The organism is Mycetocola sp. CAN_C7 (genome assembly GCF_015752285.1).
Classification (GTDB): Bacteria; Actinomycetota; Actinomycetes; order Actinomycetales; family Microbacteriaceae; genus Mycetocola_A.
The window spans coordinates 513,588-568,368 of record NZ_JADOUY010000001.1 but is presented as its reverse complement, the minus strand read 5'-3'; the positions used below and the strand labels follow the sequence as shown (position 1 = coordinate 568,368).

General features: G+C 65.7%; 63 protein-coding genes and 1 riboswitch (2 of these 64 only partly in view). Of the genes, 26 read left to right on the top strand and 37 right to left on the bottom strand.

Annotation, left to right across the window (positions count from 1 at the left end):
• Positions 1-620 carry the 3' portion of a sugar kinase gene (locus IWX78_RS02715; RefSeq protein ID WP_334684516.1) on the top strand. Its footprint begins 193 nt before the window's first position, so only the last 620 of its 813 coding nucleotides appear in the window; the start codon falls outside the window, past its left edge; its stop codon occupies positions 618-620.
• A gap of 31 nt (positions 621-651) precedes the next feature.
• Here the strand turns inward: IWX78_RS02715 and IWX78_RS02710 are convergent, their stop codons facing one another.
• The 3 genes from IWX78_RS02710 to IWX78_RS02700 all read right to left on the bottom strand — a co-directional run bounded on the left by IWX78_RS02710 (position 652) and on the right by IWX78_RS02700 (position 3,996).
• On the bottom strand, positions 652-2,049 hold the full coding sequence (locus IWX78_RS02710) for a TrkH family potassium uptake protein (RefSeq protein WP_196831835.1): 1,398 nt from the start codon (positions 2,047-2,049) through the stop codon (positions 652-654).
• Between the two features lie 109 nt (positions 2,050-2,158).
• Positions 2,159-2,848 (bottom strand): response regulator transcription factor, encoded by a 690-nt coding sequence (locus IWX78_RS02705; RefSeq protein WP_196831834.1) that lies wholly within the window; start codon positions 2,846-2,848, stop codon positions 2,159-2,161.
• Positions 2,845-3,996, bottom strand: coding sequence for a sensor histidine kinase (locus IWX78_RS02700; RefSeq protein WP_196831833.1), 1,152 nt, complete (start codon positions 3,994-3,996; stop codon positions 2,845-2,847). The genes IWX78_RS02705 and IWX78_RS02700 overlap by 4 nt, the downstream gene beginning before the upstream one ends.
• Before the next feature lie 167 nt (positions 3,997-4,163).
• On the opposite strand from IWX78_RS02700, the gene IWX78_RS02695 reads away from it, so the two are divergent.
• The gene (locus IWX78_RS02695; protein WP_196831832.1) at positions 4,164-4,862 is read left to right on the top strand and encodes an ABC transporter ATP-binding protein; all 699 of its coding nucleotides are present in this window, start codon (positions 4,164-4,166) and stop codon (positions 4,860-4,862) included.
• A complete protein-coding gene (locus IWX78_RS02690; RefSeq protein ID WP_196831831.1) occupies positions 4,859-6,163 on the top strand; it encodes an ABC transporter permease in 1,305 nt (434 codons plus the stop codon). Before IWX78_RS02695 ends, IWX78_RS02690 begins: the two co-directional genes overlap by 4 nt.
• A gap of 63 nt (positions 6,164-6,226) precedes the next feature.
• Here the strand turns inward: IWX78_RS02690 and IWX78_RS02685 are convergent, their stop codons facing one another.
• The 4 genes from IWX78_RS02685 to IWX78_RS02670 all read right to left on the bottom strand — a co-directional run bounded on the left by IWX78_RS02685 (position 6,227) and on the right by IWX78_RS02670 (position 9,459).
• The gene (locus IWX78_RS02685; protein ID WP_196831830.1) at positions 6,227-7,060 is read right to left on the bottom strand and encodes an ABC transporter permease; all 834 of its coding nucleotides are present in this window, start codon (positions 7,058-7,060) and stop codon (positions 6,227-6,229) included.
• A complete protein-coding gene (locus tag IWX78_RS02680) occupies positions 7,057-8,019 on the bottom strand; it encodes an ATP-binding cassette domain-containing protein (protein ID WP_196831829.1) in 963 nt (320 codons plus the stop codon). The genes IWX78_RS02685 and IWX78_RS02680 overlap by 4 nt, the downstream gene beginning before the upstream one ends.
• A gap of 28 nt (positions 8,020-8,047) precedes the next feature.
• Positions 8,048-8,893 (bottom strand): DUF4097 family beta strand repeat-containing protein, encoded by an 846-nt coding sequence (locus tag IWX78_RS02675; protein ID WP_196831828.1) that lies wholly within the window; start codon positions 8,891-8,893, stop codon positions 8,048-8,050.
• Between the two features lie 77 nt (positions 8,894-8,970).
• Positions 8,971-9,459 (bottom strand): toxin-antitoxin system HicB family antitoxin, encoded by a 489-nt coding sequence (locus tag IWX78_RS02670; protein ID WP_196831827.1) that lies wholly within the window; start codon positions 9,457-9,459, stop codon positions 8,971-8,973.
• 142 nt (positions 9,460-9,601) lie between these two features.
• On the opposite strand from IWX78_RS02670, the gene IWX78_RS02665 reads away from it, so the two are divergent.
• Both IWX78_RS02665 and IWX78_RS02660 read left to right on the top strand, forming a co-directional pair.
• Positions 9,602-9,838, top strand: coding sequence for a PLDc N-terminal domain-containing protein (locus IWX78_RS02665; protein ID WP_196831826.1), 237 nt, complete (start codon positions 9,602-9,604; stop codon positions 9,836-9,838).
• 109 nt (positions 9,839-9,947) lie between these two features.
• Positions 9,948-10,592 (top strand): class I SAM-dependent methyltransferase, encoded by a 645-nt coding sequence (locus IWX78_RS02660; RefSeq protein ID WP_196831825.1) that lies wholly within the window; start codon positions 9,948-9,950, stop codon positions 10,590-10,592.
• 45 nt (positions 10,593-10,637) lie between these two features.
• Here IWX78_RS02660 and IWX78_RS02655 read toward each other — a convergent pair whose 3' ends face one another.
• On the bottom strand, positions 10,638-11,243 hold the full coding sequence (locus tag IWX78_RS02655) for a LysE/ArgO family amino acid transporter (RefSeq protein ID WP_196831824.1): 606 nt from the start codon (positions 11,241-11,243) through the stop codon (positions 10,638-10,640).
• Positions 11,244-11,314: 71 nt separating this feature from the next.
• Between IWX78_RS02655 and IWX78_RS02650 the strand changes: the two genes are divergently transcribed.
• Positions 11,315-12,196 (top strand): LysR family transcriptional regulator ArgP, encoded by an 882-nt coding sequence (locus tag IWX78_RS02650; protein ID WP_196831823.1) that lies wholly within the window; start codon positions 11,315-11,317, stop codon positions 12,194-12,196.
• A gap of 60 nt (positions 12,197-12,256) precedes the next feature.
• Positions 12,257-13,288, top strand: a complete 1,032-nt coding sequence (gene glsA, locus IWX78_RS02645; protein ID WP_196831822.1) for a glutaminase A — start codon at positions 12,257-12,259, stop codon at positions 13,286-13,288.
• Positions 13,289-13,292: 4 nt separating this feature from the next.
• On the opposite strand, the gene IWX78_RS02640 is transcribed toward glsA, so the two are convergent.
• Positions 13,293-13,847 carry an iron chaperone gene (locus tag IWX78_RS02640; protein ID WP_334684515.1) on the bottom strand — a complete coding sequence of 185 codons (555 nt, stop codon included), beginning with the start codon at positions 13,845-13,847 and terminating at the stop codon, positions 13,293-13,295.
• Between the two features lie 56 nt (positions 13,848-13,903).
• Between IWX78_RS02640 and IWX78_RS02635 the strand changes: the two genes are divergently transcribed.
• Entirely contained in the window at positions 13,904-14,569 is a 666-nt protein-coding gene (locus IWX78_RS02635) for a GAP family protein (RefSeq protein WP_196831821.1), read from the top strand.
• Between the two features lie 110 nt (positions 14,570-14,679).
• Here the strand turns inward: IWX78_RS02635 and IWX78_RS02630 are convergent, their stop codons facing one another.
• The 12 genes from IWX78_RS02630 to aztB form a co-directional block, all read right to left on the bottom strand.
• Positions 14,680-15,615, bottom strand: a complete 936-nt coding sequence (locus tag IWX78_RS02630) for an aldo/keto reductase (protein WP_196831820.1) — start codon at positions 15,613-15,615, stop codon at positions 14,680-14,682.
• A gap of 81 nt (positions 15,616-15,696) precedes the next feature.
• Positions 15,697-16,506 carry an ABC transporter ATP-binding protein gene (locus IWX78_RS02625; protein WP_196831819.1) on the bottom strand — a complete coding sequence of 270 codons (810 nt, stop codon included), beginning with the start codon at positions 16,504-16,506 and terminating at the stop codon, positions 15,697-15,699.
• A complete protein-coding gene (locus tag IWX78_RS02620; protein WP_196831818.1) occupies positions 16,503-17,546 on the bottom strand; it encodes a FecCD family ABC transporter permease in 1,044 nt (347 codons plus the stop codon). Before IWX78_RS02620 ends, IWX78_RS02625 begins: the two co-directional genes overlap by 4 nt.
• Complete coding sequence (locus IWX78_RS02615) at positions 17,543-18,586, bottom strand: FecCD family ABC transporter permease (RefSeq protein ID WP_196831817.1); 1,044 nt, start codon at positions 18,584-18,586, stop codon at positions 17,543-17,545. Before IWX78_RS02615 ends, IWX78_RS02620 begins: the two co-directional genes overlap by 4 nt.
• A 10-nt stretch (positions 18,587-18,596) precedes the next feature.
• On the bottom strand, positions 18,597-19,622 hold the full coding sequence (locus IWX78_RS02610; protein ID WP_196831816.1) for an iron-siderophore ABC transporter substrate-binding protein: 1,026 nt from the start codon (positions 19,620-19,622) through the stop codon (positions 18,597-18,599).
• 41 nt (positions 19,623-19,663) lie between these two features.
• Positions 19,664-20,611, bottom strand: a complete 948-nt coding sequence (locus IWX78_RS02605; protein WP_442929202.1) for a siderophore-interacting protein — start codon at positions 20,609-20,611, stop codon at positions 19,664-19,666.
• A gap of 62 nt (positions 20,612-20,673) precedes the next feature.
• Positions 20,674-21,966 (bottom strand): alpha-L-fucosidase, encoded by a 1,293-nt coding sequence (locus tag IWX78_RS02600; protein ID WP_196831815.1) that lies wholly within the window; start codon positions 21,964-21,966, stop codon positions 20,674-20,676.
• A gap of 46 nt (positions 21,967-22,012) precedes the next feature.
• On the bottom strand, positions 22,013-22,336 hold the full coding sequence (locus IWX78_RS02595; RefSeq protein ID WP_196831814.1) for a DMT family transporter: 324 nt from the start codon (positions 22,334-22,336) through the stop codon (positions 22,013-22,015).
• 10 nt (positions 22,337-22,346) lie between these two features.
• A riboswitch (guanidine-III (ykkC-III) riboswitch) is annotated at positions 22,347-22,411 on the bottom strand.
• Between the two features lie 76 nt (positions 22,412-22,487).
• Positions 22,488-23,723, bottom strand: a complete 1,236-nt coding sequence (gene aztD, locus IWX78_RS02590) for a zinc metallochaperone AztD (RefSeq protein WP_196831813.1) — start codon at positions 23,721-23,723, stop codon at positions 22,488-22,490.
• Between the two features lie 20 nt (positions 23,724-23,743).
• The gene (gene aztC, locus IWX78_RS02585; protein ID WP_196832102.1) at positions 23,744-24,613 is read right to left on the bottom strand and encodes a zinc ABC transporter substrate-binding protein AztC; all 870 of its coding nucleotides are present in this window, start codon (positions 24,611-24,613) and stop codon (positions 23,744-23,746) included.
• 44 nt (positions 24,614-24,657) lie between these two features.
• On the bottom strand, positions 24,658-25,896 hold the full coding sequence (locus IWX78_RS02580) for an ABC transporter (RefSeq protein ID WP_334684514.1): 1,239 nt from the start codon (positions 25,894-25,896) through the stop codon (positions 24,658-24,660).
• The gene (gene aztB / locus IWX78_RS02575; RefSeq protein ID WP_196831812.1) at positions 25,883-26,770 is read right to left on the bottom strand and encodes a zinc ABC transporter permease AztB; all 888 of its coding nucleotides are present in this window, start codon (positions 26,768-26,770) and stop codon (positions 25,883-25,885) included. The genes IWX78_RS02580 and aztB overlap by 14 nt, the downstream gene beginning before the upstream one ends.
• A 54-nt stretch (positions 26,771-26,824) precedes the next feature.
• Between aztB and IWX78_RS02570 the strand changes: the two genes are divergently transcribed.
• Positions 26,825-27,496 (top strand): ATP-binding cassette domain-containing protein, encoded by a 672-nt coding sequence (locus tag IWX78_RS02570; RefSeq protein ID WP_196831811.1) that lies wholly within the window; start codon positions 26,825-26,827, stop codon positions 27,494-27,496.
• Between the two features lie 26 nt (positions 27,497-27,522).
• Here IWX78_RS02570 and IWX78_RS02565 read toward each other — a convergent pair whose 3' ends face one another.
• From IWX78_RS02565 to IWX78_RS02555, 3 genes are all read right to left on the bottom strand, one after another.
• Entirely contained in the window at positions 27,523-28,251 is a 729-nt protein-coding gene (locus tag IWX78_RS02565; RefSeq protein WP_196831810.1) for an SDR family NAD(P)-dependent oxidoreductase, read from the bottom strand.
• 32 nt (positions 28,252-28,283) lie between these two features.
• Positions 28,284-28,859, bottom strand: coding sequence for an HdeD family acid-resistance protein (locus tag IWX78_RS02560; RefSeq protein ID WP_196831809.1), 576 nt, complete (start codon positions 28,857-28,859; stop codon positions 28,284-28,286).
• A gap of 117 nt (positions 28,860-28,976) precedes the next feature.
• Positions 28,977-29,945, bottom strand: a complete 969-nt coding sequence (locus IWX78_RS02555; protein WP_196831808.1) for a TetR/AcrR family transcriptional regulator — start codon at positions 29,943-29,945, stop codon at positions 28,977-28,979.
• Positions 29,946-30,058: 113 nt separating this feature from the next.
• Here IWX78_RS02555 and IWX78_RS02550 point away from each other — a divergent pair, with 113 nt between their 5' ends.
• Together IWX78_RS02550 and IWX78_RS02545 are read left to right on the top strand one after the other, a co-directional pair.
• Entirely contained in the window at positions 30,059-30,964 is a 906-nt protein-coding gene (locus tag IWX78_RS02550) for an ATP-binding cassette domain-containing protein (protein ID WP_196831807.1), read from the top strand.
• A complete protein-coding gene (locus tag IWX78_RS02545) occupies positions 30,961-31,749 on the top strand; it encodes an ABC transporter permease (RefSeq protein WP_196831806.1) in 789 nt (262 codons plus the stop codon). The genes IWX78_RS02550 and IWX78_RS02545 overlap by 4 nt, the downstream gene beginning before the upstream one ends.
• A gap of 693 nt (positions 31,750-32,442) precedes the next feature.
• Here IWX78_RS02545 and IWX78_RS02540 read toward each other — a convergent pair.
• Positions 32,443-33,051 carry a hypothetical protein gene (locus IWX78_RS02540; RefSeq protein WP_196831805.1) on the bottom strand — a complete coding sequence of 203 codons (609 nt, stop codon included), beginning with the start codon at positions 33,049-33,051 and terminating at the stop codon, positions 32,443-32,445.
• A gap of 198 nt (positions 33,052-33,249) precedes the next feature.
• Here IWX78_RS02540 and IWX78_RS02535 point away from each other — a divergent pair, with 198 nt between their 5' ends.
• On the top strand, positions 33,250-33,603 hold the full coding sequence (locus tag IWX78_RS02535) for a TFIIB-type zinc ribbon-containing protein (protein ID WP_196831804.1): 354 nt from the start codon (positions 33,250-33,252) through the stop codon (positions 33,601-33,603).
• Positions 33,604-33,614: 11 nt separating this feature from the next.
• Here IWX78_RS02535 and IWX78_RS02530 read toward each other — a convergent pair whose 3' ends face one another.
• From IWX78_RS02530 to IWX78_RS02520, 3 genes are read right to left on the bottom strand one after another with little or no spacing between them, the layout of a single operon-like run.
• A complete protein-coding gene (locus IWX78_RS02530; protein ID WP_196831803.1) occupies positions 33,615-33,998 on the bottom strand; it encodes a thioredoxin family protein in 384 nt (127 codons plus the stop codon).
• Between the two features lie 31 nt (positions 33,999-34,029).
• The gene (locus IWX78_RS02525) at positions 34,030-34,329 is read right to left on the bottom strand and encodes a metal-sensitive transcriptional regulator (RefSeq protein WP_196831802.1); all 300 of its coding nucleotides are present in this window, start codon (positions 34,327-34,329) and stop codon (positions 34,030-34,032) included.
• 23 nt (positions 34,330-34,352) lie between these two features.
• The gene (locus IWX78_RS02520) at positions 34,353-36,026 is read right to left on the bottom strand and encodes an FAD-dependent oxidoreductase (RefSeq protein WP_196831801.1); all 1,674 of its coding nucleotides are present in this window, start codon (positions 36,024-36,026) and stop codon (positions 34,353-34,355) included.
• A gap of 364 nt (positions 36,027-36,390) precedes the next feature.
• Here IWX78_RS02520 and IWX78_RS02515 point away from each other — a divergent pair, with 364 nt between their 5' ends.
• The 3 genes from IWX78_RS02515 to crcB are packed head-to-tail and all read left to right on the top strand — an operon-like array spanning position 36,391 to position 37,696.
• Positions 36,391-36,897 carry a universal stress protein gene (locus IWX78_RS02515; RefSeq protein WP_196831800.1) on the top strand — a complete coding sequence of 169 codons (507 nt, stop codon included), beginning with the start codon at positions 36,391-36,393 and terminating at the stop codon, positions 36,895-36,897.
• Positions 36,894-37,325 (top strand): fluoride efflux transporter FluC, encoded by a 432-nt coding sequence (locus IWX78_RS02510; protein ID WP_334684513.1) that lies wholly within the window; start codon positions 36,894-36,896, stop codon positions 37,323-37,325. Before IWX78_RS02515 ends, IWX78_RS02510 begins: the two co-directional genes overlap by 4 nt.
• Positions 37,322-37,696: a fluoride efflux transporter CrcB gene (gene crcB, locus IWX78_RS02505; RefSeq protein WP_196831798.1), complete on the top strand. Its 375-nt coding sequence runs from the start codon at positions 37,322-37,324 to the stop codon at positions 37,694-37,696. The genes IWX78_RS02510 and crcB overlap by 4 nt, the downstream gene beginning before the upstream one ends.
• A 5-nt stretch (positions 37,697-37,701) precedes the next feature.
• Here crcB and IWX78_RS02500 read toward each other — a convergent pair whose 3' ends face one another.
• From IWX78_RS02500 to IWX78_RS02490, 3 genes are all read right to left on the bottom strand, one after another.
• Entirely contained in the window at positions 37,702-38,301 is a 600-nt protein-coding gene (locus IWX78_RS02500; protein WP_196831797.1) for a hypothetical protein, read from the bottom strand.
• 23 nt (positions 38,302-38,324) lie between these two features.
• A complete protein-coding gene (locus IWX78_RS02495) occupies positions 38,325-39,599 on the bottom strand; it encodes a signal peptidase I (RefSeq protein ID WP_334684535.1) in 1,275 nt (424 codons plus the stop codon).
• Between the two features lie 94 nt (positions 39,600-39,693).
• Complete coding sequence (locus IWX78_RS02490; RefSeq protein ID WP_196831795.1) at positions 39,694-40,308, bottom strand: hypothetical protein; 615 nt, start codon at positions 40,306-40,308, stop codon at positions 39,694-39,696.
• A gap of 217 nt (positions 40,309-40,525) precedes the next feature.
• Here IWX78_RS02490 and IWX78_RS02485 point away from each other — a divergent pair, with 217 nt between their 5' ends.
• Positions 40,526-41,110 (top strand): MarR family winged helix-turn-helix transcriptional regulator, encoded by a 585-nt coding sequence (locus IWX78_RS02485; RefSeq protein ID WP_196831794.1) that lies wholly within the window; start codon positions 40,526-40,528, stop codon positions 41,108-41,110.
• A gap of 8 nt (positions 41,111-41,118) precedes the next feature.
• Here the strand turns inward: IWX78_RS02485 and IWX78_RS02480 are convergent, their stop codons facing one another.
• The 3 genes from IWX78_RS02480 to IWX78_RS02470 all read right to left on the bottom strand — a co-directional run bounded on the left by IWX78_RS02480 (position 41,119) and on the right by IWX78_RS02470 (position 43,734).
• Positions 41,119-41,934, bottom strand: a complete 816-nt coding sequence (locus IWX78_RS02480; RefSeq protein WP_196831793.1) for an endonuclease/exonuclease/phosphatase family protein — start codon at positions 41,932-41,934, stop codon at positions 41,119-41,121.
• 64 nt (positions 41,935-41,998) lie between these two features.
• Positions 41,999-42,568: a hypothetical protein gene (locus IWX78_RS02475; protein ID WP_196831792.1), complete on the bottom strand. Its 570-nt coding sequence runs from the start codon at positions 42,566-42,568 to the stop codon at positions 41,999-42,001.
• Positions 42,569-42,582: 14 nt separating this feature from the next.
• Positions 42,583-43,734, bottom strand: a complete 1,152-nt coding sequence (locus IWX78_RS02470; protein ID WP_196831791.1) for a zinc-dependent alcohol dehydrogenase — start codon at positions 43,732-43,734, stop codon at positions 42,583-42,585.
• A 103-nt stretch (positions 43,735-43,837) separates the two neighbouring features.
• Between IWX78_RS02470 and IWX78_RS02465 the strand changes: the two genes are divergently transcribed.
• From IWX78_RS02465 to IWX78_RS02440, 6 genes are all read left to right on the top strand, one after another.
• The gene (locus IWX78_RS02465) at positions 43,838-44,566 is read left to right on the top strand and encodes a DUF72 domain-containing protein (protein WP_196831790.1); all 729 of its coding nucleotides are present in this window, start codon (positions 43,838-43,840) and stop codon (positions 44,564-44,566) included.
• A 12-nt stretch (positions 44,567-44,578) separates the two neighbouring features.
• The gene (locus IWX78_RS02460) at positions 44,579-44,788 is read left to right on the top strand and encodes a DUF2945 domain-containing protein (protein WP_196831789.1); all 210 of its coding nucleotides are present in this window, start codon (positions 44,579-44,581) and stop codon (positions 44,786-44,788) included.
• A 148-nt stretch (positions 44,789-44,936) separates the two neighbouring features.
• Positions 44,937-45,116 (top strand): hypothetical protein, encoded by a 180-nt coding sequence (locus IWX78_RS02455; RefSeq protein WP_196831788.1) that lies wholly within the window; start codon positions 44,937-44,939, stop codon positions 45,114-45,116.
• Positions 45,113-45,631 (top strand): hypothetical protein, encoded by a 519-nt coding sequence (locus IWX78_RS02450; protein WP_196831787.1) that lies wholly within the window; start codon positions 45,113-45,115, stop codon positions 45,629-45,631. The genes IWX78_RS02455 and IWX78_RS02450 overlap by 4 nt, the downstream gene beginning before the upstream one ends.
• 394 nt (positions 45,632-46,025) lie before the next feature.
• Positions 46,026-47,243, top strand: a complete 1,218-nt coding sequence (locus tag IWX78_RS02445; protein ID WP_334684512.1) for an MFS transporter — start codon at positions 46,026-46,028, stop codon at positions 47,241-47,243.
• A 16-nt stretch (positions 47,244-47,259) separates the two neighbouring features.
• Entirely contained in the window at positions 47,260-48,642 is a 1,383-nt protein-coding gene (locus IWX78_RS02440; RefSeq protein WP_196831785.1) for a YibE/F family protein, read from the top strand.
• Positions 48,643-48,645: 3 nt separating this feature from the next.
• On the opposite strand, the gene IWX78_RS02435 is transcribed toward IWX78_RS02440, so the two are convergent.
• From IWX78_RS02435 to IWX78_RS16320, 3 genes are all read right to left on the bottom strand, one after another.
• Entirely contained in the window at positions 48,646-49,797 is a 1,152-nt protein-coding gene (locus IWX78_RS02435; protein ID WP_196831784.1) for an AI-2E family transporter, read from the bottom strand.
• Positions 49,798-49,898: 101 nt separating this feature from the next.
• A complete protein-coding gene (locus tag IWX78_RS02430; RefSeq protein ID WP_334684511.1) occupies positions 49,899-50,711 on the bottom strand; it encodes a GNAT family N-acetyltransferase in 813 nt (270 codons plus the stop codon).
• Positions 50,712-50,978: 267 nt separating this feature from the next.
• The gene (locus IWX78_RS16320; RefSeq protein ID WP_334684510.1) at positions 50,979-51,101 is read right to left on the bottom strand and encodes a hypothetical protein; all 123 of its coding nucleotides are present in this window, start codon (positions 51,099-51,101) and stop codon (positions 50,979-50,981) included.
• Here IWX78_RS16320 and IWX78_RS02425 point away from each other — a divergent pair.
• The 4 genes from IWX78_RS02425 to IWX78_RS02410 all read left to right on the top strand — a co-directional run.
• The gene (locus IWX78_RS02425) at positions 51,091-51,819 is read left to right on the top strand and encodes a M23 family metallopeptidase (protein WP_196831783.1); all 729 of its coding nucleotides are present in this window, start codon (positions 51,091-51,093) and stop codon (positions 51,817-51,819) included. The two genes, IWX78_RS16320 and IWX78_RS02425, sit on opposite strands and share 11 nt — an antisense overlap.
• A gap of 105 nt (positions 51,820-51,924) precedes the next feature.
• Positions 51,925-52,800, top strand: a complete 876-nt coding sequence (locus IWX78_RS02420; RefSeq protein ID WP_196831782.1) for an alpha-1,2-fucosyltransferase — start codon at positions 51,925-51,927, stop codon at positions 52,798-52,800.
• A gap of 237 nt (positions 52,801-53,037) precedes the next feature.
• Entirely contained in the window at positions 53,038-54,582 is a 1,545-nt protein-coding gene (locus IWX78_RS02415; RefSeq protein WP_196831781.1) for a glycoside hydrolase family 16 protein, read from the top strand.
• 165 nt (positions 54,583-54,747) lie between these two features.
• On the top strand, positions 54,748-54,781 hold the start of the coding sequence (locus tag IWX78_RS02410; protein ID WP_196831780.1) for a sortase domain-containing protein. Its footprint extends 542 nt past the window's final position; the window shows 34 of its 576 coding nt (coding positions 1-34); it begins with the start codon at positions 54,748-54,750; its stop codon lies beyond the right edge, outside the window.

Here is a 54,781-nt window from a genome sequence, read left to right as displayed (position 1 = left end):
CCACCGGCGTGTACTTCAAGGATCCCGGTCGAGGGGTCAGCTACTACCGGGCCGGTTCGGCGGCGTCCCATCTGACGGCGGATGCCGCGGAGACGATCGACCTGGAAGGCGTGAAAATTCTCCACGTGTCAGGGATCACCGCCGCGATCTCTGCCTCGGCATCCGCGTTCCTCGCCAGAATCATGGATCGGGCTCTGGCACGGAACATCCTCGTGAGCTTCGACGTCAATTACCGGGCCCCGCTGTGGGAGATCCCGACCGCGGCACCGGCGCTCGCAGCATTCGTCGGTAGGGCAGACATCGTGTTCACCGGCCGTGACGAGGCGGAAACACTGTGGGGTACCTCGACGCCCGAAAGTGTGCGGAACCTGTTCCCCGACGTGGCTGAACTCGTCGTCAAGGATGGTTCGATCGGTGCGACGACGTTCGCCGGGGACGTTCAGATCTTCGAGCCGTCCGAGCGGGTCGTTGTGGTCGACGTGGTCGGCGCCGGGGACGCATTCGCGGGCGGCTACCTCGCCGGGCTGCTCGACGGCGCGCCGGTCGGTGAGAGGCTCAGATCAGGGCACGCGCGAGCGGCGCTGACCCTCCAGACGGCCGGCGATTCGCTGCACCCGTAACGAGTATTCCTCGAAAAACGCACCGCAGCTCTCAGCCGATGATGGGGCTCTCGTTGGGGAAGCGGTACAGCTGACGTCTCTGGCGGATGGACAGCGCGGCTGCGAGGCTGATCGGCCCGATCCGCCCCGCGAACATCAGGACGGACAGCACGTACTTGCCCGTCGGCGGCAACTCCTCGCTGAGCCCGACGCTGAGCCCACAGGTCGCGAATGCCGAGATGACCTCGAAGAGGATGCGGTCGAGCGGCGCACTACTCACGGCCATGATGAGTCCGGTGGCGATGAGGATGAGGGTCGCGGCGAGAAAGAGCACGCTGATCGCCACTCGCAGCGCTCCTTCGGTGATCGTCCGGCCAAAGACCCGAACGTCCGAGTCACCTCGTGCTTCGGCGATGATCGCGAGGAACAGTACGGCGACGGTCGTGACCTTGATTCCGCCGGCCGTGGACGCCGAGCCGCCTCCGGCGAACATCAGCGCGTCGGTCGCGAGCAGTGTCACCGGGCCGGATGCGCTGGGGTCGACGATGCTGAAGCCTCCCGACCGCATCATCGTCGAGGCGAAGAGGGCGTGGAAGATCTTGTCTCCGACGCTCATGTCGCCGATGGTGGCCGTATTGGACCATTCGAAGACGGCCCAGATCATTGCGCCGGCGGCCAGAAGGATCGTCGTGACCAGCAACGTCAGCTTCGTGTGGACGGTCCACTTGCGGAACTCGAACTTCGTGGCCATGAGCACCATGAAGACGGGGAACCCCAGACTGCCGATGAACACCCCGATCATGATCGGGATGAGAATCCAGAGGTTGTCGGAGAATCCGGCGAGTCCATCGACGTGCGAGACGAAGCCGGCGTTGTTGAACGACGAGATCGCATAGAAGATGCCATGCCAGAGGCCGAGCGTGACGGACTGGTCAGCGATGATGAAGCTCGGCACGAGCATGATCGCGAGAGCAAGCTCGATTGCCAGGGTCGTCAGAACCACGGTTCGGAGAAGGTTCCCGACCTCACCCAGTTTTCCGGTTCCGATGCCCTGCTGAGCGAGCAGTTTGCTGCGGACACCCAGCTGACGGGTCACGGCACGCGCCAGCAGTGACGCCATCGTCACGATGCCGAGGCCGCCGACCTGGATCCCGAGGAGAATGACGACCTGCCCGAAGAACGACCAGTGCTCGGCCGTGTTCACGGTGACCAGTCCGGTGACGGTCACGGCAGAAACAGCTGTGAAGAGCGCATCGTGGAGAGGCGTCGCGTTGCCGTCTGCTGCTGCCGCCGGGAGACTGAGTAGCAGAGTGAAGACCAGCGCGACGAGAGCGAAAACCAGCAGGGCCAGCCGGGCGGGTGAGCCACGGACCAGAGAGCTGAGGAGAAGTCGCGGACTCTTCCTCAACTGGCGGGGAACCGGCATCCGACTGGTTGGGGAGCTTGCCATGGTGACCTGTCCTCTGCGCTCGACACACACGACTCAGAACGATCGATTGATCGAACGCCGACCAGACTTCCCGGCACACCGGCGCTCAGTCTATACAGGCCGAGGTTCGCTAGGGAGTGCCGGGCGCGAGGAGGCCGCTCTCATACGCGAGGATCACGAGCTGGGCGCGATCGTGCGCATGCAGCTTCGTCATGATCCGGTTCACGTGCGTCTTCGCCGTATGCGGTGAGATGGTCAGCTCATCGGCGATGTGCTGATTGGAGCGTCCGCGGGCAACGAGGAGCAGAACCTCGCGCTCCCGTTCGGTGAGCTGCTCGAGCGCACGCGGAACGATTGACCCCTGGCCTGCCCGGATGCCGGCGGCTGGTTCGGTGGGCATCACGTACTTCGTGATCAGAGCCCTCGTCGCAACCGGAGACAGCAACGCCTCGCCGGCATCGACCGAGAGCACGGCACGCGCGATGTCGTCGGGTTCCGCGCCCTTTCCAATGAACCCGCTCGCACCGGCCCGCAGGGCGGCGAGAAGGTACTCGTCTTCCTCGAACGTCGTCAGGATGAGCACCCGGGTCCCGGCAAGCGCCGGCTCGGCACAGATCTTGGCGGTTGCGCCGATTCCATCGAGCTCGGGCATCCGGATGTCCATGAGCACGACGTCTGGTCGTAGCTCCCGAGCACGGTCGACGGCCTCCTGTCCGTTGCGAGCGTCACCGATGACCTCGATTCCGTCGTGCTGGCTGAGGATGTCGGTGACGGCCTGCCTGATCAGCGCCTGATCGTCGACGACGAGCACGGTGGTCATGATGACTTCTTTCTCGACAGGGGAAGGACGGCGGCCAGACGGTAGCCGCTTCCGACGACCCCGGCAGACACCGTGCCCCGAACGGATGCGACACGCTCTCGCAGACCCAGCAGCCCGTGGCCGCTGGACGCAGAAGGCAACATATCCGATCGGGCGCGGCCCACCGCAGAGGGGATCGGGTTCGTCACCACGATCTGAATGTCAGAGTCGGTCGCAGAAACGAGTACGTGTGCGCGATGGCCTGCGCCATGTTTATGCGCATTGGTCAGGGCTTCCTGAACCACACGGTAGGCAACCACGTCGCTCGCCCCCGTCACCAGCCGGATGTCTCCCTCTAGCCGGATGCTCACCGTGAGTCCGGTTTCTCCGAACCGTTCGACGAGCGCGTCGAGTTGTCCGAGACCCGGCTGAGGTGCCGATGTGCGAACGTCGTCGTCCGCGCGGAGTACGACGAGCAGGTCGCCGATTTCGCCGAGCACCGAACGGGCGGCGGCACGAATCGTTCCCAGCGCCTCGCGCGCCTTTTCCGGTCGCGAGTCGAGTGCCGACGTGGCGACGCCGGCGTTGAGGCTGATCACCGAGATCTGGTGGGCGACCGTGTCATGCAGATCGCGTGCGATTCGCAATCGTTCTTCAGTCACTCTCTGCCGTGCCTCAGACGCGATCGCTGCGATGTACTCTCGACGCGACCGGGTGGCATCCCCTGCGGCAGCCGCGAAGGCGATGGTGACGACGAACTGAACCGCTCTCGGGTCGAGAACGTCGCCGATCGCGGCGAACAGGCTGAGCAGGCCGACAGCGATCGCGGAGACGCCTGCGACGAGGAACGTCCGGCGCCTGGTCGAGCGCGTTGCGACGCCGAACATGGCGACCGCAGCCCCGAGCACGATCCCGGGGGACAGGGTGCCACCGAGCGCAGCGATCCCATACAGAGACACGATCGCCGCCAGCACCGAGACGGGGCGGCGGCGTCTGAGCGGCAGGAGCAGGGCCGGTGCGACCGCGACGGCGAACGCGAGGGCCGACCCGGGCCGGAACTCCGGGTTGGGGAACGGAACGAGTGCAGCGACGACGATGAGCGCCGCGGCGATCACATCGCCCACCCAGCCCGGTACCGGGGGGTGCGGAGGCTTCGGTTCCGTCGTCATCTCCTCAGTGTGAACGGTACCGGCCCGTGGGGAGTCCACCCCACGCGGCATCCCGATACCGCAAGCACGGTACGCAGGTGTCTGCCGATAGGGGACGCGTCGAGGAACGGATGCCGCGAGGCTTGTTCCACAAGCCGGACCACCGGCCCCTTCACCCTGGGAGACACATGACCACCCCGATCATCTCCATCCGAGATGTCCACCGATCCTACGGCCGCGGGCAGAACCGCTTCGATGCGCTGAAAGGCGTGAGCTTCGACATTCACGAGGGCGAGAGCGTCGCCATCGTCGGTAAGAGCGGATCAGGCAAATCGACGCTCATGCACATCCTCGCGCTTCTTGACGCACCCACCTCCGGCAGCGTCGAACTCGAAGGCGTCGATACGAGCACCCTGCGCGGTCGCAACCTCAACACCACCCGCAATCGCACGTTCGGCTTCGTCTTTCAGCAGTTCTTCCTCACGGCGAACTCGTCTGTTCTCGAGAACGTCACTCTGCCGATGAAGATCGCCGGCATCGGTCGTTCCGAGAGAAAGCGCCGGGGGATGTCCGCTCTCGAGCAACTCGAGCTCGATGACAAAGCAAAGAGCAAGGCCGTGAATCTCTCGGGCGGCCAGAAACAGCGCACCGTCATCGCTCGCGCCCTGGTCAACAATCCACGCATCATCTTCGCCGACGAGCCCACAGGGAATCTCGACACGGCCACTGGCGCCGTGGTCGAAGACATCCTCTTCAACCTCAACCGTGAGAACGGCATCACGCTCATCGTCGTCACCCACGACGAAGAGCTCGCGTCGCGCTGCGATCGGCGCATTCTCGTTCGCGACGGCCTGCTGGTTGAAGACTCAGCGGCGTTGGTCGCATGAAAACCCTCGACCTCATCGGCACGGCAATCTCGAACACCTTCCGATCGAAGACCCGCACGATCCTGACCATCCTGGCCATCTTCGTCGGTGCGTTCACCCTCACCCTGACCAACGGCATGGGAACGGGGATCAACGCCTACATCGACGACACCGTTTCGGGCGTCGGAGCATCCGACGTCATGACCGTGACGAAGGCATCGGACGCAGGTCTCGGTGCCACGGACTCCGGCCCAATCGAATACGACCCGGATGCCGTCGCCAGCGGCCAGGTCGGCCCTCCCGGCGCCACCGTCGTCGCGCTGACCCCCGACGACCTCAGCGTTTTGTCTGACATCGACGGCGTGCTCGACGTGCAGGCCACCAAATCGATCTCCGCCGACTTCATCGACGCCGGAAACGGATCGAAGTTCGTGGTCGGCGTCGGAAGCCTCGTCGCAGGGCAGAGCGTGGTGCTGACCGCGGGGTCCGGACCCGACAAGAGCTCCGATGCTCTTCAGCTGGTTCTTCCCGTTTCGTATGTCGAGCCCCTTGGTTTCGACAGCGACTCGGCTGCCGTCGGCGAGACGGTGACCCTCGCGATCACCGACGCCACCCGCACCCAGCATTTCGTCGACGCCGCGGTTGTCGGTGTCGCCGAAGAGAGCATCGCGTCGCCCGCCGGGGCATCCGTCGTTCCGAATGATGCCCTGACCGATGAACTCTTCACCACCCAGAACATCGGAGTGCCGACCGATGAGGTGGAACGGTACGCGCAAGCGAGCGTCTGGTTCAGCCCCGACGCGACCGACGAGCAGATCACCGCTCTTCAGGACCGACTGGCTGACGAAGGGTACACCGGGACCACCGTCGCCGATCAGCTCGGCGCAGTGAAGACGGTCATCGACGGTATCGTTCTCGTGCTCAACGCCTTTGCCGTCATCGCGCTCCTCGCGGCGAGCTTCGGAATCGTGAACACGCTGCTGATGAGTGTGCAGGAACGCACCCGCGAGATCGGCCTGATGAAGGCGATGGGCATGGGCAGCGGTCGCGTCTTCAGCCTCTTCAGCCTGGAGGCAGCGTTCATCGGCTTTCTCGGCAGCGCCATCGGGGTGATCGCGGCGATTCTTGCCGGCACTGGCATCAGCGCTGCCCTGTCTGGTTCGCTTCTCGCCGACCTGCCCGGTCTCACCCTGATCGCATTCGACCCCGCGTCGGTCGCTGTCATCATCCTGGTCGTAATGCTCATCGCGTTCCTGGCCGGAACGCTGCCGGCAGCCCGGGCAGCGAAGGCCGACCCGGTGGAGTCGCTCAGGTACGAATAGCGCGACAACCGCACTCGCTGAAACGCCCACCCCGGTCCGATCGGGGTGGGCGTTCCTGCGTTGTTAGGCGCGGACCGATTTGCGCTCGTAGATCGTCATCGACCAGACGTAGCCGATTATCGTGATCACGACACACCAGATCACCGCGAGCAGCGGATACGTTCCCAGGGGCGTGCCAACAAGCAGCCCGCGGATCGCCTCGATGAACGGGGTGAACGGCTGGTACTCCGCGAACCACTGCAGCCCGGCAGGCATCGAGTCCGTTGGAACGAACCCACTCCCGAGGAACGGCAGGAAGGTCAGGATGAGGGGCAGGTTGCTCGCCGTCTCGACCGTCTTGGATTGCATGCCCATTCCGACGCCGATCCAAGTGACCGCGAACGAGATGAACGTCACCAGGCCCGCAATGGCGAGCCAGTCGAGCAGGTTCGCCGTCGGACGGAATCCGATGGCGACGCCGACCCCGAGAACGAGGGCGACGGCGATAAGCGACTGGATCGTGATTCCGATGACATGACCGGCGAGGACGGATGCCCGTGAGATCGCCATCGATCGGAACCGGGCGGTGATGCCTTCGGTCATGTCCATCGACACCGTGATGGCGGTGCCACTGGCGGTCCCGGCAATCGTGATCAGCAGGATGCCCGGCATCACATACGCCACATAGGCTTCGCGTCCTCCTGCGGGGTCGACGCCGGGGAGTCCGGCGCCGAGGGTGCCGCCGAAGACGAGCACGAACAGCAGCAGGATCACGACGGGGCCGAGGATGGTGAACACTGACAGACCCGGATAGCGGATCATGTGCAGCAGGTTGCGACGCAGCATGGTGACCGAATCGGCCACGAGGTGCGACGGTGGACGGGTGCTCCTCGCGGGAGGGGCGGCGGTGGTCGTCATGACACCGTTCCTTTCGTGTCGGCGGGAACGGCGGCATCCTTCTTGCCTGTCAGGGCGAAGAACACGTCGTCGAGGTCTGGGGTGTGGATGCTGAGGTCATCGACGTCGAGATGGGCGGCGTCGAGGCGGTCGAGCACGGTGCGCAGTGTGGCCACTCCGCCGCCGCTCGGCACCAGGAGTGCGAGCCCGGCGTCGTCCCTGTCAGAGCCATCGATCAGGCGGGATGCGGCGTCGAGAGAAACGGCATCCGCGAACCGCAATTGGATGTGCCCGCCGGGGACGAGTCGTTTGAGTTCTTCTGGCGACCCGGCAGCGACGATGCGCCCGCCGTCGAGCACCGCGATGCGGTCGGCGAGTTCATCTGCTTCGGTGAGGTACTGGGTGGTGAGCAGCACGGTGGTTCCGTCGGCGACGAGCCTCCGCACGATGTCCCACATGGTGTGACGACTGCGCGGATCGAGGCCGGCGGTCGGCTCGTCCAGGAAGATCACACTCGGTGTGTCGACGAGCGTCATCGCCAGGTCGAGGCGGCGTCGCATCCCGCCGGAGTAGGTGGCGAGGGGTTTGCGGGCCGCTTCGACAAGGTCGAACTGATCGAGAAGTTCGGCGACCCGGGTCTTCGAACGCTTCGGTCCGAGATGGCGCAGTCGAGCCATCAGGCGCAGATTCTCCTCACCGGTGAGCAGGCCGTCAACCGCCGAGAACTGGCCGGTGAGACCGATGGCGGAGCGGACCCCGTTCGGCTCGCGGGTGACATCGAATCCGTTCACGGATGCGGTGCCGCCATCGAGCCTCACGAGGGTGCTCAGGATGTGAACGATGGTGGTCTTGCCGGCGCCATTCGGGCCGAGCAGGGCGGTGACGGTGCCGGCCTCGACGGTGAAATCGACGCCGTCGAGCACGACCTTGTCCTTGTAGGACTTCTGAAGCCCGCGGACGTCGATTGCTGAACGAGTCATGACGTGTTCCTTTCTGAAGATCCCGGGGTCAGTGCGCTCGGGTGATGGTGACGTTGCCGAACTGGGTACGAGCGCGGACGGCAACGGTCTGTTCCGATGGAACCGGGGCTGCCTCGCCGTCGAGCTCGTTGCGCACGCGCCCCTCCTTCGAGGCGAGGTCGAGCCAGGCCGGGATGCCGGGGCGCACTCCGATCGCGATCTGGCCGAAACCGCTGTCGACCTCGATGGAACCGCCTGAGACCTCTCTCAGCTCGATGGCACCGTATGCCGTCTTTGCTGTCACTGAGCCGAGCGCTCGACGGATCTCGAGGTCCCCGTACGAGAGCTTTGCCTCGAGGTCCCCGCCCGACTCCTCGATGCGGATGTTGCCGTGCGCCGACTTGAGAATCGCGTCGCGGGTGACCGTGCCGAGCCGGATCTGCCCATGGTCTGCTGTGATCTCGACACCGCCGTCCACCGTGCCGACCGTCGCGTTGCCGTGCGACGCGCGCAACCAGAGGTCGCCGGTGGCATCGAGGTCGACGGCGCCGGTCGACGCCTTGATGCGGGTGGCACCCAAGCGGCCGACGGTGCGGACGTTTCCGACAGAGATCTCAGCGGTGAGCCGCGACCCGGTCGGGAGCTCGACTCGCACATCAACCGACTCGGTCGGGCCGATCCAGCTGAGCCGGGGCTTCGGGCCGGTGACGGTGAGTCGCTGGCCGTCGAATTCGACCGACGTCTGCTCAGCTCCCCGACGGTCGACCGGCTTGTCCGGGTTGGTGGGAGAGACGGTGACGACGGTATCGCCCCGGTCGGAGGCGACGATCTCGATCTCACCCACCGGAAGATTGATGGCGAGGTCGATCGGGGTGGGAGTAGTGAATGTGGGCATGCTGACGCTTCCCTTTCTCTGGGCGTGTTCGGTCAGCCCCTGCTGGTTGCGGGGCGAAAGTCTGGAGCTCTCTGGGCTTAGCGCGCCCACCCGGCGAAGTTGTCACCGGTGCGCAGCGTGCGTTGAGCCGTTCGTCGTTGTTTGGGTTGAAGGGCGGTCGCGATGGCGCGGACCAGCCAGGTGTTGACGGACAAGCCGTCAGCCGCTGCCGCTTCGTCGACGCGAGACTTGAGGGCGTCAGGAAGGCGGAGCGTCGTGCGCGAGGTGCTGGTGTCGTCGAGGTCGACGGGTGCGACGGTGCGTTCGTCGGATTCCGGATCGGTGCTCGGCTGGACGACGACGAACTCGACTTCGCGTCCGCGAAGACGCAGGTCGACCGAGCCGGGCGCGAGGTCCCGGGTGATTTCGCCGGCTGCGGCCGACAGGGCGTCGAGCAGTACGAGCCGTGTCGCAGCGTCCAACCCGGCGGCAAGTCTCTCGGCAACAGCGCGAGTGTCGCTTGTGCCGTTTTCTGCCGCGTCAACGAGCTGTCGTGAAAGTTCGCTGACGTACTGTCCCAATTCCATGTCACCAGAGTGACACCACAATGGTGTCATGTCAAGCAGCATGTGGTGTCATCTCGGAATCGGTGGTTCAGGGAGGTTGTGCCGCGGTCGGGAGGCCGGGAGTCTGGAGTCATCCATTCATTTCCGAACAGGAGCGATGACCATGTCGAAAAAGTTGACCAAGAAGAAGCTGACCTGGAGTGAGATGAGCACGGGCAGGAAGGTCGCGGTTATCGTCGTCGGGACCGTGCAGTTCGCCCTTGCCGCTGTCGCGTGGAAGGATCTCGCCGACCGCCCGGCAGATCAGGTCAACGGCCCGAAAGGATTGTGGACGGCCGTCATCGCGGTGAACTGGATCGGTCCGATCGCCTATTTCGTGAAGGGCCGCAAGACCGACTAGCACGCATGCGATGTGCCGTTTCAGCAAATTGACTTGCGAATGTGATCGACCGCGCTGATGATTGACGGGGCGCGGTGATGGTCGACGCGCCACGATCGACGGAGGCGGGATGGCGCTGGAATTCGACAGGGATTTTTGGGACGAGCACTGGGGCGAGGCGGGTGCCACGGTTCGATCAAGCGAACCGAGCCCGCATCTTCTTCGTGAGGTCGGAGATCTGACCCCCGGTTTTGCCCTCGACGCGGGCTGCGGAGAGGGGGCTGAAGCGATATGGCTCGCCGACCGGGGCTGGACTGTGACCGCCGCCGATATTTCACGAGCTGCCCTGTCCCGTGCGGCCGACCGCGCTACGCGGGCCGGGGCGGCATCCGACCGTATCGATTGGACGGAGTGCGATCTCGGAATCTGGTCGCCTGGGCGACAATTCGATCTCGTGACAACCCACTACGCGCACCTCCCGACGTCGCAACTCGCCTTTTACGAGCGAATCTCCGAGTGGGTCGCCCCCGGGGGCACTCTCCTCATCGTCGGGCACCTACAGTCATCCGGCACCGCGGAGCACGGGCACAGGCACGGACACGGCGGCCATCCGCCGGCGGAGGCGACGGTTACGGCTGAGAGTGTCACAGCCCTGCTCGCCCCTGACCGCTGGCGGATCGAGACCGCCGCGGAGCCAGTCCGTGAGATCACCACCGACGATGGGACTCACGCCACAATCGGCGACGTCGTCGTGCGCGCCACCCGCCTACGCTGACCGTGGACAGAAGTCCTGACGTCGGCTCGACTCCAGATTGCCGGGTCAGAGCCCCAGCAGCAGGCTCACGGCCAGCGCGATCATCACGGCAGCGATCACGCCGTCAAGGATGCGCCACGCCGCCGGCTTCGCAAACAGCGGCCTCAAGAGCCGGGAGCCGAAGCCAAGCGCACTGAACCAGGCCACGCTTCCGAGGATGGCGCCGAGCGCGAACCACCACTGGCGCTCGCCGTATGTCGCGCCGATCGACCCGAGCAGCACGACGGTATCGAGGTAGACGTGCGGATTGAGCCAGGTCAGGGCCAGAGCGGTCAGCACGGCTGTGCGCAGCGGGATGGGAGCGCCGCCGGGGTTCGCATCGAGCGTGCCGGGGCGGGCGGCACGGATCGCCGAACGGATGCCGTACCAGGTCAGAAAAGCCGCTCCGGCGATGCGCACGACAGTGAGGAGCCAGCTCGCCTGTTCGATCAGTGCGCCGAGGCCCCAGACCCCGAGCGCGATGAGGAGAGCGTCGGAGAGTGCGCAGATCAGAACGAGAACGAGAACGTGCTCACGCCGGAGGCCCTGCCGCAGGACGAACGCATTCTGGGCGCCGATCGCGATGATGAGCGAGAGACCGAGGCCGAGACCGGCGAGAAGGGCGGGGAGCATTCGTTCACTGTATGGCGAATGGCTACCGGTGACCAGCTACATTTTCTGGGCATCCATTAGTTTGATTAACTATGGATCTCCTACAGTTGCAGGCACTCGTCGCGGCGGTGGACGGCGGCACCTTTGAGGCAGCGGCCCGGGTGCTCCACGTCACCCCGTCAGCCATCAGCCAGAGGATTCGGGCACTCGAGAACGCCGTCGGCGGAGTGCTCCTGCAGCGGAGCAAGCCGATCGCCCCGACGGCTGCCGGGAAGACCTATCTGCGACTGGCACGCCAGATCGCCGCTCTGACTGCTGAGGCGGACAGCGAAGCAGAGCGCGGGATCGATGGAACCTGGCCGAATGTCTCGCTCGCCGTCAACGGGGACTCGCTGGCGACATGGGCGATGCCTGCGCTGGCCTCCCTCGCGAACGAGATCACCTTCGACATCCACCGTGAAGACCAGGATCACTCCGCTCAGCTCTTGCGCGACGGCACGGTGATGGCGGCGATCACGACCGAGGCCCGCCCGGTGCAGGGATGCACGTCGGCTCCGCTCGGCGTCATGACTTACCGACCGATGGCGACGCCGCTCTTTGTCGCGCGGTGGTTCTCCAGCGGGGTCGATGTACGAAGTCTGGCTCATGCCCCCGTTGTGGTCTTCGACGAGAAAGACGACATCCAACATCGGTTCCTGCGCGGAATCTCACGGGGGATTCTCGCTCCGCCGCAACATTTCGTCCCGGTCTCGGCCGACTTCGCCGAGGCCGTCCGCCTCGGTTTCGGCTGGGCGATGCTGCCCGATCAGCAATCAGGGAAACTCGTCGAGAATGGTGAACTCGTCGAGCTGGATGCCGGCGAACCCGTGATGGTGAGTCTCCACTGGCAGCAGTGGGCTCTGCGGATGAGCGCGTTGGATCGGGTGGCGGATGCCATGGCGACCGCGGCTGCGAGGACGCTCTCCCGGCGGTGACGGCGCGCAGTGGGAGCGATAGGTTCAGACGTGTCGCAAGGCACCGATCGAGAGGGCATCATGCAACTGGACGTAGACGACATCGACCAGGCGGTGACGACGGGAGCCGTTCCCGGCGCCCAGCACATCGACGAGATCCTCGACGCGGCATACGAACACACCTCGAAGCATCACGGCGGGGAGGTCGCTGACTACATCCCGGCGCTTGCCGACGCCGATCCTGACGCCTTCGGACTCTGTGTCGTCGACGTCGAGGGCGGTCTGCATGAGGTCGGTGACACCCGCGTGCTGTTCTCCATCCAGTCGATATCGAAGGCCTTCGTCTACGCGCTCGTGAGCGAGCGAGTCGGGCACGAAAAGGTGCTCGACGTGATCGGGGTGAACAGCACGGGACTCGCCTTCGACTCGGTGGTGGCGATCGAGCTCAACGACGGGCATCCGATGAACCCGATGGTGAACGCCGGTGCCCTCGCCACCACGGCGCTGATGCCCGGGAACACTGCCGATGACCAGTGGGAAGCCATCCACTCCGGGCTGTCCCGGTTCGCCGGGCGTCACCTCGACATCGACGACGAGGTCCTGGCATCCGAGGTGAAATCGAACTCCAGGAACAGCGCGATCGCCCAACTGCTACACAGCTACGGTCGGATCGAGCACGATCCGCTCGAGGTCGTCGACATCTACACGCGGCAGTGCGCCCTGGCGATCGACGCCCGTGATCTTGCGGTGATGGCTGCGACGCTGGCGAACGGCGGCGTCAACCCGGTAACCGGCGTCGAGGTGGTGTCAGCTGCTGTCTGTCGCGACACCCTGGCGGTGCTCGCGGCCAGCGGGCTGTACGAGGCGACCGGGGAGTGGCTGTTCGAGATCGGGCTGCCAGGCAAGTCCGGGGTGTCAGGCGGAATCGTCACCGTCGCTCCTGGGAAAGTTGGGATCGGCTCATTGTCGCCACGCCTCGACTCCACCGGGAACAGCGTGCGAGGTCAGATCGCGACGGCATACCTGTCGCGGGCCCTCGGGCTCAACATCTTCGCGTCCGAATCTCACTTCCGGTCGAAGGTTGCAGGGATCGGCGAGGATCAGGCCGGCTGAAAGGTCAGTTCACTGCTTTCGTGACAAGGTCGGCGAGAGTCTTCTCGACGGTGGGAGTGAGTTTGGTGAGGGCGAACGATGTCGCCCACATCGCGCCGTCGTCGAGCTGGGCAGGGTCGTTGAACCCGAACGTCGCGTAACGCGCGTCGAACTTCTCTGCGGCCTGGAAAAAGCAGACGACCTGTCCGTCCCTTGCGTACGCGGGCATCCCGTACCAGGTCTTCGGCATGAGCCCGGGAGCGTTGGCTGTGACGATGGCGTGCACCCCTTCTGCGAGGGCTCGATCGGAGCCCGACATCTCAGCGACCTTCGCGAGCAGGTCGGCTTCGCCCTTCTCGCGTGCCTTGGCGTCACGCTCGCCCTGGCGTGCCTCGGACCTGAGCTCCCTGGCTCGCTCCTTCATGGCATCGCGTTCTGCATCGGAGAATCCGTCGGAGTTCCTGCTCGTTGTGCTCGAGTTTGTGGCGTTCACTGCCGTGTCCTTCCTGTCGCTGGCGGGGATGAGTCCCATCGTACGGAGCAGCGGCCAGCTGGGCTTCTCAAAAACTGATCGATGCATCCGATGCATCCGATGCATCCGATGCGCTCCGTGGCCGCCTCGGATAACCTGCGACCATGCAGGTCGTTCTCGGCGAAATCCTTCCGCTCGGTGTCGCCGTGGCGCTGAGCCCACTCCCGATCATCGCCGTCCTTCTTCTCCTGGTCGCACCGGTCGGTGTGCGGGGTGCCCTGCTGTTTCTCGCCGCTCGAGCCGTGACCCTGTGCGCGCTCGTCGTCATCTTTGCACTGGCATCCGATCTCGCCGATGATGCCGCCGGCTCCGCGACGCCTGCGGCGATCCTCCGCATCGTCGTCGGTTCAGCACTGCTGGTGGGCGCCGTCATGAAGTGGCGCACGCGCCCGCGAGGCGCGGACGAGCCGAAACTGCCCGGGTGGATGCGATCGGTCGACAACGCAGGCCCGGCGCATGCTGTCCGACTTGGATTTCTCCTGACGGCCGCGAACGTCAAGGAGATCGCGTTCGCAGCCGGTATCGGCTTCACGATCGGAGGTGCGTTCCTCCCATGGGGGCAGATCGCGATCGCCGTCGCCGTGTTCGTCGTTCTTGCCTGCCTGAGCATCGCCATCCCTGTGGCCGCTGCCCTGGTCGGAGGGGATCGCGTCAGGCCGGCGCTCGCCGAGATGCGTAACTGGCTCGTGCGCAACAATGCGATCGTCGTCGCGATCGTGCTCCTCGTGCTCGGCGCCATGCTCGTCGGCAGTGGGATCACGGAGCTCTGATCATCGACCTCTCACACTGACGCCACGCGACGGGTGCTGCAGTTCCTCGCCGGTGCTGCAGTTGCAACTGCAGCATTGGAATGGAAGTGCAGCACTCGCGCGGTCAGCAGCTACGGAACGATGTGCCCCGCCGCACGGAACAGTTCGTACCACTCGGGCTTGGTGAGCGGCAGTTCCGAGCCGAGTGCCGCTGCAGCGACGCGCTCAGGGCTCGTCGTGCCGAGAACGACCTGCATCTGAGCCGGGTGGCGGGTGATCCAGGCCGTGGCGATAGCGATCGCGGGAACGTCGTATTTCGCGGCGAGCCGGTCGAGGACGGCATTGAGCTCCGGGTACTTCTCGTTTCCGAGGAAGACGCCGGTGAAGAAGCCAGCCTGGAACGGTGACCAGGCCTGCACGGTGATGTCGTTGAGGCGGCAGTAGTCGACGATGCCGCCGCCGTCGAGGGTCACGGACTGCTGCTCGGCGAGCATGTTGGCGGCGACGCCCTGCGTGACGATCGGTGCGTGGGTGATCGAGAGCTGCAGCTGGTTGGCCACGATGGGCTGCGTCACGGAACGCTTGAGCAGGTCGATCTGCCTCGGTGTGTGGTTCGAGACGCCGAAGGACGTCACCTTCCCTGCGCTTTCGAGTTCGTCGAACGCGCGGGCGACCTCGTCGGGCTCGACGAGTGCGTCGGGGCGGTGGAGGAGCAGGATGTCGATGCGATCGGTCTGAAGGGCGTCGAGCGATCCGTTCACCGATTCGGTGATGTGCTCGTACGAGAAGTCGAAGTACGGCCCATCGCCGACGATGCCCGCCTTGGTCTGGATGGTGACGGCGTCGCGCTCAGACGAGGTGAGCTGCATCGCCTCGGCGAATCGACGCTCGCAACCGTGCAGGTCGTTGCCGTAGACATCCGCGTGGTCGAGAAAGTCGATCCCGGCGTCGCGAGCGGTGTGCACGAGTTCGCGGACCTCGTCGTCCGTCTTGTCGGCAATGCGCATCATTCCGAGGATGACGTTCGGCGCGACGATGTCGGTGTTCGGCAGGGTAAAAGTCTTCACAATGTTCCTTTCGAGGAAACGATGCCTCCGCTTCGGTGCGGTGCATGCCCACCCAAGCACTCCCCGCCGGCGAAGTCCACTTCAGGCCGGATCGACCGTGTGGTGCCGGCCGAGGGGGAGCATCAGCGGCTTGCCGGACGTCGGGTCGACGATGACCCGGCTGTCGAGTCCGAAGACGGCTCGGATGTTGTCTTCGGTCAGCACTGCGGCAGCGTCGCCGACGGCGTGCACGCGCCGGGATGCCAGGGCGATGAGGTGATCGGCGTAGCGCGCAGCCAGGTTGAGGTCGTGCAGCACCATCACGATTGTCGTGCCGTGCCGGCGGTTGAGGTCGGTGAGCAGGTCGAGTACTTCGATCTGGTGGCTCACGTCGAGGAACGTCGTCGGTTCGTCGAGCAGGAGCAGGTCGGTCTCCTGCGCAAGTGCCATCGCAATCCAGACGCGTTGGCGCTGGCCGCCAGACAGTTCGTCGACGGCACGGTCGGCCAGTGAGACGGTGTCCGTCGCCTCGAGGGCGGATGCCACGGCCACGTCGTCCGCGGTGCTCCACCGCGCGAACATGCCCTGGTGGGGGTGGCGGCCCCGGCCGACGAGGTCAGCGACAGTGATGCCTTCTGGAGCGATCGGCGACTGGGGAAGGAGGCCGAGCGTCCGCGCCAGCTGTTTCGCCGGCATCCGGTGGACGGCTGTGCCGTCGAGGAGGACGCGACCGGCGCGAGGGGCGAGCAGGCGCGACATCGACCGGAGCAGTGTCGATTTGCCGCAGGCGTTGGCCCCGACGATCGCGGTGACCCGGCCGGGCGGAATGACGACATCGAGGTTTTCGATGACGGAGTGGTCACCGTAGCCGAGGGTGAGGTTCTCGATGAGAAGGGAATGGTCAGCGGTCATAGTGAGCCTCCCGCGCGATTGGTGCGGATGATCAGGTAGATGAGGAACGGGGCGCCGAGCACACCGGTGACGATGCCGACCGGGAATCGGGAGCCCAGCAGGTACTGGCCGCAGAAGTCGGCGACGAGCACAAGAAGGGCCCCGACGAGCCCGGCCGGAACGAGCAGGGAGCCGTTCGGGCCGACGATCCGTGCGGCGATCGGGCCGGCGAGAAAGGCGACGAAGGCGATCGGGCCGGCAGCGGCGGTCGCGAAAGCGATGAGCCCGACGGCCGAGACGATGACGATGAGGCGGGTGCGGCCGACCCGCACACCGAGAGCGGATGCCGTGTCGTCGCCCAGCTGCGTCATCGACAGGTTGCGCGACTGGCCGAGGAGAACGGGGGCGAGAACCACGATCGCAACGAGCACGGGGAGGACCTGGTTCCAGCCGGTGCCGTTGAGGCTTCCGGTGAGCCAGCGTTCCGCCGCTTGCAGATCCCAGTCGGCGGCCTGTGACAACACGTATGCGGTGACACTGTTGAGCATCGCGGCGATGCCGATCCCGATGAGGATGAGCCGTGTGCCGACGACCCCGCCCTTGAACGACAGGCCGTAGATGACCAGCGCGACAGCGAGGCCGACGACGATGGCGAACGCAGACACTGCTGTTTCGTTGAGGGAAAGAGTCACGATGGCGAAGGCCGCCGCCGCGCTGGCGCCTGAGGTGATGCCGATGATGTCCGGGCTGGCGAGCGGGTTGCGCAGCATCGTCTGGAACGTGACGCCACCGAGTCCGAAGCACAGGCCGGCGAGGATGGCGAGCGTGGCCCGAGGCAGGCGCAGGCGGCCGACCGTGAAAGTCGCCCCTGGCACCTGGTCGCCGAGGATCACCGCAAGAACATCCGATGGCGGATAGAACGTCTGGCCGATCATCAGGCTCAGCGCGAAGACGAGCACGATCAGGAGAGCGAGCACGGCGATCACCCGGGATCGGCGGATCGCGCGACGTCGCCGGCCGGAGGCGACGGCATCCGCCGTGATCAGGGTCCGGGTCGTCACAGGGCGCGCACCTTCTGCCGGCGAACGATGTAAATGAAGAACGGCGCACCGATCAGCGCTGTGAGAATGCCGACATCGATCTCCTCGGGCCGTGCGATGACCCGGCCGAGCACGTCTGCCCCGGTGAGCAGGGCAGCGCCGAGCACCGCGGAGAACGGCAACAGCCAGCGATGATCGGTGCCGATGAGCAGGCGGCAGGCGTGGGGGACGACGAGTCCGACGAAGGCGATCGGCCCGGTGACGGCGGTCGCGGCGCCACACAGGATGACGGCGCCCAGGGCGGCGACGCCGCGGACGAGGGCGACACGCTCACCGAGACCGGCAGCGAGGTCGTCGCCGAGGGCAAGCGAGTTGAGGCTTCGTGCAGACAACAGGCAGAGCACGAAGCCGACGAGGAGGAAGGGTGCGACGTGCCTGAGGCTCTCGTCGGTGCCACCGCCGACGCCGCCGATCTGCCACGACAGGGCGCTGCCGGCGATGTCGTTGCGCCCGAGCACTACCGCGCTGACGAAGCTCGCCAGGGCTGCGGCGGTTGCCGCTCCCGCGAGGGCGAGCTTGAGTGGCGTTGCTCCTCCCCGGCCCAGTGAGCCGACCGCGTAGACGAAGGCAGCGGTGACCCCTGCTCCGGCGATGGCGACCCAGATGAAACCCGTCGCCGTCGAGAGCCCGAAATAAGCGATGCCCGAAACCACCGCGAGCGATGCTCCGGTGTTGATCCCGAGGATGCCCGGGTCGGCGAGCGGGTTGCGCGTCACGCCCTGCAACACGGCACCCGAGACGGCGAGGGCCGCTCCGGCGGCGACGGCAAGAAGCGTGCGTGGGATGCGCTTGGCCACGGCGGCCCGGTCGAATCCGTCGATGGAGCCGCCGAGCGCCGCGAGAACGTCCGACACGTCGACGTTGCGTGATCCGACGACGACGGATGCCGCGCACAGCGCGAGAAGGACGACGACGAGACCGACCAGCCAGGCACTCCGAAGACGCCTCGGGCGCCGCACAAGTGCGACGCCCGAGACGGCGGCTGGCTGGACGGAGGTCACTCGACCGCGATCACGCCGCGGCGTCTGCCGCTGTGGCGAGCAACTCGAGGTAGTCGTCGAGGACCCAGGAGATCGACAGTGGTGTGGGGTTCGCGGCGGTGCCTAGCGGGCTGGTGCCCGGGAGCAGAACGATCGAGCCGTTCTTCACTGCAGGGATCTGTGACAGCAACGGGTCACCCTCGAGGGTGGTGACGAGTTCTTCGTCGCCATAGGTGACGATGATGTCGACGTCGCTGAAGGCATCCGCCTGTTCCGCGCTCTGGGTGAGCGAGAACTTGTCTGTCGCGGCCGAAGCATCTGCGATGCTCGCCGGGAATGACAGTCCGATGTCTTCGAAGAACATGGCCCGGGTGTCGTGGGTCGTGTAGAAGCTGACCTGGCTGAGGTCGGAGGCGTCGACGTGGGTGAGGAACATCGCGGTCTTGCCCTCGAGCTGCGGGTACTCGGCTGCGGTGTCGGTGACCTCCTGCTCGAGAGCGGTGATCAGGGCCTCGCCCTCGTCGCCCATGCCCATCGCCTCACTGTTGAGCGAGATCATGTCGCGCCAGGATGTTCCCCACGCGGTCTCGGGGTACGCGACGACGGGAGCGATCTCGCTGAGAGTGTCGTAGTCCTCCTGTGTGAGGCCCGAGTATGCGGCGAGGATCACATCGGGTTCGGTGTCTGCGACGGCCTCGAAGTCGATGCCGTCGCTCTCGTCGAAGAGCACCGGCGTCTCGGCGTCCAGTTCGTCGAGCTTCTCGGCGACCCAGGGAAGCACGCCGTCGCCGTCGTCGTCACCGAAGTTCGCTGCAGCCATACCCACCGGGACGACACCGAGCGCGAGCGGGACCTCGTGGTTGGCCCAGTTCACCGTTGCCACCCGTTCAGGCTGCTCGGTGATCTCGGTCGTGCCCAGGGCGTGTTCGATGGTGATCGGGGTGAAGTCGCCATTCCCTGCTGCAGGTTCATCCGCGGCAGGGGTGGAGCAGGCGGCGAGGCCGACGGTGAGCAACGCGGCCGCTGTGAGGGCGGCGGAGCGGGACAGGCGGGACATAGGGTCCTTTCGAGTGGGGTGAGCGGAAGAAACGGCAAGCGTCAGTTTTCGGAGCGACCGTCGCGCCAGTAGCCCATGAAGGCGACCTGGCTTCGGTCAATTCCCACCTCACGCACGAGGTGGCGGCGCAGTCCGGTGATCACGCCGGCCTCGCCGGCGAGCCAGGCGTAGAGCCCGCCGTGAGGATGTACGGGTTCGTCTGCGGGGACGTCCCAGAGCACGTCGTCGGTCCCCGGGTCGGCCAGACCCGTGTCATCGGGGCCGTCGCCGGTCGGGTCGGCGGAGTCGCCGACGGCATCCGTCGTTGGAGCGCTCGCCGATTCGGCCGCCCAGGCGCGAACCGCCGAGCTGAGGCGCTCGCCGAGGGGAGCGCCGTCGCGCGGGAGCCAGGTCAGCATCACACTCGACGCCGTCTGCACAGGAAGGGCATCGTCGGAGTGCGGCACCTCGATGAAGGCCTGGCCGCGGATGCCCGCCGGCAGCGATTCGAGGATCGCGCAGATCGCGGGGAGAGCGGTTTCGTCGCCGGCGAGCAGCACGACCCTGGCCTCGCCCGGCTTCCACTCGATTCCACCTCGCTGCTCGGACCGGCCGTCGGGTCCGACGATCACGATCTCGTCGCCGGGCGATGCTGTGGAGGCCCACGCCGATGCCGGCCCGCCATCGCCGTGGAGCACGAAGTCGATATCGACCTCACCGACGGCCGGCCGCGGGTTCCTGACCGTGTAGGTGCGCATCGGGTTCCGAAGCGCGTCCGGCAGGGTGCGCCACCGTCCGTACCATTCCGTGACGGGGGCGGGCGGGCTGTCGAGCAGTCCGATGTCGGTGAAGCCGATGCCGTCGATCGGGAAGAGGACCTTGATGCGCTGGTCGAGACCGTCGTCGGCAATGTGCTGAAGGTCATCACCCGAGAACGTGGCCCGCAGCAGGCTCGGGCTGAGTCGGTGGGCGCGGGTGACGCGGACGCGGAACGCGCGCTGGGGCTGGATGGAAATGTCGGCTCCTCGGAACTAAGGGTCGCCTAACCCTAGCAGGCTGCCTAAGGGTTGCCTTACCTTACTTCCGGAGAGCGCGGACGCTCGAGGTCTTCCGGCGCCTCGGTCGGTGCCTCGTAGCCGGCAGGGATCTCGGGCGGGGAGGAGCCGTCCCCACCCGTGCGTACGGTGACCGACCTGAGCGCGCCACCGTCCCCGTTCAGATCGACGGTGAGCTCATGGGCTGTGGTGCGCGGGATGCCGTGGATTCGGCGGATGCCGATCGTTCCGCCCTCGGCGACGGTGCGGCCGTCGATACGAACGGTGTGAGACGTAACCCGCTGGCCTGCGCTCAGGTCCTCCTCGAGCTCGAGGTGCTCGAGGGGCACAGATCGGTCCCAGCGCGCCGTCACGTGGTCGCTGTCGACCTCGAGTGTGGTCGCTAGAGGATTCCCGAGCCTCCGGTCGAGTTCGGTGCGGAACCCGACCAGCCGGGCGCCATCCGCTTCGGAAATGCGGCCAGACGTGTCTGGCGGCACGTTGAGAAGAAGATTCGCGCCGAGTCCGACCGACCGGTAGAAGATCCCGAGCAGATGTTCGACGGTTTTCGGCTCGTCGCCGGGACTCCAGAACCATTTGCGCCGCAGTGAGACGTCACACTCCGGCGGGAGGTATGCCTCGGTGGTCAGCGCTGTGGCCGATTCGACGTACTGGTTGTCTGCGGTGCGGTCGACGACGTACCGCACCGGGTCGGTGGCGAGGCCGTCTTCGTTGCCGACCCAGCGGATGGTTGGCTCTCCCATGTTGAAGACCATCGCGCCGGGCTGGGTGGTGCGCACCACGTCCATGAAGCGAGCCCAGTCGTACACGCGCCCTTCTGAACCGGCGCCGTCGAACCACATCTCGACCAGTTCGCCGTACCGGGTGCAGAGTTCGGTGAGCTGGGCGACGTAGACATCGTCGTATGCTGCCGGGTCGTCGTAGCTCGGTGAATGGCGGTCCCAGGGCGAGAGATACAGTCCGAGAGCGAGCCCACGGCGTCGGCAGGCGGCGGCGAGTTCGGCGACGACGTCTCCCTGGCCGTTCTTCCACGGGGCGGATGCCACGGAGTAGTCGGTCGTCGCCGTCGGCCACAGGCAGAAACCGTCGTGGTGCTTGGCGGTGAGCACGACATAGGTCGCACCGAGGCCGGCGGCGACCTCGGCCCACTGATCGGCATCCAGATGCTCCGGGTCGAACAGGTCAGGCGACAGCGTGCCGTCGCTCCACTCGCGATCGGCGAAGGTGTTGAGTCCGAAATGGACGAACATTCCGAGTCCGCGGCGTTGCCAGGCGAGCTGGGCCGGGGTCGGGACCAGGGAACGGGTCATGCCTCTCAGCCTAGAGAGTCCGGCTGGTCGGGATTCAGCCCGGGGACTAGTGGCCGTCGTCGACGAGCTTGAGGCCGATGATGCAGCCGATCAGGCCGACGAGCAGGGCGACCTTGATCCACGAGACGCTCGTGTCACCGGTGATCATCGACCACGCGACGGTGAGAGCAGCGCCGATCCCGACCCAGACGGCATACGCGGTGCCGATCGGGATGTCTCTCATCGCCCAGGCGAGACCGCCCATGCTGAGGATCAGTGCACCGCCGAAAATGACCGATGGCCAGAGTTTGGTGAAACCCTCTGATTTGCCGAGAGCTGTTGCCCAGACGGCTTCGAGGATGCCTGACGTGATGAGGATGACCCATGACATGGTTGCTGTTTCTGGCCAGTCTTGTCGCAGTCCGGGTACTGATCCCTCGTCCGGGGTCGAAGTGAACGACCTGCGTCCACTGTAGCCCGGCAGTGTGTGCACAGCCTGTGCAGAGGGGCCGCCACCGCGAACGGCAGCGGCCCGCCGCCGATCAGCCCGCTGCGATCGCGATCTCGTTCGGTGTTCCGGCGAGTTCGGCCGACGCGGTGATCTCGCCCGTGGCGAGGTCGATGGCGTGGATCGAGTCGGATGCCGGTTCGGTGACGTACGCGACGTTTCCGTGCACCATGAGGGCCGGATGCGCATCCTGCCACTCGATCGGGCTCTCCCAGGGCTCGATCACCGGGTACGAGTCGGTGATCGAGCCGGTGTTCTCATCGAGCACGTGGAGATTACCGTCGCTGCCGAGGAGGTAGATCTCGCCGGCGGGACCGCGCGCGACATCCCGCCAGGTGTAGCTGACACCATCGGGCAGGTCGACAACATCCATCGTCTTTGCTTCGGTGTCGATCAGGGCCAGTTCGGTGAGCAGGTAGCCCTCCGAATCCGGGTTCGAGTTGTAGTCGCCGACCGCGATCGAACTCGAATCGGTGACGTAGGCGTTACCCATTCGGCCGTAGGCATCCGGCGCGGTGATCTTGGTGATCTCGCCGTCGTCGTAGGCGAGCACACCGTCACTGCAGCCGAAGACGACGACCTCGTTGGCCGCCGTGCCTTCACCGTGCACAGACGGGCATTCGTCACTGACGGCGATCTCGTTGCGGTCAGCGTCGAGCACACGGATCCCCGAGCGGCTCTCTTCATTTCCGACCGTGGTCAGCAGGGTGCCGTCCTCCAGTTCGATCGAGACACCGTGGTGCGCCTCAGGCGCCGGAACGACTTCGGTCGTGGGTAGTTCATGTGAGGAGGTGAGCAGGTCGTCTGTGTCGAAGATGGTCGTGTCTCCGGTTCCGTCGGCATAGAGCACCGTCTTTCCACCGTGTTTCACGACGTGACCGGCGGCATCCGCCTCGAAGACCAGGTCGGTCAGCGCGGGATCGGTCACGTAGCTGGTGTCGTCGACGGTCCATGTTCCGGCGTCGAGTACCTGGAACCCGGCCGGAACCGTGACGAGCACATGCCGCCCGTCGCCAGCAGAGTTGACGCGGGTGAAGCCGTCGATCGGCAGGTCGGCGTTCTCTTCGAGCGTGGCTCCGTCGAGTACGAGGATGCCGCCGTCATAGGTCACGGTGACGCGCGGTGTGGGCGCATCGACGGTTGTTCCCTCGGCGGCTGGATCGTTGGAGGTGTCGCTGCCCGCCGACGGCGACGCGCAGGCGGTGGCGAGCATGGCGGTGCCGAGCACGGCGATCGCTGCTCTCTGCAGACGGGAGTGTCGTGGTGTCATGGTTTCTTTCCGTTGTGGGCTCAGGTGAGCCCGGTGACGATGCGGTCGGTATTGACGCGCATCATGGTCAGGTAATCGTCGGCGCCGTCGCCGGGTGCGGTGAGTGATTCCGTGTAGAGCTCGACGACCGAGACGTCGATGCCGGCTTCGTCGGCGAGGACCTGCGCGAGCCTGTCGGGCTGCGACGATTCCGCGAAAATGGTGCGAACCCCGGCCTCTTCGAACGCGCTGACGAGATCGCGCAGATCCGACGCGCTCGGAGCGGCGAGCGTCGTTCCTCCGGGAATGATGGTGCCGATCACGCGGAACCCGAATCGGTCGGCGAGGTAGCCGAAGACGTGGTGGTTGGTGACGAGCGCGCGAGTGTCGTCCGGGATGCCGGCGAAGGCGTCGGTCATCTGCTGGTCGAGTGCGCCGAGCTGGTCGACGTAGCTCGCGGCGTTCTCCGTAATCGCGGCCCCGTCGACCCCGTCGATTCCGGTCACGGCGATCGTGAGCGCGTTCACGACATCGATCATCCGTGCCGGATCGGTCCAGAAATGGGAGTCGGGCATCCCTGCTGCGTCCCCCGCTGAGTAATCGAGTACGTCGATGTGGTCGCCGGCGACGAGTTCGGGCACATCGTCGGCCGCTGCGCTGTCGAGATGCTGCTGCAGACCCTCCTCGAGGCCGAGCCCGTTCGAGACGAGCAGGTCGGCGCCATGCAGGCGCGACGCCTCGCGCGCCGAGATCTCGAACGAATGCGGGTCGGCGTTCGGTTTCATGAGGGTCAGCACCTCGGCCTCGTCACCGACGACGTTCGACACCACATCACCGAGGATGTTCGTCGTCACGACGATCAGCGGGCGGTCGGACACTGCGGGGGCGCACCCGACGACACCGACGATCATCGCTGCGGCGCCGACCGCGGCGATGAGCCTGTTCGTTCGGCCGCTCACCGTCCGGTCCCGGCGAGGAAGCGGGGAACACCGATGGTGGGAAAGCTTCTGGCGATTCGGGCTGAGTCAGCGAAGTCGATCTCGACGAGCAGCTTCTCGGCTGGAGCGTTGAGGTAGGCGCGCTGCTGGTCGGCGACGATCTCGACGGAGGCGAGCAGGTCGGCGTCCTGGATGGTCTGCGGCAGCAGCGGCCCGGTCGTTGCCACGATGCTCCCCGCCGCAGTGAGAACGGTGACGCGTCCGTCGCGGGTCAGGCCGAGCACGTGCCCGTTGTCATCGTCGACGGCGATCACCTGCAGCAGCGGGGCCTCGGTCGGCAGCAGGGTCAGGGTGCGTTCGCGGGTGTCGAGCAGCCAGACGCCACCGTTCCCGGCGAGACCGGCGACGGTGGGACGTCCTTCGCGCGTGGCGAAGGACACAGCGGGCGATACCGTGCCGGACAGCGGCGTGGCCGCGGCGGCATCCGGGTAGGCAATCCGCTCGAACTGGATGCCGTCGTCATCGGTCGCGAGCAGCACGTCGTCTGCACAGGGGTAGGCGACACCCACCGGGGTGGTGATCGGCGGGCCCGCGCCTGCACACGGCGCGACGGCATCCGTCATCTCGACCCCGTCGGCGGTCAGCGCCTGCACGCCCGAGTCGCCAGCTCGGAGGGCGACCGACCCGAGTTGGACAAGTGAACCAGCCTGCGGCGCGCCCTCGAGCCGGAAGCGCTCGCTGAGCTCACCCTCACCGAGGGCGGCACTGTCGAGGAGAATGCTCTCGCCGGAGTCGGCGAAGTGGATGCCGGTTGCCGAGGCGCCCGGGCTGATCGTGGCCGGCCCCGACCCGTCGATCGAGCCGATGATGCGCGGCGATCCGCGGTAGTAGTGGAAGTGGTCCTCGTGGTCCCGGGTCCACATACCGCTGTCGATGACCGTCACCGTGCCGCTGTCTGCGTTGGAGGCGAAGACGAACCGGCCGTCAGTGACGGTGTCTGTCGTGCCGTCGAGAGTGCCGAGTTCGGCCCAATTCTCGTCGAGCAGGTCCATCTGGTCCACGGAGCCGTCGATGTCGATGGTGAGGAGGTGAAGGGGAGGCTCAGCAACCTCCTCGGCACCGGCGACGAAGCCATGGCCATCTCCGATCGAACTCGATGGAGCCGGTGCCGGTGAGGCCCCGGGTGTTGAGCAGGCGCAGAGAACCAGGGTGCTCGACAGGAGGACCGGGATGGCGAGGGAGTTACGACGAAGCACGGAGAACTTTCGGGGACGGGGCGGACGAGGCGGAGGGTGACGATGATGACGGGCGCAGCGCAGTGGCGCTCAGGCCGCGCACTAGCGCAGACAGGGCGGCGATGGCGATCGACGTGGCGGCGATCGACGCGCCGGCGGCGGTACCGGTGTGCCAGGAGAGCAGTAGGCCGGCCGCGACGGCGAATGTTCCGAACGCAGCGGCGAGCAGCATGGTGGATGCGATGCGGCGGGTCCATCGCCCGGCCGCCACAGCCGGGGCGAGCAGCAGTCCGACGACGAGCAGCGACCCGACGGCTTGATACGAGGCGACGACCGCGATCGTCACGAGTCCGATCAGCATCACCTGGGCGAGACCCGGGCGCAGTCCGAGCATCCGCGCCACGCGCTCGTCGAACGACAGTGCGACGAATGGGCGGTGGAATGTGACGGTGATGGCGACGGTCACCCCAAGGGCCAGAAGAAGTGTGCCGACGTCGGACCAGGAGATCGCGAGCACGTCACCGAAGAGGATGGCCGTGGCATCCGTGGCGAAACTGCCGGAGTGCGAGATGAGGATGACACCGAGGGCGAGCATCCCCACGAAGAGGATGCCGATGCTGGTGTCGTGCGAGAGCCTGCCGTGCCGTCGGATGAGACCGATGCCGGCGCTCATCGCGACGGCACTGACGGCGGCCCCGGCCAGAACAGGCACACCGAGGAGGGTGGCGAGAGCGACGCCGGGGAGCATCCCGTGCGCCATCGCTTCGCCGAGGAACGCCATTCCCCGCAGCACGACCCATACGCCGACGACGGCGCAGATGAGGGCGACGAGGATGCCGCCGAGCAGTGCTCGCTGCATGAACTCGGCGGCGAAGGGATCGGTGAGCCAGGACACGGTTCGAAACCCTAGCGTTAAACGATAACGATTATCAATTGCTACAGTGAGGCGGTGCCTTCCACTGATACTCTCGCCACTCTCCGCCAAGCACACGCCGGGTACGACGCCCGATCGATCCTTACCGGCGTCGATCTCGCTGTCGATATCGGCTCACTGACCGTGGTCACCGGCCCGAACGGGAGTGGAAAGTCGACCCTCCTCGGAGTACTTGCCGGGCTGCATCCGCTTGAGAACGGCGAACTGACTCTTGCTCACGGAGTGCGGCGGGCCCTCGTGCCGCAGCGCAGTGCGACCTCGGATGTGCTGCCACTCACGGTTGCGGATGTCGTCGGGATGGGTCGATGGGCGAGCTGGCCGACGGGTTGGCGGCGTCGCGACCGACGGGAAAATCGCTTGATCGTCGCCCGTGCCATCGACGCGGTCGGACTGGTCGGCCTCGAGAGCCGCTCCCTCCATGAGTTGTCTGGCGGTCAACGCCAGAGGGCGTTTGTGGCGCAGGGTCTCGCTCAGCAGGCAGACATTCTCTTGCTCGACGAGCCGGCGGCCGGACTCGACGCTGATGGAGTCGTCCTGCTCGCCGGCTGCATCGCGGCCGAACGCGTCCGTGGTGCCGCCGTTGTGCTCGTGACCCACGACGGCGAGGCGGGGTTCGACGCGACGCAGCACATCCATGTCGCTGCAGGGCTCGCCGAACGGAGCGACCCGTCAGCGGCCAGGCTCTGACCTCCGGCAGCAACGGCGACCGGTGTTCAGAGACCTCCCGAGATGCGGATGTTCGCACCGGTCACGTAGCTCGCCTCGGAAGACAGCAGCCAGGCGACGGCACCGGCGATCTCGTCGGGCTCTCCTGCCCGCCCGAGGGGCACGGTCGGAGCGACTCTCGCCGGGCGGTCCGGGTCGCGGTGGAAGCCGGTCCACACGGTTCCGGGGGAGACGGCATTGACCCGGATTTCGGGAGCCAGTTCCTTCGAGAGGCCGACGGTGAGTGCATCGACCCCGGCTTTCGCCGCGGCGTAATGCACGTAGCTGCCGGGACTGCCGAGTGTGGCAGCGGCGGACGAGATGTTCACGATGGCGCCTCCACCTGATCGGCGCAACGTGCGAGCGGCGTACTTGCAGCAGACCACGACCCCGAAGAGATTCACGTCGAGGTCGCGGCGGATGGCATCGAGGTCGTTCTCGTCGAGCGGGCCGACGGCCGTCGCTGCGCCGGCGTTGTTGACGACTCCGGTCACTGTGCCGAAAGCCTCCGCCTGCGCAAAGAGATCAGCGACGGATGCTTCATCGGTCGTATCGGCCTGCACGCACAGCACGCGTCGTCCGAGTGCGCGGATCTCGTCTGCAGTCGCCCCGACCGAAATGGCATCCGTTCGATAGCCGAGAACGATATCCAGGCCTGCGCGTGCCAGGCGCAGGCTGATCGACCGGCCGATGCCGCGGCCACCGCCGGTGACGACGGCGACATCAGGGTTGCTCATGTGGGCGAGCCTACCTTCGCTCACCGCGATCGTCAGCGTGCGGCCGCCGCCTTGGCCTTCCGACCGAGGGTGACGGCCTGGGCGACCTGGACGAGACCGGCGATGATCAGGGCGATCGCCGAGATCTTGAGCAGGATCACGACGGCAGCAACCGGAATGAAGAAGACGAGAACACCGCCGACGATGCTGGCCAGGGCGTACAGCACGTTGAACCAGCGAGAGCCTGCGGGCGGATCCACGAGTGCGGCCACTCCTTCGAGGACCCAGGCGATTCCGATGGCGAAGGCGAGCACTTCGACGCCGAACACCGGGTTCGCCAGAATATAGATGCCGGCGGCGATGATCAGGATGCCGAGGAGGACGCTGAGGATCCGAAAGCCCGTACTCGATGATTTCGACGCGACTCCGCGCGCGATCCTCGCCACACCGGTGATGAGAAAGTACACGCCGAACAGCCACGCAACGAGCAGGAGCGAGGCGCCCGGCCAGACGAGGATCGAGATCCCGATGATCAGTGCGGCCAGCCCGGCGACCGCGAGGGCCATCCGGATGCCGTTCAGTTGCGCTTTGGTGAACTGTGCCGGTTCGACGGTGAAGGAAAAGGACATGGTGTCTCCCGTTCGTGACGCGCCGGGCGGGCGCTCTGCTTCCACTGTGGAACCGCACCGCCGCGCGCATCGGTTGCTGACGCAGAACTGATCTGCCGCGGCGCAGAATTCGTGACGTCAAATGCTCTTTGCGGCCGCCTTCAGCGCTGCTCGTGCGTCGGCATCGTGTTTTCTGGACTGACGCTCGCGAGCCTTCTTCACGACCTCCGTCTCCCGTCGCTGCGCATCGCGAAGCCTGATCTCGGCTTCACGTCGCGCCTGACGAGCGCGAGTGACCACCTCGTCCCGAGGGAAAGCATCGGTCGCGGGCGGTTCCCATCCGACCGGGTCAGGGGCGGAGCCGTGCCAGTTGTCGATCAGGCGCTCGATGCCATCGAGGGCCCGGCCCAGTCCGAACGTGAACGGGTTGTTGTCTTCATCGGAGAACACGCCGCTACGGAGCGCAGCGAACAGCTGGGGAAAAGCGTCCTCGGTCACGAGATTGCCGAGGATGTGGGCGTCGGCGAGATCGTTGTCATTCGGGGCAACACCGGTTTCGCGGGACCGATCAGCATAGCCGCGCTCGATGAGGGCCTGGAAGCGCGTCTGCCCGGTGACGAGAAGCACAGATGCAACGCGCGAAGACCAGTCGAGGGGTGTGTCGCGCAAGGCAGCGAGACCGGCATCCATCCAGGCCAAATTGTTCGGCGTGTTCGGAATTCCCCGGATCGGCATGTCGAGAAGCCACGGATGTGCGAGGTAGGTCGCCAGGGTCTCTTCGGCGAACGCCGTCAGCCCGTCACGCCACGTGTCTGCCTCGGCGATGCGGCGCGGAGGCAGTCCCGTGCCGCTCTCCTGCATCAAGAGGAGCAGGTCGTCCTTGGCGCTGACGTAACGGTAGAGCGACATCGTGGTGAATCCCAGTGTCGCGGCGACACTCGACATCGACACAGCTGGTAGCCCGCCCTCGTCGGCGAGTGTGACGGCAACATCGACGATTCCCTCGATGCTGAGCTCCCGCTTGGGGCCGCGCTGAGGATTGACCGCAACACCCCACGCGAGCGCGATACCCCGCGGAAGTTCCACTTCGAACGAATCACCGTTCACGCCTGGTCTCCACTTTTCTCTTGACAATTCTGCTTCGGACTGTGTAGACCTTAAACCAAAATATATGACGTAAACAGTTTACGGCATCCACGATTCAAGGATAGGAGTTCGGGATGATCGCGGCAATCGATTTGCGCGGGGTGCGAAAGGCATTCGGCGAGCATCAGGTGCTCGACGGCATCGACCTGTTGGTCGAGGCGGGCACGATCTTCGCGCTGCTCGGTCCCAACGGGGCAGGCAAGACGACACTGATCAACATTCTCTCGACGCTCGTGAGCACAGACTCGGGCTCAGCCGTCGTCGGAGGAGCAGATGTTGTCTCCGACCCCGAATCGGTGCGAGGTTTGATCGGAGTGACGGGGCAGTCCGCAGCCGTCGACCCGGTCCTCACCGGTGACGAGAATCTTCGGATGATGGGGCGTCTCCTCGGCCTGTCCCGACGGGAGGCCGGTGTGAGATCGCGGCAGATCCTCGATCAGCTCGGTCTCAGCGATGCAGCACGCAGACGTGCGGGGGTCTATTCGGGTGGCATGCGGCGCCGTCTCGATCTCGCCCTCAGCCTGATCGTCACTTCACCGATCATCTTTCTCGACGAGCCGACGACCGGTCTGGACGTGCGTAGCCGCCGCGAATTGTGGGACATCATTCGTTCCCTTCGCACAGCGGGGACGACGGTGTTTCTCACCACGCAATATCTCGAGGAGGCCGACGAGCTCGCTGATCGCATCGGGATGCTCTCGGGCGGCCGGATCATTGCCACAGGCACCCCGGCTGATCTCAAGGCACAGACAGGAGTGCAGATGGTTGAGCTCCGTGGCGACAGCGACGTGCTGCTTCGAGAGGTCCCGACCGACGGCAGCCTCCGCGGGTTGCGGCTCGCAATCGACGACCTCGACGCCGAGTTCGATGATGGCGAGGTCACCATCCGGCGACCGAGCCTGGACGACGTCTTCCTCACCCTGACCGGCCCGGCGGACACGCACACCGGCGCAGGCGCACCACGAACGGAACGACCATGACCACCTCGCTCGCCTCACGACCCTCGCTTCCGTTCGCGACCGAAGAGGCGACTTTCATCGCCAGAAGTCTGCGGCACTCGGTCAGGAACATCGACGCACTCATCATGGCTATCGTCCTTCCCCTTCTCCTCATGATCCTCTTCGTCTTTGTTTTCGGTGGAGCAATCGACGAGACCGGTGGATACGTCACCTACGTGGTGCCAGGCATCATCCTGCTCTGCGCTGGCTTCGGTGCCGCGTCGACGGCCGTCGACGTTGCGAACGACATGGAAACCGGGATCATCGACCGATTCCGTACCATGAGAATCCGCAGTTCTGCTGTCCTGACTGGGCACGTCGTCGCGAGCCTCGTCAGAAACCTCATTGCGACGGGCATCGTGATCGCGGCGGCCATCGGCGTCGGGTTCCGTCCCATCGCTGGCCCGGCGGACTGGTTCGCTGCCGTCGCGATCGTCGCCTTGTACATCCTCGCGATCACCTACCTCTTCGCAGCTATCGGGCTCGCGTCCGGATCGCCGGAGGCCGCGAACGGATACGGCTTCATCCTGCTGTTCCTGCCATACGTCTCGAGCGCCTTCGTGCCGGTGGACACCCTGCCGGACTGGCTGCGCGGATTCGCCGACAACCAGCCACTGACGCCGATCATCGAAACAATCCGCGGGTTACTCACCGGAACGGACCTCGAGCACCAGCCGGTGCTTGCGATCGGCTGGTGCGCGGCAATCCTCGTCGCTTCCGTGGCATGGGGCACGGTGATGTTTCGACGCAAAGCAGGTCGGCGGTGACCGTGCGCATTGCCCGTCCTTTCCCAGCCATCCGATCTCTTAACCTTCTCCAGACCGGGTCTTTCCCGATCCTGATCCGGTGCTCAGTGTCAGTGGTCGGACGGAGAATGAAGGCATGGAGGAGCTCCACGAATCACCCGGCGAGGCGTTCGATGACGACGAGATCGAACCTCCGGTCAGTGGGGCGCGAGCAGAGGCGTGCAGCTCGATAGTCGACGAGATCGGGCAGCTTCAACGCGACGTAGCACCAGATACCGGCCGGGCAAGGCGGTTCGGCGTTACCTGCAATATGTCGACGGAACGTGCCGGTTCGAGGGCTGCAACCGGGCGGCCAGGCACTGTGATCTCGACCACACACAAGCCCACCAGTTCGGCGGTCCGACCAAGTGCGACAACCTGTCGCACCTCTGCCAGAAGCATCCTCGACTCAAGCACCAGACGACGTGGAAGGCAGAGCAACGCGGTGCTGGCCCCCTCGAGTGGACCTCTCCAGGAGGGCATACGTACGTCACCCACCCGGAGGTGCTGTTGGCGGTGCCACAGTTGCGGCCGCCGAAGGCGCTGCCTCCGCCCGACTCGCAGCCACCGGAGGGGCTGCAGAAACCGAGTGGCCCACACGATGGTGCTGACCCACCGCCGTTCTCGTCGATCCTGGGTAGCCGACCAATGACCACAGGGCAGAGGCCGCAGCGCTCAGTACACGAACCGCAGCGCCAGAGCGCACCCGATCGTCTGATCCTTGATCTCTGCGTAGTCGAGGACCTCGCCCGTCGACACGTCTTCTCGTGCATTGAAGAGCTCCGTCGCCCGACGAGCCACGAGGGCCGTATCGACCGTCCCGGTGATGTCGACGGCATTGATGCTGAGGTTCATCCCGTACTCGTTGGTTGCTTCCCGGCTGATCCGGGTGATGACCGACAACACTTCCTTGTCGAGTCGAGCCTTGTTCGACGCATCCGATCCACGGGCGAGAACGAGCACCTGCGCAGGCTGGGCGAGAAGCGGCAGCAGTCCGTGCAACGTGCTCGTGAGCGATCCGGCCAATTCCTTACGTGACGCCCGTCCCGACAGCTCGGCGGCGTCGATCATCAGAACGACACCAGTGGCCTGCGTGTCACAGAGCGAGTCGGCACACTGCGAGATCTCGGTCGATCGCACCATGTCGACTCCGTGATCGACGAGATCTGCGACGACAGCGTCGAAGGTGTCACCGTCGTGGCCGAGCACAAGAATGCGGGTCGGAGTGTCCGCGTAGCGCGATGCCAGTTTCACGGCGGGGCCGTGAGCATGTGTTGCCTTCATGAGGCTCCCATCAGAACGACGTTCGATGTCGGTGCGCGGTGGGGCAGGTGGATTCCCGCCGACCGAACGTTCCGGCAAACGAAGTCGAGCATACACATGTGAGGCGTGAACGCGTGGAGGCCGACAGAACTCTCTCAGGATGCTCGACGTCGGGGACCATAGGATCACTGCCGACGGATGAAACCTGGGAGGCCGACCGTGAAATGCCCGAATGACTCAGCAACCCTCGTGATGAGCGAACGCAGCGGCGTCGAGATCGACTACTGCCCGGAGTGCCGCGGCGTCTGGCTCGACCGTGGAGAACTCGACAAGATCATCGATCGGGCCGAGTCCGATCTGGACGCAGCGCGACCGGCAGCACCTGCTGCTCCCGCCGCTCCGCCTGCGTCGGCCCCGCCGGCCCCGTGGGGTGTGCGATCACCACAGTACGGAGCGCAGCCGGACGATGGCTACCGCAACAACGGCTACGGCGACCGCGAGCGCAGCTACGACAACCGCGACGGGTACCGCCGCAAGAAGAAGGAAAGCTGGCTCAGCGACCTCTTCGATTGACCGGCAGCCGTCTACGCCGGGTCAGCGGCTTCGGCCGCTGTGGCGTCGGCGATCGACTTTCGCACCTCGTCCATGTCGAGGCCCTTCACCGCGGTGATGACCTGATCGAGCTGGGGCGGGCTGAGCGCACCCGGCTGGGAGAACACGAGGATCTGGTCGCGGAACACCATCAGTGTCGGGATTGATGTGATCCCGGCCGCCGCGGAGAGTTGCTGTTCGGCCTCAGTGTCGACCTTGCCGAAGGTGATGTCCTGATGTGTCTCGGATGCCGTCTGGAACGTCGGCGCGAACGCCCGGCACGGGCCGCACCACGCCGCCCAGAAGTCGACGAAGAGGATGTTGTGATCGTCCACGGCGGAGTTGAACGAGTCCGTCGTCAGGTCGATGGTTGCCATGGGGTTCCTTTCGGGAATGTGGCGATGAGGGTCAGGCGAGCGTGAGGAAGAGCTTCTCGAGTTCGTCGACGGTGATGGGGTCTGAGCTCTCACCGGTGGCGCTGATGCACTCCTTCATCGCGGTAGACACGATCGTGAAGCCCGCGCGGTCGAGAGCCTTGGAGACCGCGGCGAGCTGAATGACCACGTCGCGGCATTCCGCACCGGTTTCGACCGAGGTGATCACCGACGCGAGCTGGCCCTGGGCGCGGCGCAGTCGGTTCAGCACTTTTCGCTGGCTTTCCGTCTTCGAATCGGTGGCGATCTGCTCCGGAATGACGGGAGATGACATGAGGGATCCTTCTGCGATGGGGTTCAGGGAATGGTAACGGCAGCCGAGAGAACGCGCGAGGGCTCAGCGGCTCCGGCCAGCCAGGTTCGGCACCCGCCGTCGAGGTTACGGACGTCGAATCCCAGCTGGCTGAGGAGCCGCGCGGCGGTGTGCCCGCGCTGCCCGACCTGGCAGTGCACGATCAGTGGCGCATCGGCAAGCTCATCTCGGCGCTCGCGAATCTCGTCGAGAGGCAGGTTGACGGCGCCGGGAATGGCACCGCGCGAGAATTCGCTCTCGGTACGGACGTCGACGAGAACGGCACCGCTCTCGAGAGCGTCGGATAATTCGTGCCACTGGATGCTGCGCGTCGCGCCCGTCGCCAGGTTGTCGGCCACATATCCCGCCATGTTGATCGGGTCCTTTGCTGAACCGTACTGGGGAGCGTATGCGAGTTCGAGGCGGGAGAGGGCCGATGCGGTGATGCCTCCGGCCATAGCGGTCGCGAGGACATCGATACGTTTGTCGACCCCGGCGCCTCCGACGATCTGTGCGCCGAGAAGGGCATCCGTCTCTGAATCGATCAGGAGCTTCATCGCCATCTGCTCGGCACCCGGGTAATAGCCGGCGTGGGAGGACGGGTGGGTGTGGACGACCCTGTGGGGTCGTCCGGCCGCGACAAGTCTGCTCTCACTCCAGCCGATCATGGCGACGGTGAGGTCGAAAATACCGACGATGGCGGTGCCGAACGACGGAACAGTCGGGTCGGTGCTGCCACAGATCGCGTCGGCGGCTGTGCGCCCGTGTCGGTTCGCGAGGCCGGCCATCGTGACGAGTGTCGCCGACGCATCGAGGGCATCCGTCTTCTCCACGGCATCGCCGACGGCATAGATCGACGCGTCGCTCGTGCGCTGGAAGTCGTCGACGACGATCCCTCCTGTTGCGCCGATCGTGAGGCCGGCATCCGCGGCGAGACGCGTGTCAGGTCGAACTCCTCGCGCATCGATCACCAGATCGGCCTCGAGAACGCTCCCGTCGTCGAGGTGCACCGTGCCGTCACGGATGTCGCTGACCGTCGCATGCACGCGCACATCCACCCCGGAGGCGGTGAGGGCATCGAGCACCGGACGAGCCATTTCCGGGTCGAGCGGTGAGAGAGGATGAGGGCCCCGCTGTACCAGCGTCGTCGTCACGCCCCGGGCGACGAGGTTCTCGACGGCTTCCAGTCCGATGAACCCGGCACCGGCGACGACGGCACGGGCATCCGTCCCGACCGCGTCGAGAACGGCGGTGATGGCATCGACGTCGTCGATGGTTCGCAGCGTCCGCACCGGAACCCCGCCTCCGACCAGCGAGTCCCTGACGGTCGCGCCGGCGGCGAGGATGAGGATGTCGTAGAACTCTGACCGGATTGCGCCGCCGGCCCGAACCTGGACGGTCTTGCCCTGACGGTCGATGCTGAGTACCTCGGAACGGGTGTGCACGTCCAGGTTGAATCGTGCGCGGAGGGACTCTGGCGTCTGAAGGAGCAGGCTGTCGCGATTCTCGATGGCACCACCGACGTAGTACGGCAGGCCACAGTTGGCGAAGGACACGTATTGCCCTCGTTCGAACACGACGATCTCCGCAGACTCGTCAAGACGACGGAGGCGGGTTGCCGCTGACATTCCGCCGGCGACACCGCCGACGATCACCACTTTTTGAGGACGACCGGTCATCGCGACTTACCGGCCGGAGAAGATGCGGGAGAAGAAGCCGCCACGACTCGGTTCCTGTTCGTGACCCTGGCACCGGTCGCTGCGGGAGACCCCGCGCATCACCTCGTCGACATGCTGGCCACAGCCTGCCCATGTCGTCTTTCCGCAGGTCTTGCAGGTGACAGCTCTGCACATTCGATCTCGTCCTTTCCTCGGCGGCGGGATACCCCAGGGGGTATCCCGCATTCAACGCTACAATACCCCAGGGGGTATCGCAAGCGGGATGGCGGCCACACAACTTCCGCACGCGCCGGATTTCTGAAACACTGCTGTCACCGCAGATTCGCGGCGGGAAGGCGAGCGCCTCCCGCAGAGATGGGGACCCATGCCGAACCCGAACGTGATCATCGTCGGAGTCGTCGACGGCCAGCCCCGCATCGTGCTCGAGCAGGCCGTCGAGTTCGCCCGGCGTTTCGACGCCATGCTCCTCTGCGCGTCGGTCGACCCGAGCCGCTACCTCGTCGAACGGTTTTCAGACGGGCTGTTCACGTCGATGCCGATCGACCCCGAGATCCAGGACCTGCGGGTCGAGAAGTTCGATGAGCATTTGCGCAAGCAGATCGCAACCGTCCTGGAACCAGCCGGTGTGCCCTGGAGCGTCCATCCCCTCGTCGGCGACCCGAGCTCTGAATTGATCGCGCTGGCTGACAGGGTGGATGCCATTCTGCTCGTTGTCGGAACCCGCTCACCCGGATTCCGTGGCACGCTCCAGGAGTTCTTCAACGGCTCGGTCGCGGCCCACCTCGCTCACCGGCAGCACCGGCCCGTCATCGTGATACCTCACCCGGCGTCCTCTGCTTCGAAGCCGTTGCCGTGGGAGGGGAGCGAGTGAGGCCACCGCATCTGCAGCCGACGCTCATTGCGATCGTCATCGTGGGCGGAGCATTCGGTACGGCCGCGCGTGAGGCACTGAGTCTCTCGATCGCGTCGATCGGCTCGTTCCCGTTGGCCATCTTTCTCATCAATGTGGTCGGGTCGTTCGCGCTCGGACTGCTGCTCGAGGGTCTGGTTCGATCCGGGGCCGACACCGGGCGCCGGCGCAACGTCCGCTTGCTCGCCGGCACCGGTTTCCTCGGCGGCTTCACCACCTACAGCGCACTCGCCACCGACACCGACCTGCTCCTGCGCGCCGGCGACATCGGAATCGGCATCCTCTACGCGGTCGGCACTCTTCTCGTCGGCCTCGTAGCCGCGTGGGCGGGGATCGTCATCGCGGCATCCACTCACCGACGAAGGAACAACCCGGGAGTCGGCGCATGACACCGCTCGTGTTTCTCGCCCTGGCACTCGCCGGCGGGCTCGGTGCAGGCAGCCGATTCGTGCTCGACGGACTGATCCGGTCGAGAGTGACGTCGTCGTACCCGCTCGCGACCCTGGTCATCAATATCACCGGGTCGTTCCTGCTTGGTCTCGCCACCGGGCTGACCCTCTCGGCGACCCTGGCTCCCGAGGTACAGCTCATCGTCGGTGCGGGGTTCCTCGGCGGCTACACGACCTTCAGCACCGCCAGCGTCGAATCGGTTCGCCTCGTGCGCGAGGGACGCTACGGTGTCGCACTCGTCAGCAGTGTCGGGATGCTCGTCGGCGCGGTGATCGCCAGCGCCGCTGGTCTTCTCCTCGGTGGCCTGTGATGACCTCAGGCCGGGTCGGTGTGCGCCGCGACGTAACGGCTTTCGGCAGCAAGACGGCGACCGGCAAGTCCGGCCAGGATCGAGCCGAGTCCTCCGGCGACGAGATCACCGATGGTGTCGTTGTAGCCGACGAAGATGGTCTCGTCGATGTACGTGTGGCCGAGCCACTCCGCGATCTCCCAGATCACCCCGGCGGCCAGACCGAATGACGTCGTCAGCGCGACGATGGCGCCGAGTGACACCCGGGTCGTTGTGGGATCAGGAATCACCTCGAGCCTCACCGCGAGAATGTACAGCGCGGCAGCGACGAGGCCGTTGAGAGCGAAGTGGACGACGAAGTCCCAGTAGGGAATGGCGTTGTACAGGTCGAGCAACGCACTCCACGCCGCGACGAGCACCGTGATGCCCAGGGCGATGTCGAGACCGGGACGGATGCCGAGGAATCTCGGAACGACCAGCCCGAGGAGTGCCAGAGCGAACACGGCGACGTCGAGGAGAGGCCACCCGATGAGGGCGACGGCGATGCAGAGGACCCCGACCAGGCGAACGGCATCCGCCGTCAGTTCTGCCGCGCCGCGGGGACGCCGCAGGAAGGTCTCGATCATCTCTTCAGAGTAGCGCCGGCGGTTCAGTTCGGCGGGGTGATCTGGCCGTTGAGTGCGATGCCGCCGTCGAAGGACACTGCGCGTCCGCTGAGCTTCACGCCGCGAAGTGAGACCTCTCCCGAGACCAGGAGATTGCCGACGGCGGTCGTGTCCGGCGATGTGGTGGTCAGTGTTCCGAGCGTGGCAGTCGTGCCGACGATCCAGTGAACGTTGGCGGCTTGCGCGCCGTTCGCCAGGATGACCCGTGCCCTCTGGGCCATCGTGAATGTCGTCGTCGTGCGGAACACGAACCGCGCGCTGGAGTCGCCCTGAGCATCGAGCGTCAGGGTGCCTCCGACCGCGAATGCCCCGCTCGTCGAGGTGTAGACCCCTCCGGTCAGCGTTCCGCCGAGGGCGGCGGTCAGCGTGCGTGTGACCGGGCGTTCCATCAGGGCGGTGCGCAGAGCTCGGGCGGCGGTCATGGCGGCCTTCGCCGACTGGTCGTTGAGATGGATGGCATCGACATCCCTGGAATTGAAACCCGAGACGTTGGTGCCTGGGGTTGTTCCAACGAAGCCGTCGATGCTCGACTGGTTGAACAGAAAGTTGGTGTCGCGGACCGACGTGGCTGCCAGTGCGCCGTACTGGCTCAGTCCGCCGACCGTGATTGCCTGGTAAGACTTCGCCGACCATGACGCAGGCGTTCGCGTACCTCCGGTGAATGCTGCATCGACCGGTGGGCGGGGAACGGCAATCGTGAGGGCGAGGAGGCCGACGAGTGCGGCCGCCCCGACAGCCGATCTGATAGCGGGCGAGGACCGATCTGCACCGGCATCTGTCGGAGCGTCCGATTCCCGTTTCTCGCGGTGCCGCATCGACGGAAGTGCGAGGGCGATTGCCCCTGCGGTGACGCCGAGCCACAGTACGAGGGGGAGAAGCTCGGAGCGTTGTAGCCACAGTCCCGGCAGACCAACGTACGGCACGAGGAGCCGAGCCTGTCCGGTGATGTCTTCGCGGGTGATCGACCAGGGATCGTGGGCGGGATTCGCGTCTCCGGCCGTGATGACCGAGTTGTCTTCTTCGACTGTCACCACACGGTGGACGACCGTACGGTCGTCCACCGTGAACGTGACGACGCCTCCGATGGGTACCGGTGACGAGTCCGGCAAATCGGATGCCGATACAACATCGCCTGTGGAGATGTGTGGTGCCATCGATTCCGACTGTACGACGGACGTCGTCCAACCGAAGAGGCTCGGAAGCAGGGCGACTGCGCCCAGGGTTGCCAGTGCGATCAGGTAAGCCCTCGAGGCCGACATCGCGAGAAGACGCGCCCAGCCATCGCCCGGTACGGCGTGACTTGGCTTTCGCGATGTCGGCATGGTGCTCTCAGAGGGCGTCAGTTCGCGGCGATCAGTTGGATCGGAATTCCCACACGACGTCGGCAGAGAGCGAAGACCCCTGAAGAGCGTCGATCTGCTGCTGGGTCAGTCCCGTTGTATCGAATGTCCAGGTGCCGCGGTACGTGCGCGACTCACCTGAGGCCGTGCCGGCCGTGTCCCAGGGGTGACCACCGGTTGCGTAGTCATGACGCGCAGCAGCGACTGTTGAGATCGGTGCCGCGGGTTCGGCGGTGCCGCTCGGAACGAAGCCGGTGCAGTCGTTGAACGAGCCTCCCGTTCCCGCCTCGAGCTTGAAGGTGATGCGCTCACCGAGTGCGGCGCCGCTGGTTGCCAGGTTCGTCACGTAGGAGCGCACCTGACCAGGGACCGATGCGGTGGAGGTCACGACGATGCACTTGGACCCGGTACTTCCTGGGACGAGGTTGGTGGCCGAGAAGGCCGCGGCACCCTTGTCGTCATCAGTCAGCGACACGGCACCGGCCGACCACGAGTTGCCAGCGCTCCGGGTCGTCGCGGTGAACGCCGCGTGTGAGGACTGCCAAATCAGGCCGCCGGCGATGAGGATCGCGAGCGGAGCAGCACCGAAGCCGAGAACGGCGCGGGCCCGGGAAGATGGCTTCTTCATGGTTCTTCCTTCCGCAGGCCGTGGATAGAGGACGGCCCGCCGACGGGCTCAGGTGAGCACGTAGTCAAGTAGTACGACCATAAAGCTACTTTGGAGTTGAGAAGCTTACAAACTAAGCATTCCCCCCAGATATGGGGGCATACCTTGGTGGAAAAGTAGACGAGCCATCAAGTAAATTGATGTCGGGGGGCACCCGACAAACAGGAAGATGCCCGACATGGAGATGACAGAGGAGATCGACGAGTCGTCGGTCCCATCGCGACCCGCAAGACGAACCGACGCCGCGGCACAGCTCGAGCCATCGGACGGCAAACTCCAACCCGCGGAGTGGCGGGCGATGATTCAGGAAAACTCTCTCGACCCGATCGACGCCCTCTTGCGTGCTTTCCAGCTTTTGCAAGCACAGAGTGCGCATGTGTCGTCGGTCGTCGCATCGAGCATCGGTATCGGATCAACCGACCTGCGCGCCCTCCTGTTCATCGCGAGCGGTTCCGGGGTCACACCCAAGAAGACCGGCGACTTCCTCGATCTGTCGTCCGGCGCCATCACGAATCTTGTCGACCGGATGGTAGCCGCCGATCTCGTACTGCGGGCACCACACCCGAACGACCGGCGCAGTCTTGTGCTGGAGCTCGCTCCTGCCGGTGTAGACGCTGTCAACAGGGTGCTCGATTTCTACCGGAAAGCGTTTGTTGCCTCGGTGTCGCACGACCAGGTTTCCGCGGTCGCGGCGACGTTCTCCGCAATCGGCGAGTCCCTCGAGAAGGCTGCCGGCCTGCAGCTGGGCCCTGACCCGGCCTGATCCGGACGTCAGAAACGCAGACGAGCCTGCACAGGCTCGTGGTCAGACGGAGCAGCACCGTCGAACCGGGCCGTATTGATACCGATCTCCTCGACGGAGGCGGAGTCGGTGACGAGCATCCAGTCGATCCGCTTTCCGCCGACTTTCGGTTTGCGATATCCCGAGTACGTGCCCCAGGCCGGGGTGAGGCGCCGACGCGCGACCGCCCAAGCATCCCGCAGCGGTCCCGCGGTGAGGAGGCGGTACGGGAGGGAGCGGACGCCCGAGTTCATGTCGCCGAGAACGATCGCCGGTGTTCCGAGCCCCTCGACGAGGTCGTTGACCATCCCGGCCGATCGGGCGCGCGACGTGCGTGACAGGTGATCGAAGTGCGTGTTGAAGACCGAGAAACGGATGCCGGTGGCCAGGTCGGTGAAATCGGCGGACACCACGATGCGCGGCAGCATGTTGCCCCAGCTGCGTGAACCGGCGATCGCCGGACTGTCGGAGAGCGAACGCTGGGTCCAGTCGTTGAGTTCGAGCCTCGCGCTGTCGTAAAAGAGGGTGCACTGCTCACCGTCGCCATCGGCGTTTCGGCCACGCCCGACCCGGGCGTATCCCGGACCGAGCAGATGCGTGAGGAAGTCGACTTGGTCAGGCAGACCCTCCTGAATTCCGAGGATCGTCGGTTTCTCGCGGGTGAGCAGGATGCGGAGCAACGGCCGCCGTCTGGCCCACTGGTCGGGGCTTCGACGCGGAACATGTGCCATGCGCCGCCGGATGTTGTAGGTCATCACGTGCAGATCGGGGGCGTCGACCGGGCCGATCATGGCGGCATCCGTCATCTGACCAGCGTAGGGGGTGCCACTCGTCCGGATCTCGGAACGCGCCGCGACCACCTGGCTCTGCTCACTCGCGGCGGGCACGAGAGGTGACGGCGATGTAGGCCAGTGCTCCGACAGCGAGCCACGGCCCTGCGACGAGGATCGGGTCCATCCAGTGGTGCTTGACGTCTGCCCGTTTGGTTCCGAAGCGCGATGAGTATCCGTGGCGCGTGAGTTCGCTGAGGATCCCGGTCTCGGTCACGGGGTTGTCTGGATGCATGCTCGCGAGTGAACGCAGGTGACTTTCGATCGCATCGACGCGGTCGGATGCCAACAGGATGAGCCAGTGCGCGGCGCGCGCCTCGCTGTACCTGCGGTACGCGAACTTTCGCATGGCCCCGGACAAACCACGCGGGGGTGTCGATGTCCCGAAGACCGGAGTGAGGAATTTGTGCTCGATGGAGCGCTCGCGCGGCCATTTCTCGGGCTGTCGTTCAGGGAAGTCCCAGTGTGCCCCGGTGGCCCCGGGGTCGAACCGCTCCCGGGGAACGGAGGGGCGGTCCTTGGGATCGAGGTCGGCGCCCCAACCCGGGATGCGGGCCCGGAGCTTCTCGCTGGATTCGCGGCGTTCCGGTCCATCTGCGGTGTACGGCATTCTCGCTCCGTCTCCTAGGCGTGCTCGCTCGGCACGATGAGCGGCTTGATGCAGTCATCGAGTTTGGCCGAGAAGATGTGGTAGCCCTCGGCGATGTGCTCAAGGGGGATGCGGTGGGTGATGATGTCGCTCGGCTTGAGGTAGCCGTTCCGGATGTGCTCGAACAGGCGCGGCCACTGTCTTTTGGCCGGGGCCTGGTTCATCCGCAGCGTGAGCCCTTTGTTCATCGCGTCGCCGAACTTCACAGCGCTGAACATCGGCCCGTACGCACCGACGACCGAGACCGTGCCGCCTTTGCGGACCGAGTCGATCGCCCAGTTCAGAGCGACAGGGGAGCCGCCCTGCAGTTTGAGCTTGGCAGCGGTGATGTGCTGGGTGAGATTGCCGTCGGCCTCTGCGCCGACGGCATCGATAACGACATCTGCACCGAGCCAGTCCGTCGCCTTCTTCATCGTGACCACGATGTCGTCGTGCTCTGCGAAGTTGTAGGTCTCGGCGTGGGCGAAATCGCGGGCCTTGGCCAGGCGGTACTCGAGGTGATCGATGACGATGACCCGCCCGGCACCCATCAGCCAGGCGGACTTCGCGGCGAACAAGCCGACAGGTCCGGCACCGAAGACGACGACGGTGTCGCCCTCGACGATGTCGCCGAGCTGGGCTCCGAAGTATCCGGTCGCGAGGGCATCCGTGCACATCAGGGCGTCTTCGTCATCCAGCCACTCCGGAATCAGGGAGGGCCCCACGTCGGCAAACGGTACGCGAACGTACTCGGCCTGACCACCGTCGTATCCGCCGCAGGTGTGGGAGTAGCCGTAGATCCCGCCGACAGCCGTCGCGTTCGGGTTGACGTTGTGGCAGTTGGAGTAGAGGCCGCGTACGCAGAAGTAGCAGGACCCGCAGTACACGTTGAAGGGAACCATCACCCGGTCGCCCGGCTTGAGGTTCTGAACCGACGATCCGACCGACTCCACGACACCGATGAACTCGTGCCCGAAGGTCATGCCGACGCGGGTGTCGGGCATCATGCCGTGATACAGGTGCAGGTCCGAGCCACAGATCGCCGCGAGCGTGACCCGGATGATTGCATCGTTCGGATGCTCGATCGGCGGGATGTCCTTCTCTTCGACGCGGACCTTGTACGGCCCGCGGTACACCATCGCCCTCATGTGGGCCTCCCTCGTTTGTACCGGACGCCTTAGCGTCCCGCCACCGACAAGATTCGCCAAGGGGGTTGTGGCGCCAACCGCCCTCCGCTTATACGGTAGGCGGATGGGCAGCATCTGGATTGGGACATCCGGCTGGAGCTACGACCACTGGGAGCACGTGTTGTATCCGGAGGGGCTGCAGCGGTGGCACCGACTGGCGTACTACGTTGCCCGTTTCAGCACCGTAGAACTCAACGCGAGCTTCTATCGCTGGCCGAAGACGACGTCGTTCGCCAGCTGGCGCAAGCGACTGCCGCCGGGGTTCCGGCTCACCGTCAAAGCACCGCGCGGACTCACCCATGGCAAGAAGCTCTACGGACCCGAGGCGTGGATCGACCGCATCGCGGCCGGCTGGCATGAGCTGGGCGACAAGCGTGCGGTGCTCCTGGTTCAGCTGCCGCCGGCCATGACGCGCGACGACGCCCGGCTCGACTACTTTCTCGGGCGGCTCCCGGACTGGATCCCCGTCGCCGTCGAGTTCCGTCATGAGAGCTGGCACTGCGATGACGTGTTCCGGCTGCTCGAAGCCCACGGCGCCGCCTATTGCGTGATGAGCGGTGCCCACCTGCCCTGCATTCTCCGGGTGACGGCGCCCTTCGCGTATGTGCGGATGCACGGTCCGGACACCGAGCATCTCTATGGAGGGTCGTATTCCGAGAACGATCTGCGGTGGTGGGCGGATCGCATCCGCGAGTGGCGCGATGGCGGGACGGATGTCTACGTCTACTTCAATAACGACGGTGGAGGCAATGCCGTGCGGAACGCCCAGACACTGGGCACAATGGTGGCCTGACGAGAGGAGTGGATGATGACGACGTTCTCGGTGGGGGACCACGTGCGCTGGAATTCCGACGTCGGTCACGTGCGCGGAAAGATCACGAAGGTTCACACGAAGGATGTGGAGTTCATGGGTCGCACGCGACGATGCAGCCCGGATGATCCGCAGTACGAGGTGCAGAGCGACAAGACCGATGCGGTGGCGATGCACAAGGGCGACGCGTTGTCGAAGGTGTGACCCTCATCCTCCCGGCCCGGTGAATGACAGCGACGGCCAAGGGCAGCGACGCCCAACATAACGACGATCGCCGAGCCGACGATGCTGAGCAAACGTTGCTCGCGCGGCCGCGCCCGCCCGCCGACGCGGGTCCCGCTAGGCTGACGGCATGAGTCGATTCGGACCCCTCGAAGCCCGGGCCGGATCCCTTGTTCTCGGCGACGCCTGCGGTCATCATGCCGAGTTGGCGGCATCCGCTCTGCTCGTCCGGCTGGTGAGGGACCCGGCATCCCGATCACTGGTCGATGATCCGGAGCGCGTTGTGAAGCCGCTCACATCAGGACGATGACGTTCCCTGACGACGAACAGATGATCTCAGGCATCCGGCGGGTTCTCGACGGTGCCGTCGCGAGTTTGAGCGCAGCGGGCGCGCGCGACGAGGCGCTCGCCGAGTACGTGCCGGAGCGCCGGGTGTTCGGTGTGCCACGGAAGCCCGTGCTCCGACCGCTCGGGCGGGTGTGGCGGCTCGGGGTCTTTCTGCTCGGTGCCGATGGCACGTTGTACGAGACCGGACTGACCACGCGCGCCCTCGAGGCCGGCCGTCCCGCCTACCAGTCGGCGTCGGCCGAACAGCGTCGTGCGTATCGGGCGGCAGCGACCCGGGGGCGTTTCCCTCACGGAGAGACGGTCAACTTCGATGCCGTCCGCGTGGAGCTCGACTCCATCCGTATGGCGGGCGGGCGGTTGTTCGTCGACGGAGACCAGGCTCGGGTGCGGTGGAACCCGACGGCGGAACCCGTCGACTTCGCTTCGTACCTCACCGACCGGGTCGAGCTGCTGGCCGAGCCGCCCGCCGGGGCGTGACGGGTGCTGCTCGCACCGTGGGTCGCACGCATATCAGGAGCTCGCATGCATAACAGGGTGCTGTCGGCGGTTCGCCATCGGCTTGGGAGAAGGAGAACGTCGCGAGAAAAGGATGGTTGTGCCGGGTTGGTCCTTCTCTGGTGCCGATCTCCTTCTGTCGGGCCGCAGTGCTAGCCGACTGACATCCGGTGGGCGAGCGTCCTCGTCGAGGAGCTCGGCGGCGATCCCGCACCCCGACCGCTCGCTCACCTGCTCGACGCACTTCTCCCCGAGGCGCAGCCCGTCATCCGCACCGACGGACCCGCCGCGAGCGGGCACGTCGAATAGGCTTGACCGACAGCGCGCCGCACGCCGACGTCGGCCGCACCTGCCCCCTGACCTGATCGGCATCCCTGTGTCTTCTTCCACGACCGAAACGACCGACACCCGGCCGTTTCCCTGGATCGGCCTGCTCACACTGGCCGGCGCGATCTTCGTCTCTGTCACGAGTGAATTCCTCCCGACCGGGCTCCTGCCCGACATGGCGAAAGAACTCGACGTGAGCCTGTCGACGGCCGGCCTGCTCGTCACCGTCTTCGCCGGCACGGTCGTCGTCGCCACGACCCCCCTCGCCGCGCTGACCCGCAAATACTCGCGCAAGGGACTCGTCGTCGTCGTGCTCGGCGTCATCGCCCTCGCCAACGTGCTGGCAGCGATCGCCCCCACCTATGAGATCCTGGTCGGCGCCCGCGTCCTCGGTGGACTCGCCCACGGGCTGTTCTGGGCCGTCGTCGCCGCATACTCCGCGCACCTCGTGCCGCGGCACCAGCTCGGTAAGGCCGTCGCCATCACGGCCGGTGGCGGATCAGCGGCGTTCGTGCTCGGCGTGCCGGTCGGCACGGCACTCGGCCACGCCCTCGGCTGGCGCACGGCCTTCCTGATCATTGCCGTGATTGTCGTGATCCTTGCCCTCCTGGTGGTCAAGTACCTGCCTGCGGTGAACCATCACGTCACGCTCAAGACCGGCGAGATCGCCATCCCGCTCTACAAGGACCGCAGCATCACGGGTGTCGTGCTGCTCTGCGTCGTCATCATCATCCTCATCACCGGCCAGAACACGTTCTACACCTACATCGCGCCCTGGCTGGTCGAGGTCGCCGGGTTCCCGGACACGTCGGTGGCCTTCCTGCTCTTCCTCTTCGGCGGGGCCGGGGTCGTGGGCCTCGTGCTCGCGGGCTACGCCTCCGACCGGTTCCCGAAGCGCGGGTTCGCTCTCGCGATCGTGTCCGTGATCGTTGCGGTCGGCGTCCTCGCCGTCGGGTCCGCCAACTCCATCGTGGTCGTCATCGCCATCGTGGTCTGGGGCGTCGCCTTCGGCGGCGTTCCGGCGATGCTCCAGACCAGGATGCTGCACACAGCGTCGTTCAGAACCCGCGACCTTGCTGCTGCGCTGCAGACCACCGCGTTCAACGTCGGGATCGGTGGCGGCGCCCTGCTCGGCGGCCTCCTTCTCGATCGCAACGGTCTACCATCGCTTCCGCCGGCGCAGATCCTGTTCGTCGCGGTCGCCCTCGCTCTCATGCTGGTGACGGATGCCATGCGTTCCGCCCGCGCCCGACGCTTCACGCACTGACACCGAAAGGGACTCCATGGGTCACAGCCACGTGCACAACGACGCGGAACCGTCGGCGCAGGCCGCCGCGACGCGACGCCGGGCCAACAGACTGCTCGCCGCCATCCTCATCCCGATGACGCTTGCAGCAATCGTCGGCATGTTCCTGCTCTGGCCGAGCGGCGCAGCCGACGACGTCGAGGTGGGCAACCCGTACTCCACCGCCGAGGGGGTGAGCTTCCAGATCGGAACGGTCGAGCGAACGAGCATCGCCACCTGCCTCTACCCGTCGAGCGAGGCGACAGCCGATCAGCAGTGTCTCGTGGCGCACATCGCTCCCGATCGCGGCGGCGCGATCGCTGATGTCGAGATCCCGCCCGAGGTCATCCGCGAGGTCGACGTGAAGGTCGGCGATCGCATCCGTTTTCTCGATCTGGGCACATCAGGCGAGGCCGCGCTGTCGCAGTACTCGTTCATCGACTTCGTGCGTACGGTGCCGATGGCCCTGCTCGCTGGCATCTATGCGGCCGTGGTGGTCCTCGTCGCCCGCTGGCGCGGGTTCCGTGCCCTCCTCGGCCTCGCAGGCGCCTATCTCGTCGTTGCGCAGTTCATCCTGCCCGGGCTCATCGAGGGCAAACCTGCCCTGCTGCTCGGCCTGGTCGGATCGAGTGTGATCATGATCGGGGTGTTGTACTTCGCCCACGGATTCTCAGCGAGGACGTCGACGGCGCTCCTCGGCACGATCTTCGGACTGGTGACGACGTCGCTCATCGCTGCGTGGGCGACCGGCACCCTGCATCTCACCGGGCTGAACGACGACGCCGACTACACCCTCTCCTATGCCTCCGGGTCGATCTCGCTCTCCGCAATTCTGCTCTGCGGGCTCATCATCTCGGGGCTCGGTGTGCTCAACGACGTCACCATCACCCAGTCCTCCGCAGTGTGGGAGATGCACGAACTCGCGCCGGATTCGAGCTGGAGGCGGCTGTTCGCCGGCGCCATGCGCGTCGGGCGCGACCACATCGCTTCCACGGTCTACACGATCGTCTTCGCCTACGCGGGCGCCGCCCTTCCCCTGCTCATCCTGCTGACGCTGCAGGAGCGCCCGATCGTCGAGACCATCACCAGCGGCGAACTCGCCGAAGAGATCGTGCGCACTCTCGTCGGGTCGATCGGCCTCGTACTCGCCATCCCGGTGACGACGCTCATCGCGGTTCTCGTGGTGAAAGCGGTGGGCTCAGGAACGACAGCGACGGCATCCGTTGCCGACGACACCGACGTCACGGCCGATCCCACCGGATCCCGGGCGCTGGCGGCAGAGATCGACCACGAGACGCCGAGGACTCGCCGGGAGAAGCGCCGTGAGGAAGCCGCCCGCGAGCAGTCCTCCTGGGGCCCGTCACGGTGGGACGACGACTGAGTTCTAGGCCCCGGTCGGCGAGTGCTTCGCGTCCTGCAGCGGGAAGACCACTTTCTGGATGATGATGATGGCGGATGCCGCGACCGGGATGGCAACGAGTGCACCGAGGACTCCGCCGATCGCTCCACCCGCGACCGCAGCGATGACGACGATCGCGCCTGGAACGGCGACGGCGCGGCTCATGATGCGCGGGCTCAGCACGTATGCCTCGATCTGCATGTAGATGAGGTAGTAGATGCCGGCGAAGAGCGCGGTGGTGGGGGAGACGAACAGGCAGATCAGGGTGTTGATGATCGACGCCGTGAGCGTGCCGACCAGCGGAACGAGCGAACCGAGGAACGCGATCATCGCCAGCAGGAACGGCAGCGGCGCTCCGATGATCGACAGCGCGATGAGGCTCAGGATGCCGTTGCACAGCGCCAGGCTGAGTTGGCCGACCACGTAGCGGCCGACGGCGCTCGTGATCTCCTCGGTGATCTTCGCGAAGCCGACGCGACGGTAGGCAGGAACGAAGCGGTACGCGACACCCTTCATCGACCGCAGCGAGGCCAAGAAGAAGAGGGTGAGGATGAGCACGATGGTCGCGCCGGTCACGCCACTGGCGATCCCTGCACCGACCGCAGCGAGACCGCCGCCGATCGCGACGAGATTCTCGGGGTTGCTGATGAACTCGATTGAGCTCGAGATGGCGTCCCCGATGCTCAACGACCCACCGAAGGTTGCTTCGAGCCCTTTGATGAAGTCGCTTGACTCGACCTCGTCCTGCACACGTGGGAAGTCCTCGACGAGATTCGACGCCTGTTCGATGAGCACGGGAATGACGGCGAAGAGCAGGGCGGCGAAGACCCCGAGGACAGCGAGGACGACGAGGAGAATAGCCACGCCCCTGTGGATGCGCTTCTCGAGCCAGGTGACCAGGGGGTCGAGTCCGAGGGCGAGGAAAAGGGCAAGACCGATGTAGATCAGCACGGTACCGAGCTGGCCGAGCACATTTCCGATCAGGAGCGCAGTGAGAACACCGAGCCCGCCGACGAGGCCGATCCGGAAGGAGGCGATGCTGAAGCCAGCGGCGCCTGCTCCCTTCTGCAGCGCGAAGTCCGGCTTCAGGTCCGCCTGGTCGACCTCGGCCGTGATGTTCTTGTTTTTCCTGCGCATGATCCACACCCTCAGTGACGGCCGGCAGGCTGCCGACTATTCCACGTACGTACACATCGTCCCGCACCCGGGCGACGACGGCAGCCGCCTCGCCGGATCGGTCAATCGGTGGTATGCAGTCGGTCCTCGCGATGTCGTGGCCTCGGGCGGACCATTCGAATGGCTGTGATCTTACTCCCGCGATGCGCACGGAGGTCATGCACGCCGTCGGCTTCGAACCCGTTTCGTCGATAGAACGCTCGCGCCCGAGCATTTTGCTCGGCCACCCAGAGCTGGGCGGGATCATCGGCGCCCAGCACCGCGTCGAGCAATTTCTGACCGATTCCACTGCCGTGTGCCGATCGGACGAGATAGAGCATCCGTACCTCGAGGTCGTGTACGGGATCGAATCCGGGATGCTCGCGCACGTTCGCGGGGCCGGCCTGCGCGAAGCCAACGACATCGCCGTCGACCTCGGCGATCATGAGTCGCCTGGAGGGTTCGCTGCGTCGCAGCATCCGCTCCCACATGCCGATCCGGCGTGCTTCGGTCGAGTGCTCCCAGAACTCGGGAGTGACGAAATCCGCATAGGTTTCGACCCAGCATTGTTGGTGCACGCGGCCGAGTTCGGCGGCGTCCTCGATCCTCGGAGTGCGCAGAATAACGGCCATGATCGATGACCGTACTCTGCACTGCAGGGCACGGCCACCCGAATTGGGAGTGTGTTCACAGGCCGATTCGGCTATCCTCATGGCTAACCCGAATTTGGGTGGATGCTGTTTCGGCTCCGCCCGCCACTGAACATCAGCGCCAGTACGAGCGCGCGGAATCTCGTGAAAACGCCGCGAACTCGTAAGAATTGGCGCGCGGAGAATTTTTGTGATGACCGACGACAACCGCCGAGAGCCCGAAGCGGGCGCCAGCGACTCGTCCATCGACCCCACGCCGCTCCCGACACGGAGGAGCCTTCGCGAGGCAGCGGCAGCGGCAGCAGGCTCGGGGCTGTCGGCCCCGGAGCCGTCGGTGACTGAGTCTTCGACATCGCTGCCTTCGGTTCCTGACTCGCCGGCAGCCCTCGCGATCCCCCTGTCATCAACACCGATCTCTTCCTCGGCCGTGCCTCCGATTCTCGAACCGAGCACCAGATCGGTTGTCGGCGCCGCGCGCGCACCGCGCTCCGCCGGCGCACGGCGGAAGTCAGGTCATTCGACGACCGGCCCGTCAGCGTCACGTTCCACCACGAGTGCGGTGAGGTCCGCCCCGAAGCAGTCGCGCTGGAAGTCCATCCGGTCGATGCTCATCATGGCGGTCGCTGTGCCCGGCATCTTCGGAACGGTCGCCCTCCCGGCCTACGCCTTCACGTCTGAAGAGACGACTGTCGCAGCACGGGTGCACGCGACCGGTGCTCAGTCGCTCACCGTCCCCGACTGGACGCGACCCGCCCTCGCCCGCGATAGCTATTCGGCGACGTCTGAGGAAGAACTCGCAGCAGTTGCCGCAGCGAAGGCCGCTGCCGAAGCAGCCAAGCTCGCGGCCAGCCGCTCTGCCCAGTCCGGATCATCATCGGGAAGCTACGTCTACAACGCGAATGACCCCGACCTGGCGGCGTTCCTCGTTGGGCGCAGCGGCACCTGGATCCGTCCGGTCGCCGCCGGTATCTCATCGCCGTATGGCCCTCGCGGCCTGGTCTGCAACGCGGCCGGATGCTCCAACTCCTTCCACGACGGCGTCGACTTCGGCGCGAGCTGTGGTACGCCGATCAAGGCTGTCTCTGCCGGCCGGGTCACGTTCACTGGCTCAGCCGGTGCATACGGACAGCGCGTCATCGTCGACCACGGCGGCGGAGTCGAGTCGATCTACGGCCACGTGCAGACCGGTTCGTTCAGGGTCTCCGTCGGTCAACTGATCGAAGCCGGAACGGTTGTCGCCGGTATCGGTGCCACCGGAGTCGTGAGCGGCTGCCACCTCGACCTCAAGATCCGCATCGGCGGCGACTTCACCAACCCGGTACCCTTCATGTCCGGCAAGGGCGTCGGCCTCTAACGCTCCTGTCCGACCCGTCACACGTTCGGGGGACTGTGCCTGTGAGGGTTTCTCACCCTATGGTTGTGCACCTGTGACGTGGCTGTGCCACAGGAATGGTGACCAGTGCGCTGGCGTGTGAAAGACGACGAGATCCTGCTGACGCTGCAGGGCGGGCTGGGCAACCAGCTTTTCGAGTGGGCCTTTGCCCACGACCTCGAACGCTCCGGTCGACGGGTGCTGATCGACCGGGTCCGCTGCCGAGGTGACCGCCCGCTCGTCATCGAGCCGCTACTCACCTCAGAGCAGCGATTCTCGCAACTCTCCGGGCTGCTGCTCGCGGTCGCGCAGAGGCGCGGCCGCATCAGCGACTCCTCGGCTCTCCGCCTGGTCAAGCAGAAGAAGTCGGGTCATGACGTCACCGTCCGTGAGCGCCTCACCGGGCGTTCGTACCTCATGGGCTACTTTCAGTCGCCGCACTACTTCACGGCATCCGCAGACAGTGTGCGAGCATCGATCACCGGCCTGCTCGACTCGATGCTGACCCCGTCCGGGAGAGCCCTCGCCGAGGAGCTGGCGGCCGACCCCCACACTGTCGCTGTCCACGTCCGCCGTGGCGACTACCTTGCCGTCGCAGACAACACCGCCCGTCACGGGGTACTCGGCCAGGACTACTACGACCGTGCACTGGCCCACCTCGACGTTCTCGGACACCGCAACCGCGTCTGGTTCGGGGACGATCCTGACTGGATGACCGCGAACCTGGTCCGGGAGGGTGACCGGGTCTGCCCGGCGGATGCCACGACTCAGGACGGCGGAGAGATCGCTTTGATGTCCGCGTGCTCCTCGAAGGTGATTGCAAACAGCACCTTCAGCTGGTGGGCCGGTTGGCTCGGAAAGCCGGCGACGTCACAGCATCCGGTCATCGCACCGGCCACCTGGTTTGCCGACGCGCACAGCGACGCGAGCGAACTGGTCCCCCCCGAATGGCTCAGGTTCTAGCTGAATGTCACCTTCGGCGTGTCGAAAGAATGCAAAAGAATGACGGTCCCTCATTAAATTGCGCTCTAGCCGGGTAAATCACTCCCATACCCCGGTATCAAAACGTTATAAATGACCGATTCACACAGGTAATTGCCAGCTAATCCCCGTTACGTTAGCTCGGTCTTGCCCCCCCTCTTTGGGGGGTAAACCCCCAGGGCCCATCGGCTCATCCCGACGAATAGGCATACATAACTCGTGCGAAATAAGATACTCACATCGACCCTGATGGCCGCGGCATTGACCGCAGGCTTCCTCATCCCCTCCACGGCGACAGCTGCCCCGGTGGCAGCTGCTCCCGCTTCGACCGAGACGGTCGTCCCCTTCAGCAGCACCGGTTGGAACTACTACCGCGGAACCGCCGCTCCGGCCTCGACCTGGAAGACGGCAGCCGCCTCCTGGGCGACCGGCACTGCCCCGTTCGGCTTCGGCCTGAACACCGGAACCCTCGGCACGAAGCTTCCGAACAGCTTCACCAAGAAGCCGCTGGCGTCGTACTTCCAGAAGTCGTTTTCGCTGGACTCCGTTCCGGCCAGTGGCGTCACCCTGACCACGTGGGCCGATGACGCCGTCATCGTCTACGTCAACGGCAAGGAAGCGGTTCGCAAGAACCTCAAGGCCGGCGAAGTCAAGGACAACAGCTACGCAACGGCTGCTCCGCAGACCACGAAGGCGAAGGCCAGCAAGGTCACCGTGACCGTACCGGCATCCGCTCTCAAGACCGGAAAGAACCTCCTCTCCGCTCAGGTCCAGTCCAACTGGCGCAACACCCACAACATCAGCTTCGACGCTCAGGTCACGATGACGAAGGCCGCAACGGTCGCTCCCCCGACCACGGCACCGACGACGCCGGCCAAGCCGACGACGCCGACAACCCCCGCCACTCCTGAGCAGCCGACAGCGCCCACCGGCGCAGGCGCTGCCTGGGGCACTCCTGCCTGGGAAGATAACTTCACCTACAAGGATGCTGCCGGCCAGCCGGCCGTCGATCCCGCTAAGTGGAACGTGCGTGACCGCAGCGACCTCGGCCTTCTCGCCGATGTCGCCGTGCCTTCCGAGAAGCAGGTGACCGTCGACAACAACGGCATCGCCCACCTCAAGGCGGACTGGCTCGCCACTCCGATCAAGCGCACCTCCGGTGGCGGCGCGCCTGTGCTCACCCACGAGACCGGCTACATGGACCAGCGAGTGCTGAAGAGCGGCGACATGTCGTACGCCCAGCAGTACGGTCGCTGGGAGATCCGCGCCAAGACGCCCACCGGTCCGAAGACCTACGGCGCCCTGGCCGCGTTCTGGCTGCGCAACTCCAACTCCGGTGAGATCGACATCATGGAGGCCTGGGGCTACAACGAAAAGGCTGCACCTGGCGGACAGAAGATCGACACCGCGACCACAACGGTGCACAGCGACACCATGGGCGGCGGATCCAAGTTCTTCTGGACCCACTCCCAGGAGGGTGCCACCTCAAAGCCGTGGGACGGATTCCACACCTACGCCTTCGAGCTGACCCCGACCTACGCATCGCTTTACGTCGATGACGTGAAGATCGCAACGGCGACGCCGAAGACTCACCCCATGCTGTGGGACAAGAAGAGCTTCAACTCGCCGCTCCACGTGCGCCTCAACCTGCACGTCGGCCCGTCGGCTCAGTACTGGGGTCTCCCTGACCCGAAGAACAAGAGCTGGACGCAGCCGCTGGACTACCAGGTCGACTACGTCAAGATCTGGAAGTACAAGGGCTAACACCCGACGCGGCCCCGGCCGATGTCACCAACGCAGGGCCCCGGCATTCGTGTCGGGGCCCTGCGGCGTTATGCAGGTCGTGGGTCGGATGCTGGCGGTCGGGGTGCCGGTCGCCTAGCGTAGAACCTGCGCCGCAGTTCGGCGCATCCAGACGGAGGCGGGCAGATGAGGCGGATCCTGATGCGAGCGGCATCCGCCC

Coding starts and splice junctions, on each gene's coding strand:
- IWX78_RS02710 (WP_196831835.1), bottom strand. CDS start 2,049: ATGGCAAGCTCCCCAACCAGTCGGATGCCGGTTCCCCGCCAGTTGAGG.
- IWX78_RS02705 (WP_196831834.1), bottom strand. CDS start 2,848: ATGACCACCGTGCTCGTCGTCGACGATCAGGCGCTGATCAGGCAGGCC.
- IWX78_RS02700 (WP_196831833.1), bottom strand. CDS start 3,996: ATGACGACGGAACCGAAGCCTCCGCACCCCCCGGTACCGGGCTGGGTG.
- IWX78_RS02695 (WP_196831832.1), top strand. CDS start 4,164: ATGACCACCCCGATCATCTCCATCCGAGATGTCCACCGATCCTACGGC.
- IWX78_RS02690 (WP_196831831.1), top strand. CDS start 4,859: ATGAAAACCCTCGACCTCATCGGCACGGCAATCTCGAACACCTTCCGA.
- IWX78_RS02685 (WP_196831830.1), bottom strand. CDS start 7,060: ATGACGACCACCGCCGCCCCTCCCGCGAGGAGCACCCGTCCACCGTCG.
- IWX78_RS02680 (WP_196831829.1), bottom strand. CDS start 8,019: ATGACTCGTTCAGCAATCGACGTCCGCGGGCTTCAGAAGTCCTACAAG.
- IWX78_RS02675 (WP_196831828.1), bottom strand. CDS start 8,893: ATGCCCACATTCACTACTCCCACCCCGATCGACCTCGCCATCAATCTT.
- IWX78_RS02670 (WP_196831827.1), bottom strand. CDS start 9,459: ATGGAATTGGGACAGTACGTCAGCGAACTTTCACGACAGCTCGTTGAC.
- IWX78_RS02665 (WP_196831826.1), top strand. CDS start 9,602: ATGTCGAAAAAGTTGACCAAGAAGAAGCTGACCTGGAGTGAGATGAGC.
- IWX78_RS02660 (WP_196831825.1), top strand. CDS start 9,948: ATGGCGCTGGAATTCGACAGGGATTTTTGGGACGAGCACTGGGGCGAG.
- IWX78_RS02655 (WP_196831824.1), bottom strand. CDS start 11,243: ATGCTCCCCGCCCTTCTCGCCGGTCTCGGCCTCGGTCTCTCGCTCATC.
- IWX78_RS02650 (WP_196831823.1), top strand. CDS start 11,315: ATGGATCTCCTACAGTTGCAGGCACTCGTCGCGGCGGTGGACGGCGGC.
- glsA (WP_196831822.1), top strand. CDS start 12,257: ATGCAACTGGACGTAGACGACATCGACCAGGCGGTGACGACGGGAGCC.
- IWX78_RS02640 (WP_334684515.1), bottom strand. CDS start 13,847: ATGCATCGATCAGTTTTTGAGAAGCCCAGCTGGCCGCTGCTCCGTACG.
- IWX78_RS02635 (WP_196831821.1), top strand. CDS start 13,904: ATGCAGGTCGTTCTCGGCGAAATCCTTCCGCTCGGTGTCGCCGTGGCG.
- IWX78_RS02625 (WP_196831819.1), bottom strand. CDS start 16,506: ATGACCGCTGACCATTCCCTTCTCATCGAGAACCTCACCCTCGGCTAC.
- IWX78_RS02610 (WP_196831816.1), bottom strand. CDS start 19,622: ATGTCCCGCCTGTCCCGCTCCGCCGCCCTCACAGCGGCCGCGTTGCTC.
- IWX78_RS02600 (WP_196831815.1), bottom strand. CDS start 21,966: ATGACCCGTTCCCTGGTCCCGACCCCGGCCCAGCTCGCCTGGCAACGC.
- IWX78_RS02595 (WP_196831814.1), bottom strand. CDS start 22,336: ATGTCATGGGTCATCCTCATCACGTCAGGCATCCTCGAAGCCGTCTGG.
- aztD (WP_196831813.1), bottom strand. CDS start 23,723: ATGACACCACGACACTCCCGTCTGCAGAGAGCAGCGATCGCCGTGCTC.
- aztC (WP_196832102.1), bottom strand. CDS start 24,613: ATGATCGTCGGTGTCGTCGGGTGCGCCCCCGCAGTGTCCGACCGCCCG.
- IWX78_RS02565 (WP_196831810.1), bottom strand. CDS start 28,251: ATGAGCAACCCTGATGTCGCCGTCGTCACCGGCGGTGGCCGCGGCATC.
- IWX78_RS02560 (WP_196831809.1), bottom strand. CDS start 28,859: ATGTCCTTTTCCTTCACCGTCGAACCGGCACAGTTCACCAAAGCGCAA.
- IWX78_RS02550 (WP_196831807.1), top strand. CDS start 30,059: ATGATCGCGGCAATCGATTTGCGCGGGGTGCGAAAGGCATTCGGCGAG.
- IWX78_RS02545 (WP_196831806.1), top strand. CDS start 30,961: ATGACCACCTCGCTCGCCTCACGACCCTCGCTTCCGTTCGCGACCGAA.
- IWX78_RS02540 (WP_196831805.1), bottom strand. CDS start 33,051: ATGAAGGCAACACATGCTCACGGCCCCGCCGTGAAACTGGCATCGCGC.
- IWX78_RS02530 (WP_196831803.1), bottom strand. CDS start 33,998: ATGGCAACCATCGACCTGACGACGGACTCGTTCAACTCCGCCGTGGAC.
- IWX78_RS02525 (WP_196831802.1), bottom strand. CDS start 34,329: ATGTCATCTCCCGTCATTCCGGAGCAGATCGCCACCGATTCGAAGACG.
- IWX78_RS02520 (WP_196831801.1), bottom strand. CDS start 36,026: ATGACCGGTCGTCCTCAAAAAGTGGTGATCGTCGGCGGTGTCGCCGGC.
- IWX78_RS02515 (WP_196831800.1), top strand. CDS start 36,391: ATGCCGAACCCGAACGTGATCATCGTCGGAGTCGTCGACGGCCAGCCC.
- crcB (WP_196831798.1), top strand. CDS start 37,322: ATGACACCGCTCGTGTTTCTCGCCCTGGCACTCGCCGGCGGGCTCGGT.
- IWX78_RS02500 (WP_196831797.1), bottom strand. CDS start 38,301: ATGATCGAGACCTTCCTGCGGCGTCCCCGCGGCGCGGCAGAACTGACG.
- IWX78_RS02495 (WP_334684535.1), bottom strand. CDS start 39,599: ATGTCGGCCTCGAGGGCTTACCTGATCGCACTGGCAACCCTGGGCGCA.
- IWX78_RS02490 (WP_196831795.1), bottom strand. CDS start 40,308: ATGAAGAAGCCATCTTCCCGGGCCCGCGCCGTTCTCGGCTTCGGTGCT.
- IWX78_RS02485 (WP_196831794.1), top strand. CDS start 40,526: ATGGAGATGACAGAGGAGATCGACGAGTCGTCGGTCCCATCGCGACCC.
- IWX78_RS02480 (WP_196831793.1), bottom strand. CDS start 41,934: ATGACGGATGCCGCCATGATCGGCCCGGTCGACGCCCCCGATCTGCAC.
- IWX78_RS02475 (WP_196831792.1), bottom strand. CDS start 42,568: ATGCCGTACACCGCAGATGGACCGGAACGCCGCGAATCCAGCGAGAAG.
- IWX78_RS02470 (WP_196831791.1), bottom strand. CDS start 43,734: ATGAGGGCGATGGTGTACCGCGGGCCGTACAAGGTCCGCGTCGAAGAG.
- IWX78_RS02465 (WP_196831790.1), top strand. CDS start 43,838: ATGGGCAGCATCTGGATTGGGACATCCGGCTGGAGCTACGACCACTGG.
- IWX78_RS02460 (WP_196831789.1), top strand. CDS start 44,579: ATGATGACGACGTTCTCGGTGGGGGACCACGTGCGCTGGAATTCCGAC.
- IWX78_RS02455 (WP_196831788.1), top strand. CDS start 44,937: ATGAGTCGATTCGGACCCCTCGAAGCCCGGGCCGGATCCCTTGTTCTC.
- IWX78_RS02450 (WP_196831787.1), top strand. CDS start 45,113: ATGACGTTCCCTGACGACGAACAGATGATCTCAGGCATCCGGCGGGTT.
- IWX78_RS02440 (WP_196831785.1), top strand. CDS start 47,260: ATGGGTCACAGCCACGTGCACAACGACGCGGAACCGTCGGCGCAGGCC.
- IWX78_RS02435 (WP_196831784.1), bottom strand. CDS start 49,797: ATGCGCAGGAAAAACAAGAACATCACGGCCGAGGTCGACCAGGCGGAC.
- IWX78_RS02430 (WP_334684511.1), bottom strand. CDS start 50,711: ATGGACGAGTCGCTGGCGCCCGCTTCGGGCTCTCGGCGGTTGTCGTCG.
- IWX78_RS16320 (WP_334684510.1), bottom strand. CDS start 51,101: ATGCCGGGCACAGCGACCGCCATGATGAGCATCGACCGGATGGACTTC.